This is a genomic window from Proteus mirabilis HI4320 (assembly GCF_000069965.1).
GTDB lineage: Bacteria > Pseudomonadota > Gammaproteobacteria > Enterobacterales > Enterobacteriaceae > Proteus > Proteus mirabilis.
Window position 1 is genome coordinate 1211101 of record NC_010554.1, and the last position, 57671, is coordinate 1268771.

Consider the following 57671-nt stretch of genomic DNA (forward strand, 5'->3'; position numbering starts at 1 on the left):
AATCACCAAAGAGATACGCCATTAAATCAACACGAACATTGGCCATTAAACTGACGACAACAAGCCCTAAAGAAAGGGCGCTATGAGCCATGATACCTAACAAGGTATCAACAGAAAGTTGAGGCTTTAGTTCTAACCAAACTAATAAAATAGCTAACAGCAAAGTTACGGCAATAACGGCATAAAAAGGCTCTATATTAAACAGCAGGCCAAAAGCGACCCCCAATAAAGAGGCGTGGGCGAGGGTATCGCCAAAATAGGACATTCTGCGCCAAACAACAAAGGAGCCTAATGGACCTGCGGCCATCGCTAAGAGCATACCGGCGATCCAGCCCGGTAACAGCAACTCAATCATGATGACACTCCTTATTATGTTGGTGATGATGACGATAAATACCCAGTTGTTCAGCACCACGACTACCAAACATAGCTATAAATTCAGGGTGAGAAGAAACCACATCTGGTGTACCTGAGCAGCAGATATGACCATTTAAACAGAGCACTTCATCTGTTTTAGCCATAACCAGATGTAAGTCATGTGACACCATTAAAATTGCGCAGCCTAATTCATTGCGAAGCTGATTAATTAAATCATAGAGGGCTAATTGACCATTTACATCAACCCCTTGAGTGGGTTCATCTAGAACTAACAGTTGTGGTTGATTAAGTAAAGCTCGGGCGAGTAAAACACGTTGTGATTCACCCCCTGATAATTTTTGCATAGGGGCGTTTATTAATTTTGCTGCATTGACTCGTTCTAAAGCAGGTAAAATATCTTTATCTTTAACACCCGGTTTTAAGGTCATAAACCGCTTGACTGTCAATGGCATAGTTGGATCGAGATAGAGTTTTTGAGGTACATAGCCAATACGTAAACTATGTTGACGTTCAATCTTTCCAGAAGAGGGAGCCAACAACCCTAAAACCAAACGAATAATCGTTGACTTACCCGCACCATTAGGGCCAAGTAAGGTAAGAATACGGCCTGCTTTTAGATTAAAAGAGATATCTTTTAGAATAACGCTTTCACCAAAAGAGACACCAACCGATTTTAAACGAATTAAGTCAGACATAAAATTAGCACTTGCAGAATCATTGAAACGTTATAATATAACATTTCCAATGACGTTTCACGAGAATTTTGCCTATGTTACATAAAAACAACAAATTTGCGCATGGTTTTTTAATTAAATCATGTTTAGTGACTGCTATGATAGCCTCATTTAGTTCATCTGTTCAGGCAGATGTTGTTGCTTCAATTAGGCCGATAGGGTTTATTGCGGCAGCAATTGCTGATGGTGTAACGCCAACAGAAGTTTTATTACCTGATGGGGCATCGCCACATGATTATGCATTAAAACCTTCGGATTTACGCAAAATCACCTCAGCAGATTTAATGGTATGGGTTGGGCCGGATATGGAAGTCTTTTTAGATAGACCATTAAATAGACTTAGTGACAAAAATAAGCTGGCTTTAGCGGAAACTGACAAAATAAAGTCGCTTTTATTGAAAGATGATAATGACAATGTGCATAAACATGAGGAAAATCACGAACATCATTCTCATGGTGATTATAATATGCACATCTGGTTATCACCAGAGATTGCGTTGTCGTCTGCAAAACAGATCCACGATAGGTTAGTGACGCTCTATCCAGATAAAAAAGAACTTCTGGACGTAAACCTAAGTAAATTCAGCGAACAACTCAAGCAAACAGATAAAAATCTTGTTAATATTCTGTCGCCTGTTAAAAACAAGGGTTATTTTGTCTTTCATGATGCTTATGGCTACTTCGAAAAACATTATAATTTAAAGCCATTAGGTCATTTTACGATCAACCCTGAAATACAACCAGGTGCACAGAAATTACATCAAATACGAACACAGTTGGTTGAGCAAAAAGCCACATGTATTTTTGCTGAGCCACAATTTAGGCCGACAGTAATTGAGACAGTGGCGAAAGGCACTGGAGTTAAAATGGGGGTATTAGATCCCCTAGGAAGTGGGATTGCATTAACTCAAGATAGTTATGTGAAATTCCTTACCCAATTAGCTAACCAATATGCGAGCTGCCTGAATGAAACACAATAAGGAATTAAGAACGTGCAGCAGAAGACGAGATCCATTGCACAGGTATATTTAAATTTACCCTTACCACATAAAATTATGCTTGGTTCGTTAACTGCAGCAACACTGGCTGTCGCAATATGGCGGCCAGTTGTGCTTCACACCGAACAAAGCAGAGAAGTTCCTATCAGTATTCAGACTCCCCTAACAACCCAAGGGGAAAACACCGACGATATTATTACCGACAGTAGTGATCAGCTAACAGATGAAGGACTTGTAGGTGCTGATGATGGTGTCGATACTAGCACCGCAGTGGCACAGGTTCCTCATACTTATATTGTCTCCAGTGGAGATTCATTAAGTTCGATATTAACGCAATTTGGTATCGACTCAGCTGATATTGCAACGCTCTCCAATCAAAATAAAGATCTCAGAAACCTTAAAATAGGCCAACCAATAAGTTGGAAACTTGATGATGATGGTTTATTGCAAGAGTTAAGTTGGGGCGTTTCTCGCCGAGAAACTCGTGTTTATACGCGTACGGAAACAGGTTTTACTGAAGCAAAAGAGTTCCAAAAAGGCGAATGGAAAAATAGTGTGACCACAGGGGTTATCCGTGGTAGTTTCTCTGCAAGTGCAACAAATGCTGGCTTAACTAACGCAGAAGCTCGCGCAGTGACTAAAGCTTTGCAATGGCAATTAGACTTTAGAAAATTACAAAGTGGTGATAAATTCTCAGCCCTTTTTTCTCGTGAAGTCTTAGATGGTCGTACCGAACAGAGCGAACTTATTGGTGTGCGGTTACGAAGTGGTGGTAAAGATTACTATGCTTTTCTTGCTGAAGATGGCCGCTACTATGATAGCCAAGCAGGTGGTTTAGAACGTGGTTTTATGCGTTTTCCAACGGTAAAACAGTTTAGAGTCTCTTCTCAATTTAATCCTCGCCGTATCAATCCTGTCACAGGCCGTGTTGCACCGCATAAAGGGGTTGATTTTGCTATGCCTGTTGGTACGCCTGTTTTAGCTACAGGAGATGGTGAAGTCATTGTCTCTAAATACAGTGGTGCAGCAGGTAATTTTATTGCTATCCGTCATGGTAGCCAATATACCACTCGTTATATGCACTTACGCCAACTGTTAGTCAAACCGGGACAACGTGTAAAACGAGGTGATCGCATTGCACTATCCGGAAATACAGGGCGCTCCACAGGGCCACACTTACATTATGAATTATGGATCAACCAACAAGCAGTTAATCCATTAACAGCTAAATTACCTCGTGCAGATGGCCTAACAGGCAAAGAGAAGCGTGAATACTTAGCTAAAGTAAAAGAGATCATGCCTCAATTAACGTTAGATAATTGACATTAAACAAGAAGTTAAAGACATAAAAGCGGATGATTGATATCATCCGTTTTTGTTTTAATGATTTTTACGCCTATTTAGAGGTGTCAGTTCAGCGAGTTATCTGATGAATAAAGAAAAAGATACAGATAGTAAAGCGGGTTATGTACCGACTTTTCACCGCGCCTATTTGCATCCTCGTCATTGGGGAACCTGGTTTGGTGCAGGCGTATTGTGTGCATTAGCGTATATGCCGGTAAAATGGCGTGATCCGCTCCTTGCTTCTATAGGTCGTTTTGTTGGGCGTAAAGCGAAAAGTGCCAGACGTCGTGCAGATATCAATTTAAGATATTGTTTTCCTCACTGGGATAAAGCACAACGAGAAGATGTGCTTGATAAAATGTTTGAAACAGCGCCACAGTCTTTCGTGATGCTTGCAGATCTTTGTTTAAGAGGGGCTAAACACACATTACAGCGTACCTCTTGGGAAGGGATAGAGATTATAGAGCGCTTAAAAGCACAAGGGCGTAATGTTATTTTTATGGTACCGCATGGATGGGCTGTTGATGTACCTGCCATGTTATTGGCAGCTAAAGGGCAAAAAATGGCAGCAATGTTTCACCACCAAAAAGATCCGGTGACTGATTATTTATGGAATAAAGCACGTTACCATTTCGGCGGACGTTTACACTCGCGCGAAGCGGGGATAAAACCTTTTATTTCAACGGTGCGCCAAGGGTTTTGGGGGTATTATTTACCTGACCAAGATCATGGTGCAGAGCATAGTCAATTTGTGGATTTTTTTGGTACCTATAAAGCCACATTACCGGCGATTGGCCGATTAATGAAAGTATGCAGAGCGGCCATTGTGCCACTGTTTCCTGTTTACTGTCATAAAACGCATCAACTAAAGATTATTATCCGTGAGCCGATGGATGATATAGAAGGGCAAGATGATCGTTATATTGCGCGTCGGATGAATGAAGAGCTAGAAGCGTTAGTCTCACCAACACCAGAGCAATATACTTGGATCTTGAAACTATTAAAAACGCGTAAAGAGGGGGAAATAGAACCTTATGCGCGTGAGAATATCCTAGACTAGTCCATTGCTGGTGAACGAATAGGAAGATAAAAAAACGGGCACTATTTAAAGTGCCCGTTTGCTATTTTGCTATAAAAGAATAAGAACGATTATTCTACGGTAAGGATACGACAAGTATTGGTACTTCCGATCGTGCCCATCTGGTCACCTTGCGTGACTAAGACTAAATCACCTGAAACTAAAAAGCCTTTTTCACATAAACGCATAATAGCTTCATTAGCGGCAGCAATACCGTCAGTATGAGTACTGCAATAAACAGGCGTAACACCTCGATAAAGTGCAGTTTGGTTTAATGTTTTCTCATGGCGTGACATAGAGAAAATAGGTAAACCGGTGCTAATTCGTGACATCATACGGGCAGTACGACCGGACTCAGTCATAGCGATAATCGCATTAACGCCTTTCATATGGTTAGCTGCATACATGGTTGACATGGCTATCGCTTCTTCAGCATTATCAAATACCATATCTAAACGGTGTTTTGATACATTGGCCGCAGGCATTTTTTCCGCGCCTAAGCAGACTTGTGCCATTGCGGCTACAGTTTCAGCGGGATATTGTCCTGCTGCTGTTTCAGCCGATAACATAACGGCATCTGTACCATCTAATACCGCATTGGCGACGTCCATGACTTCTGCACGAGTTGGCATTGGGTTAGTTATCATCGATTCCATCATTTGAGTGGCTGTGATAACAACACGATTTAGCTGACGAGCACGACGGATGAGTTTTTTCTGTACCCCGACTAATTCAGGATCACCAATTTCTACGCCTAAATCACCACGGGCAACCATGACAACATCAGAAGCGAGAATGATCTCATCGATAATTTCATCATTGGCAACGGCTTCGGCACGTTCAACTTTCGCGACAATTTGGCACTCACAGCCTGCATCACGTGCTAAGCGACGTGCATAATTAAGATCTTCGCCTGTTCTTGGAAAGGAGACAGCAAGATAATCAACACCAATTTTGGCTGCAGTAATAATATCTTGTTTATCTTTTTCAGTTAATGCTTCAGCAGAAAGACCACCACCGAGTTTATTGATCCCTTTATTATTAGATAATGGGCCACCGACAGTCACTTCAGTGAAAACTTTCAGGCCTTCGACTTTAAGGACTTTTAATTGAACACGTCCATCATCAAGTAGCAAGATATCGCCAGGAACAACATCGGCAGGTAACCCTTTATAGTCAATACCGACTTTAGTTTGGTCGCCTTCGCCTTTTTCTAAATTGGCATCAAGGAGAAATTTGTCTCCCACATTAAGAAATACTTTGCCTTCTTTAAATGTCGAAACACGGATTTTCGGACCCTGCAAATCGCCTAAAATAGCAACATGGCGACCAAGTCTAGCTGCTATTTCACGGGTGCGATTAGCACGAGCAAGATGATCTTCTGCAGAGCCATGAGAGAAATTTAATCGAACAACATTTGCACCAGCAGTAATGATTTTTTCTAGGTTATTATCACGATCTGTTGCTGGGCCTAAGGTGGTAACAATTTTTGTTCTTCTGAGCCGTCTGGACATGCATTACTCCGTTGACCTTGAACGAAAGGTATTGGCTATTGGATAAAACGGAGGTAAGTAACATTCTATCCAATATGTTAAGTGAAACGCTTCAAGCTAATTGTAACATACTTAGGTGTTTTCATCATATGTGAGAGTTAGCTCGCAGTTATGCTACCATTTTTCAAAAAGTTATCTAGTCAAGGGCACACTGCTAAATGTGACTATACTAACAAATTCATTTAAAACGGTTACTTATCAAAGCGCGAATCGCGTAATGCTTCTTTGACACGCTTCAAGTTATCTCTAAATTTTGGCCCTCGGCGTAAAATAAACCCTGTAGCCAGAACATCAATAACGGTAAGTTGTGCAAGGCGAGAAATCATCGGCATGTAGATATCGGTATCTTCCGGTACATCAAGTAAGATGGGTAACGTTGCTTCGGCGGCTAATAAAGAGCCAGAAGTGGTAATCGCTATTACTGATGCATCATTTTCACGTGCAATTTTAGCAATTTCGACTAAATTTTTAGTACGACCTGTGTGAGACACAATCACCACAACATCACCGTCGATACTATTTATACAGCTCATTCGTTGCATGATAACATCATCAAAATAGGTCACGGGAATGTTGAAACGTGAGAATTTATTCATGGCATCATGTGCGACGGCGGCAGAAGCACCTAGACCAAAAAACGAGATTTTTCTTGCTTGAGTAAGAATATCGACAGCTCGATTAATAACCGCAATATCGAGATTATTTTTGACATTCTCTAAACCCGCCATCGCGGATTCAAATATTTTATTGGTATAAGCAGAGACAGAATCGGAGTCATCAATGTTACGATTGACATAAGGTGTACCATTGGCAATGCTTTGTGCTAATTGTAACTTAAAATCTGGAAATCCTTTTGTTGCCATGCGTCGACAAAAACGATTTACAGTGGGCTCACTAACATCAGCTGTTTTCGCCATAAGAGCGATACTTGAATGGATCACGGTTTGTGGTGTTGTTAAAACAACCTCAGCCACTTTTTTTTCTGATTTACTCAAGATGTCCAGACTAGACTGAACCCTTTCCAATATATTCATTAAATATACAGATCCTTGGCTTTGCCAATTTCAATAAAAGGAGAAATCTATAACGGTTTTATGAAAATATACTACGCATATAACAGCACTTACATCGCTGACAGCCCCTTAAAAGGGCTTTTTTCATCAAAGTATGACCTGTGTCTAACTTTCAAAGCTGAAAACAATTAACAAAACTGTTGTAAATTTACATAGAAATAGAAAAAGCTAGACATAAAAAACCGGTGGTTAATAAGATGTAAGGGGCGTTAAAGACTAAAACACGCAAGCGTATTTACTGCGTACACCCAAAAGAGTACATTAATACGAAATTATGTAACAAAATTACAAAATCTCATCATGAGGAGACGTACTATGGCAGCGATATCGACTGCTCAGGCCTGTGATCTGGTTATCTTCGGTACTAAAGGGGATCTTGCCCGTCGTAAGTTAATTCCATCACTTTATCAACTGGAAAAGGCAGGATATATTCACCCTGATACACGTATCATCGGTGTTGGTCGTGCTGATTGGGATGTAGCTGCTTATACAAATGTTGCCCATGAAGCATTACAAACTTTTTTAAAAGAAGAGATTAACCCTGAAATTTGGCAACGTTTAAGTGCTCGTCTCGATTTTTGTAATCTTGATGTCAATGAAACTGACCACTTTATTGAGTTAGCAAAACATCTAAAACAAGACAAATTACCGGCGATTTACTATTTTGCAATGCCACCAAGTACTTTCAGTGCGATGTGTAAAGGTTTGGGACATGCTAAATTAAATAAAGAGCCAAACCGTGTGGTTATGGAAAAACCACTAGGAACAGATTTAGCGTCTTCAGTTTCTATTAATGATAGTGTGGCGAAATACTTTAAAGAGAGTCAAATTTATCGTATCGACCACTACTTGGGTAAAGAAACCGTTTTAAACTTATTGGCCTTACGTTTTGCTAACTCCTTATTTGTTAATAATTGGGATAACAAAACGATAGATCATGTCCAAATCACGGTGGCAGAAGAAGTTGGTATTGAAGGACGTTGGGGGTATTTCGATCAAGCGGGTCAAATGCGTGATATGGTGCAAAATCACCTATTACAAATTTTGACGATGATCGCCATGTCACCACCTGCTGATTTAACGGCTGATAGTATCCGCCAAGAAAAAGTGAAAGTGCTGCGCTCATTACGTCGTATTGATATGACTAATGTCCGTGAAAAAACGGTTCGTGGGCAATATACGGCCGGTTTTGTACAAGGTAAAAAAGTACCGGGCTATCTGGATGAAGAGGGTGCCAATAAAGCCAGTAATACAGAGACCTTTGTTGCAATTCGTGCTGATATTGATAACTGGCGTTGGGCGGGTGTACCCTTCTATTTAAGAACCGGTAAGCGTATGCCAAGTAAATGCTCGGAAGTGGTGGTCTATTTTAAAAAACCCGCTCTGAATATTTTCAGTGAAACCTATCAAGAGTTACCACAAAATAAACTCACTATTCGTTTACAGCCAGATGAAGGTATTGATATTGAAGTGCTAAATAAAGCACCAGGTCTTGATCATAAACACCGCTTACAAACTACTAAATTAGACTTAAGTTTCTCCGAAACTTTTAATCAAACTCATTTAGCTGATGCTTATGAGCGGTTGTTGCTTGAGGCAATGCGGGGTATTCAAGCGCTATTTGTCCGCCGTGATGAAGTAGAAGAAGCATGGAAATGGGTCGATTCAATTATTAATGCATGGGAATGCGATAATGAATTACCTAAGCCATACCAAGCAGGAACATGGGGGCCGGTTGCATCTGTTGCAATGATCACTCGTGATGGCCGCTCTTGGAATGAAATTGAGTAGGGAATTTCATCGTCAGATATAGTCCCTAACTAATATAAATAACACCGTAAAATAAGAGGTCGAGTTTTGCGGTGTTTTTTTATTAAGCATGATTACTGCGATATAAATGAATAAATTAATAACAAGTTCAGCTAAGAATTGATTAACTATGCAGTGTATTGCAATCTTCAACTTAAAACCTAAATAAAACCAATCAATTACCTAAAAAATTTTTGCAGAAGATCCTTGCTTTAAATAATTCGGCATGATAGAAATATCATGTAACATTTATCCATATTATATGAGGGTTCGGAGTATATCGTGCGGATGGTCTGCGCGATGAAAGAATAAATAATCATGACTAGCGCCAAAAGCGTAAAAGTTAAACGTTCTACTTATAAGTTATTCCTTTCTGCTATTTTATCCAGCGAACACTACTGGTGTGGCGCATTATAGAAATTTCTCATCCTACTTCCTGATATATCAGGAAATAACGTTGCCTTAACGTTCGGTTTTATACCGCCAGAAAGACTATCTGCATATTCTCTATCTTCTGCGCAAGAAACGTTTAGGCGTGCTTTAAACGTGTATGAGAGATGAAAAATGATTTATTGGATATTTTTAGTTTTAGCTATTATCTGTGAAGTGATCGGCACTTTATCAATGAAGTATGCCAGTGTCAGCGGTGGTTACACTGGTATGATCGTTATGTGGTTAATGATTGCCACTTCCTATATCTTTTTAGCCATAGCCGTAAAAAAAGTGGCATTAGGTGTAGCTTATGCACTGTGGGAAGGTATTGGAATTGTCATTATTACAACATTTAGCGTGCTTTGGTTTGGTGAATCACTGTCAGCATTAAAATTAGGTGGTTTAGCAATGTTAATTGCGGGGATCACTTTGATTAAGTCAGGCACTAAAAAATCGGTGGTTGCTAAAAAAACAACCGATTCGGTAAAAAATATTGCCGGAAAAGCCAAACAGGTTGCTACTGTGGTAAAGGGAGTTAATAAGCCAATTTCTTCTAATGTTAAAGAGGCTTAATATGTTAGCTCAATTTGAATGGTGGCATGGCGCTTTTCTTCTTCTTGCTGTTGTGCTTGAAATCGTGGCCAATATATTCTTGAAAATGTCTAACGGTTTTAGTCGTTGGGGGTTGGGAATATTGTCATTGCTTTGTGTGTTAGGCGCATTTAGTTCATTGGCAATGGCCGTAAAGGGGATAGAGCTTTCTGTTGCTTACGCACTATGGGGAGCTTTTGGTATTATTGCCACTATCGCCGCTGGGTGGATCTTATTTAATCAACGCCTAAATTATAAAGGATGGAGTGGAATTATATTATTATTAGTCGGTATGATAATGATTAAATTCGCTTAACTCTATTTTACATAGCAAAGTAAAGCATATTAAATAAAAAAGCTAAGTTTCTTGTAAACTTAGCTTTTTTGTTTCTATAAATATCTATTAAAAATGATGTGTTTAAAATAACAAAATTTATAGTAAAAATAGCCTTACTATTTCAACACTAAAAAGAGTGAAATTTGAAGATGCAATAGAATCTATCACTAACAACGGTGAGTATATTGCATTTATTATGCTAAGCGCAGTTGCTATTAATTTATCATTGATGTTACTTTTCATGATAATTAAAAAAGAAAGGAGTTGAAATGAAACGGATATTAGTCGCGGGAGCAACAGGATATTTGGGTGGTTTTTTAATTCAAGAATTAAAAAAACAAGGATATTGGGTACGTGTTTTAGTTAGAAATCATCAACAAGCGACAAAGTTTGCGGATGTTGATGACATATTCATCGGCGAGATCACAAAACCAGAGCAACTTTCTTTGATTGCTCAAAATATTGATTGCGTGATATCAACGGTAGGGATCACTCGGCAAAAAGAAGGGTTAACCTATATGGATGTGGATTATCAGGCAAATGCCAATTTATTAGAAGAAGCGATTAAATCGAAGGTTAATAAATTTATTTATATCTCGGCTATTGATGGCGAAACACACCGAAATCTAAAGATTTTTCAAGCAAAGGAGCGCTTTGTTGATAAATTAAAACAAGCCAATTTAGCATACTGTATTGTAAGACCTAATGGTTATTTTAGCGATATGGGGGATTTTTTACAGATGGCAGCATCGGGTAAAGTTTATTTATTTGGTGATGGCGAACAAAAAATAAATCCTATCTCTGGAAAAGATTTAGCGCAATTTATTGTCGAGAAAATGACAACCAATATAAATGAATTCACTGTAGGTGGACCGGATATTCTATCTTTGAATCAAATATGTGAACTCGCAGGAAGCGCATTAGATAAAAAAATTAAAATAATCCATTTACCCGATACGTTAAGAAAAATAACTATTTTTACGTTACGTCATTTTACGAGCCAAAAATTTTATGGGCCATTAGAGTTTTTTTTAACTTTTATGGCAAACAGTCATATTGGTATGTGTTATGGGCATGATCATTTATCAAATTATTATATTGAATTAGCTGATCCGACATATAAGAGAAAATAGTACCCGCATGTGCGGGTGCTAATAAAAAATTAGAGAGCAGCGATGATTTTAATTTCTACTTTATATTCAGGATGCATGAGTTGAGCCTGAACGGTACAACGTACTGGCGCGCTCCCTTTAGCAACCCATGCATCCCATGCTTGATTCATACCTGCAAAATCGGCTTTATCGGCTAAAAATAGTGTTGCATCAAGGATCTTACTTTTATCTGATCCCACTCTTTGTAATAACACATCAATAGCTGCTAATGTATCTGCAGTTTGTTCGATTATATCCCCTGATAAGTTTTCAGGAACTGCAGTGTAATAGACAGTATCATTATAAATAACCGCTTCAGACCAACGGTCCTCTGGATCGATACGTTTTATAGTCACGATAAATTCTCCTTTGTATTAACAACGTGGGTGGTACTTTTAGCTATCCACTGGCATAATTTACGTCTTATTTTATAAAAAGAGTATGCCTGTGTCAGACGATTTTGCAGAAAACGGGATTTTAACCCGACGCGTTCCTGGATTTCATCCCCGTGAAGCTCAACGACAAATGGCGATATCAGTAACAGAGGTTATTGATAAACAAGGTGTGCTTATTGCAGAAGCGGGGACCGGGACAGGGAAAACCTATGCCTATCTTGTGCCTGCATTACGTTCTGGGAAAAAAACTATCATCTCTACCGGATCTAAGGCATTACAAGATCAACTGTATAGTCGTGATCTCCCCACCATAATAGAAGCGCTAGACTACGATGGTACAACGGCTTTATTAAAAGGTCGCTCTAATTATTTGTGTTTAGAACGTTTAGATCAGCAAATGCTCAGTGGCGGTGATTTAGAAGCAGAAGTACTTGCTGATGTTATGCATGTACGCCAATGGTCAACGCAAACAGAAGATGGTGATATTAGTCGCTGTCATAGTGTGGCGGAAGATAGCAAAGTATGGCCATTGGTGACTAGCACTAATGATAATTGTCTGGGCAGTGATTGTCCTCGCTACAAAGAGTGTTATGTATTAAGTGCCCGTAAAAATGCGTTAGCCGCTGATGTGGTGGTTGTTAATCATCACCTTTTTATGGCAGATACGGTAGTAAAAGATACTGGTTTTGGTGAGCTGATCCCCGATGCGGAGATAATGATCTTCGATGAGGCGCATCAAATTCCTGATATAGCGAGCCACTACTTCGGTCAACAGCTCACTAGTCGTCAATTATTCGATCTAGCGCGAGATATGATTGTGGCGTATCGCACTGAAGTGCGTGATCAAGTGCAACTGCAAAAAAGTGCTGACCGTTTAACTCAAATGGTACAAGATTTTCGTCTTAGCTTAGGTGATACGGGTTTTCGGGGTAACTTAAGGGAACTATTACAAAATAAGGAAACCAAACGCTATTTAACCTTCTTAGATGATGCGTTAGAGCTAAGTTATGATGTAATGAAGCTCTCTTTAGGGCGTAGCCAATTACTGGATAGTGCGTTTGAACGGGCAACACTTTATCGTAATCGTTTAAAACGCCTAATTGATACGACGATTGCCGGATACAGTTATTGGTTTGAAAGCTATGGTCGTCATTTTTTACTGGCGATCACGCCACTTTCGGTTGCTGATAAATTTCGTGAGCTGATTAAGTCCCATAAAAGTAGTTGGATATTTACTTCTGCAACACTCTCTGTAGATGAAAAAATGTCTTATTACACAGATAGATTAGGACTGGAAAATGCCACGACATTAATTTTAAATAGCCCATTTGATTATCAACATCAAACGTTGCTCTGTGTACCACGTTATTTACCTCCGTTAAATCAACCATACACCGCGAAGCGTTTAGCCGCTATGCTGGCTCCTGTGATCTTAAAAAATCAGGGGCGTTGTTTTTTTCTTTGTACCTCTCACGCTATGATGCGTGGATTAGCCGAAGAGTTTAAAGCCAGCTTACCACTTCCCGTGTTAATGCAAGGCGAAATGGGGAAATCGCAATTATTGAAAAAATTTGTTTCCTCAGGCAATGCGTTACTTGTCGCGACCCAAAGTTTTTGGGAAGGGGTGGATGTCAGGGGAGATACACTTTCTTGTGTGATCATTGATAAATTACCCTTTACCGCACCTGACGATCCATTATTAAGAGCACGTATTGAAGATTGTCAATTACGTGGTGGTGATGCATTTCGGGATGTACAAATCCCTGATGCGGTGATCACTCTAAAGCAAGGCGTCGGGCGTTTGATCCGCGATATACATGACTATGGTGCCATTATTGTTTGTGATGATAGATTAGTTTCAAGGCCTTATGGGGAAGTGTTTTTAAGTAGTTTGCCCCCATCACCACGAACCCGTTCATTAGAAAAAACCAGTTATTTTTTAAGCCAACGGGCACAACGAAATGAAATAGTGTCGGAGTCATAATAGTGATTACATATGATGTGTATTTATTCTGTTGAATACTATTATGATATTATTCTTTCTCTTTTTACTTATTGAATCTGCCGGAGTTATGGCGTGTCACTGCGAATTTTAGCAATTGATACCGCAACTGAGTCTTGTACTGTTGCGGTTTGGAATGAAGGTGTCGTTGCTTCACGTTTTGAAATTTCACCGCGTGAACATACACAAAAAATTTTACCAATGGTGAAAAGTGCTTTAGAAGAAGCCAATTTATCACTGCAATCCTTAGATGCCCTCGCTTTTGGTCGTGGTCCGGGCAGTTTTACCGGTGTTCGCATTGGTGTCGGTGTTGCGCAAGGTATCGCACTAGGGGCTAATTTGCCACTGATTGGTATTTCTTCTCTTGCCACCATGGCAGAAGGCGTCTTTAGAACAACAGGCATTAAGCAAGTTTTAGTCGCCATTGATGCCCGTATGGGGGAAATCTACTGTGCCCAATATCAGCGTAATGACGCTGGCATTTGGTCTGGTGAAGAAACAGAAGCGGTAATGAAACCAGAACAATTTGCCGAAACGCTACAAGCTACCACAGGTCGCTGGGCAATTGCGGGTACGGGGTGGCAAGCTTATCCTGATTTAGCTTTATCATTGCCTTTTACCGTGGTTGAAACGCAAATTACTTTGCCTGCGGCACAAGATATGTTGCCACTTGCCGTTACAGCATGGCATGAAGGGAAAGCAACTAAAGTAGAAGAGGCCGAGCCTGTTTATTTACGTAATGAAGTCACTTGGAAAAAATTACCAGGACGGGAATAGATTGTTAGCGATTTTCTGTTAGAAGTGACAGAGTGACGCTATACTTATCTTAGAGTGTAACGTACTTAATGACGTACAAAGAGGTGGTTTATGAACAGACAATTAAACTACCGTTTGGTAAGTAAAGCGCTATTTTTATCTGGCGCTCTATTACTAACGGGCTGCGTCTCTATACCTGAATCTATTAAAGGGACAACAGCAACTCCTGTTACTGACTTAAATGTAGTTCTAGCGGCACCGGAGCTTTATGTCGGTCAAGAAGGTCGTTTTGGTGGGCGAGTGATAGAGGTTAAGAATCTACCTTCAACAACCCAGTTAGAAATTGCTGTGATGCCACTTTCTCACTATGATGCGGCTCCTGAGTTACAGCAACCTTCTGTTGGTCGTCTTTATGCGAATGTTACTCATTTTTTAGATCCAACAGATTATAAAAATCAGTATGTCACGGTAGTGGGTACGATCAAAGGTGTAAAAACAGGCAAAGTGGGTGAAGCCGTTTATCCATTTTTACGTATCGATGTTACAGGAATGAAACGCTGGACATTAACGCAACAAGTTATTATGCCTGCGCCTGTTATGACATGGGGATACTATGGTAATGCCCCTTACTGGTATAATTATGGCTATGGTGGCTATGGGGCATATCCATATGGTACTGGCCAAGTTGTCCCCGTTTTGGAGTAATAAACTAGAATAATTGTTAATGACGATATAATATTTTACCTTTATGAGTTTGAAACGGTGTATAATCAATACCTGTAATATATTAGATGGCAATTATCTAATATAATTATTAAAGATGAAGACAACAAAAGAGAGGGCGGTTTTGACCGCCTTCTTTTTTGTTAAACATAAAAAGAAAAAATTTAGTGATACACTTCGCATCTTCACAACAGAAAATTGTTTGTGCTGGTAGGATGAGTTAATACTTTGTTAAAAAGAAACATAATATTAACCAAGAAGTGCGATTAATCAGGAGTACTACTTTGGAAAAAGTCTGGCTTAAACGTTATCCGGCAGATGTTCCGGCTGAAATTGACCCGGACCGTTTTGCATCTCTTGCAGAGATGCTTGAAAACGCTGTCGCAAATTACGCAGATCAACCCGCCTTTATCAATATGGGCGAGGTCATGACTTACCGCAAACTAGAAGAGCGTAGCCGTGCTTTTGCCGCTTATTTGCAAAATGGCTTAGGATTGAAAAAAGGTGATCGTGTCGCCTTAATGATGCCTAACTTACTGCAATATCCTATAGCGCTTTTCGGCATTCTTCGTGCCGGTATGGTAGTGGTCAATGTAAACCCACTCTACACACCAAGAGAGCTTGAACATCAGCTTAATGATAGTGGCGCCACAGCTATTGTCATTGTTTCTAACTTTGCCCATACGCTGGAAAAAATCGTCTTTAATACCAGCATTAAACACGTTATTTTAACACGTATGGGAGATCAGCTATCTCGTCCTAAAGCGACACTGGTTGATTTTGTGGTTAAATATATCAAGCGATTAGTCCCAAAATATAATTTGCCTGACGCGATATCATTTCGTCGAGCGATGCATTTAGGCTATCGAATGCAATATATTAAGCCAGAAATTACTGGAGATGATTTAGCCTTCTTACAATATACTGGTGGTACCACAGGAATTGCGAAAGGCGCGATGTTAACTCATCGTAATATGTTGGCTAATCTAGAACAAGCTAAAGCCGCTTATGTTCCTGCACTTAATGTAGGGAAAGAGCTGGTGGTAACCGCTTTACCCTTGTATCACGTTTTTGCTTTAACCGTGAACTGCTTGTTATTTATTGAAGTTGGCGGGAAAAACCTACTGATAACGAATCCACGAGATGTTAAAGGCACTATTAAAGAGTTATCGCGTTATCCTGTCACGGCGATTACCGGGGTAAATACACTATTTAATGCTTGGCTACATAATCCTGAGTTTCGTCAACTTGATTTTTCTAAGCTCAACCTTTCTGTTGGTGGCGGAATGCCCGTACAAAGTAGTGTTGCGAAAGAGTGGGAAGAATTAACCGGTAAGCATCTATTAGAAGGTTATGGTTTAACTGAGTGTTCGCCTTTAGTAACAGGTAACCCTTATAACCTGAAAAAATACAGTGGTAGTATTGGGCTTCCTGTACCTTCAACGGAAGTAAAATTTATGGATGATGAAGGTAATGAAGTGTCTCGCACAGAAGGCGGTGAAATGTGGGTTCGTGGCCCTCAGGTCATGAAAGGCTACTGGAATCGCCCTGATGCGACAGCAGAAGTACTACATGATGGATGGGTTGCCACAGGTGATATTGCCACAATGGATGATGAAGGCTTTATCCGCATCATTGACCGTAAAAAAGATATGATCTTGGTTTCAGGATTTAATGTCTATCCTAATGAAGTTGAAGAAGTGGTTACTGCGCACCCGAAAGTTTTAGAATCAGCAGCTATTGGTGTACCGAGTAAAAGCTCGGGTGAGACTGTGAAAATCTTTGTTGTCAAAAAAGATCCCTCATTGACAGAAGATGAACTTAAAACTCATTGTCGCCGTTACTTAACGGGTTATAAAGTACCTAAGATTATTGAGTTTCGAGAAGAGCTGCCTAAGTCAAATGTTGGTAAAATTTTACGCAGAGAATTAAGAAATGAAGAAAAACAGTTGAAAACATCAACTGGATCTTGATACAACAAAGTATAACCTTTGATAAATTCGCCGGTTTATACCGGCGTTTTTGTCTTTACGAAAAAGTCATTAGACATAAAAACACAAGAGAAACCTGTTTTGAATTATCAATTTATCACGACAAACACAGCACTAGAAGATGTCTGTAAAGCAGCGTCTGAGGTATCACAAATTGCATTAGATACAGAGTTTGTCCGTATACGCACCTATTACCCACATTTGGGGCTTATCCAAATGTACGATGGGAAACAGATCTCTCTTATTGATCCCCTGACCATTACTGAGTGGACTCCTTTTGTTGAATTATTAACTAATCCCGCAGTCCTTAAATATTTGCATGCTGGAAGTGAAGATCTTGAAGTGTTTTCTCATCAATTTGGTTGTGTTCCGACACCCATGATAGACACCCAAGTCGTGGCCGCTTTTCTGGGCTATCCCATTTCTTGTGGCTTTGCGACCTTAGTAGAAAAATATGAACATATTGCTCTCGATAAAAGTGAATCACGAACAGATTGGCTGGCACGCCCATTAACCGAAAAACAGTGCCAATATGCGAGTGGTGATGTGTTTTATTTGTTACCTCTAGCTAAGAAATTAATCGCACAGGCACAAGAAGCCGGTTATATGGACGCGATTGTTGATGAGTGCGAAATGATAGCCGAGCGTCGCCAAGAGACCGTATCACCAGAGCTTGCCTATCGCGATATTGGTAATGCATGGCAATTACGAGGTCAACAATTGGCATGCTTAAAAATGTTGGCAGAATGGCGTTTAAATCAAGCTAGAGCCCGTGATATGGCATTAAATTTTGTTGTAAGGGAAGAGCATTTATGGTCAGTAGCACGCTATTTACCGACCTCTCTTGCTGAATTAGATGCGCTTTCTCTATCGGGGCAAGAAATTCGTTGTCATGGCCGTCGCTTGTTGGATTTTGTTGCTAAAGCCAAACAGATCAAAGATGAAGATTGTCCTGAGCCTATTGGCAATTTAATTGAACAACCTAACTATAAAAAAGCCTTTAAAGCAATAAAAACGGTGATCCAAGAGGTAAGTGAAGGGCAGCGTTATAACCCCGAGTTATTAGCCTCAAGAAGACAAATAAACCAATTGCTTAATATTCACTGGAAAATTAAAACAGGGGAGCCTGAATTGCTTTCACGCTGGCGTAAAGCATTATTAGCAGAAAAAATTACTGCAATTTTGGCGCAATATCCTTAATATCACGTTATATTAATTCAGGCTAAAGAGTAATTATTTAGCCTGAAATTTTCTCAAACCCAATATGAGTTTCTATCATCCTTCTATCATCCAATAAATAGCAACTCCAACTTATTATTAATGAATGTTTAAAATAGCAACAATATATAGCGCTATTTGCACATTTGTATTCAGCCAGTTTATATATAATTAAAAACACAGAGCCAAGCAAATATGTGATAGTTTATAGCTGGCTCTGTGGATCATTAGCTTATATCAGCGAATTAAATATGATCACTTAGGTGATTCTTCATTTTCAGGTAATGTCACATTTAATTCTAGTACGGAGATATCATCGCCTTTCTGCTCAAACTGAACAGATAGCATATCGGGATCTATCTGCACATACTTACAGATAACACCTAATAAATCTCTTTTCATATCAGGTAAATAAGCTGGCTCAGTATCGCCACGTCGACGCTCTGCTACGATAATTTGTAGGCGCTCCTTGGCAATATTTGCTGTCGACTTTTTACGCGACAGAAAAAAATCTAATAAAGCCATCTTTTACCCCCCAAAAAGGCGTTTTAGGAAGCCTTTTTTCTCTTCTTCAATAAAACGGAATGGATGTTCTTCACCTAATAAACGATTTACTGTATCTAAATAAGCTTTACCTGCATCAGATTCACTATCAAGAATAACAGGCTCACCTTGGTTTGATGAACGTAAAACGGATTGATCTTCTGGAATAACACCCAGCAGTGGAATACATAAAATTTCTAGCACATCTTCCATACTTAACATATCACCACGGCTTACTCGGCCTGGATTATAGCGTGTTAATAGAAGATGTTCTTTAATAGGATCTTCGCCTCGTTCAGCGCGACGTGATTTAGAGGCTAAAATACCTAAAATACGGTCTGAGTCACGTACAGAGGAGACTTCTGGGTTGGTGGTGATAATGGCTTCATCTGCAAAATAGAGTGCCATAAGTGCGCCACTTTCAATCCCTGCAGGTGAATCACAAATAATAAAATCAAAACCCATTTCATCCAGTTCATCTAACACTTGCTCTACACCATCACGGGTTAAAGCGTCTTTATCTCTTGTTTGTGAAGCAGGGAGGATATAAAGGTTTTCTGTACGTTTATCTTTAATCAGGGCTTGATTTAAAGTAGCATCACCTTGAATAACATTAACAAAGTCATAAACGACTCTACGCTCACAACCCATAATTAGGTCAAGATTACGTAACCCGATATCAAAGTCGATAACAACCGTTTTATGCCCTTTTTGAGCGAGGCCGGTAGAAATGGCCGCGCTGGAAGTTGTTTTACCAACCCCACCTTTACCTGACGTAACAACAATAATGCGTGCCATGGAGTGATTCCTTGTCGATGCTCTAAATTAAGTTCTCGATTGTTAATTCATTCTCTTGCAAACTAAGTTGGACTGATTTGCCAACAAAATCTGTAGGAATTTGGTCGCTTAGCCAATATTGACCAGCAATGGAAACTAGTTCTGCAGATAAATGTGTACAAAAAATATGGCTCTCTTGGTCGCCTGATGCTCCGGCAAGAACCCGTCCACGCAATACACCATAAATATGTACATTACCGTCTGCGATTAATTCAGCGCCAGCACTGACATTGCTTAACACGACTAAATCGCTATTTGGTGCGTAAATACGTTGCCCTGAACGCACTGGTGTATGAATGATTTTGGTTTTTTGTCGTACATTTATCGGTACTTCATTCGTTTTATCGTTATTTGCCTGAGCTGCTGGCTTAGTTATTTTACCTTCATTTAGAATAGGTAACTGTGCGGCAATTATCGCTTCTTTTTGTTGAGCGTCATGACTACCACTAATTCCCACAACACGTAAGCCAGCATCTTCTACTATTCGCCTCAGTTTTTTAAAATCAATCGTTTGATCTGCGATAGCAGAGACATTGATAACAACAGGCGCATTTTTCAGAAATTGAGGCGCTTGGGCAATTTTATCTGAAATAGCCTGACGAATAACCTTCGGTGATCCATCATTTAAATGAAGTACCGAGAGGGTAAAATTACTGCCTTTTAACTCAATGGGCGTGTTTGACATCTATCTGACTCAGTAAATTTTCTATAATCTGGCACAAAAAACCAGAGACGATATTACGAAATTATATAAGCATGTTATATTTACTAAAATATTCAGGCAAGTCGCTTATTTTAATAATTAGAGTTTAATGAAAATGATTTGTGCAATTTACCGTAGTACCAAGCGTGATCAAACTTATTTATACATCGAAAAAAAAGATGATTTCTCTCGAATTCCTGAGGAATTATTACAAAGTTTTGGTGAACCACAGTTTGCAATGTTGCTAGATCTCGCGCAAAGACAGCGTTTAGCGAATGCAGACATAGAAAAAGTCAAACAAGCGTTGACTGACCAAGGTTTTTATCTACAAGTGCCACCTCCCGTCGAAAGTATGTTAAATGCTTATTTAGATGAATTAAAAAATTCAGAAAAAACTGAATAAATCATCGAGATAAAAGGAGCATAAATGTTCAAATATTCGTTCATCGCGGTGATTGTTTCTACTGTTTTGCTATCTGCTTGTGCAGATAGCCATCAGAAGAGTGCAGAAAAAAAACCTGTAACAAGTGAAATTGCCAATATTGCGACATCGGCACCGGCTCGCTGGAAACAGATTGATGTTGTCTCACTTGAACAGGCGTTTCCAAAACAGTCACGGACACCTGCACAATTTCCTGCTTATGTAGATGCTTTAAAACAAAAAGCGGCTGAATTGGGTTATAAACCTGAAACTATCAATTTTGCCTTTTCGGAAATTCACTTTATTGACAGAGTGGTGAAGTCAGACCGTAATCAGCCAGAAAAGAAAATTACTTTAGATGTGTATTTACCTCGAGTGGTGACGAAAGGACGTATCGCAGAAGGGGCGAAACTTTATCAAGCTAACCAACAAACCCTAGCGCAGATCAGCAATCAATATGGTGTGCCTGCAAATTATATTGTTGCCTTATGGGGATTAGAAAGTGGTTTTGGTCGAGTACAAGGAAAAGAAGATGTTATCTCAGCACTGGCCACATTAGCTTTTGAAGGTCGCCGTGAGGCCTTGTTTAGTCGCCAATTAATGGCCGCACTTGAGATAATCGAAAATGGACATTTACCTGTAGGCCAGCGTTTAAAAGGCTCTTGGGCAGGCGCAATGGGGCAGACACAGTTTATGCCATCTTCATTTTTGACTTACGCTGCTGATGGCAATGGTGATGGCAACATTGATATATGGAATAGCCGTGAAGATGCGTTTGCTTCAGCCGCTAATTATTTAGCAACCGAGGGATGGCAACGCGATCTCCCTTGGGGGGAACAAGTCAGTTTACCTGCTAATTTTAATCAACAGTTGGAAGGTATAAAAACAGAGCAACAAAAAACGGTCGCACAATGGAAGGCGCTAGGGGTGCAATTACCCGCTAATAGCCAATTAAGTGATGATATGAAGGTATGGCTGATAATTCCTGATGATGATTTGCATAGAAGTTATTTAGTCACCCAAAATTTCCGTACTATCATGCATTGGAATAGCTCTTACTTTTTTGCTTTGAGTATTGTGACGATGGCTGATGGCGTTGCCAATAAAATAAATACACTGCCAACTCAACACTAAATCACGTTAGCAGTGACATAAAACACAGCGATTTACCTAATAAGGAAAATATTATGTATCAACATAGAGATTGGGAAGGTTCGTTGCTTGATTTTCCTGTTAATAAAGTGATTTGTGTGGGCAGTAATTATGCAAACCACATAAAAGAGATGGGCTCGGTGCGCTCTGAAGAGCCGGTTATCTTTATTAAACCAGAAACGGCGATGTGTGATATTCGCCAACCTATTGCGATCCCCAAAGAGATGGGGGCAGTGCATCATGAAATAGAGTTAGCGGTATTAATTGGTCAGCCACTGAAACAAGCCAATGAAGATAGGGTTGATCGTGCTATTGCTGGTTTTGGTGTTGGTTTAGATCTCACTTTACGTGATTTACAAAGTCAATTAAAAAAAGCGGGACAACCTTGGGAGAAAAGTAAAGCGTTTGATGGTTCAGCGCCTTTGTCGGGATTTATTCCGGTGAACTCTTTTGGTGATCCCCAAAATGTTGACTTAATGTTGAAAGTTAATGGTGAAATTCGTCAGCAAGGCAACAGTCGTGATATGCTAACGCCTGTTTTACCCCTTATCAGTTATATGTCGCGCTTTTTTACCCTTCGCCCAGGTGATGTCATTTTAACGGGAACACCTGAAGGTGTCGGTCCCTTAGCATCGGGTGATATGTTGGTATTAAGTGTCAATGAACATCAGCTGACCACACGGGTTATTTAATAATATGATGAGCAATAAGGTAATAACGTAGAGATGACACAGGCTTTTTGGCAGACAAAAACTTTGGATGAAATGAGTGATGATGAGTGGGAATCGTTATGTGACGGGTGTGGGCAGTGCTGTTTACACAAGTTAATGGATGATGATACTGATGAGATCTATTTTACTAACGTCGCTTGTAATCAGTTAAATATTAAAACCTGCCAATGCAGTAACTATGAAGATCGTTTTCGTTATGAGCCTGATTGTATCAAACTCACGCGATATAATTTGCCGACGTTTGAATGGTTACCGATGACTTGTGCTTATCGCTTATTAGCAGAAGGGAAGCCTTTAGCGGATTGGCATCCCCTTATTGCAGGTAATAAAGCAAAAATGCATCAAGGTAATATCTCAGTAAGATATATTGCTGTTCCTGAAGTGGAAGTTGAAGACTGGGAAGATCATATTCTTAATCGCCCCAAAGGACGCGGTTAATATTGCGCTCTCCCTTTGTGTTACACAGAGGGAGAGCCATTATTTTATTGATTAAACGTCATTAATTGATGGCGTTGATTAAAGAATTTCTTATAGGTTAAATAGCAAGCAATAATTGTTGAAATACTGGCGGTTGCCATCAACATAAAGGTGACCATAATTTGGTATTTAACCGCTTGTAGTGGATCAACACCGGCAAAAATTAATCCAGACATCATTCCAGGTAAGCTTACAATCCCCACTGTCTTGGCTGCGTCAACGGTCGGAATTAACGACGATTTAATACTATCTCGAATAATAGCCATTGAAGCAATTTTAGGGGTTGCCCCCAAACTTAACATTTCTTGGATCTGTTGTTGATGATTTTCAAAACGTTGCCCAAGCTGATTATAACAAAGTCCGGTCGCAATCATTGCATTCCCCGCGATCATACCGGTAATAGGAATAATTTGGATAGGGGTAAAGGCAATAGCATGAGTAAAAAGTAAAATACTTAAGGTGAGCAATGCCCCTGTGGTAATAGCGACAAACGAGATAATAAAAATATCTTTAACGTATTTACTGCGTTTTTTAGCATTATAGGCAGCGTTATAACAGATAAATAAGACCATTAGAAATGTAAGGATAATATGGTCGACGTCGAAAATATAAGTTAATACGTAGCCAACAATAAAGAGTTGAATTATCGCTCGGGCGGTACTCCAAATAATATCTTTCTCTAATGAAAGTTTCTCTTTTCGGCTAATAAATATAGCCACTAAGACCAGTAACAGAGAAAAAATAAGAGATTCATTACTGATTGTATGTTCGTTCATAATAATTTATTTGCTCACTGCTCAATAAAGTTAAAACTAAGGGGGTAATGGAAGTCAACCTAACCTTAATTGTTCATATGACTCGGTAAGTGGATCACATCATCGGCATGTTTGATTTCATTTTGATCGTGAGTTACCCATAATGCAGCGATTTTTTGCTCTTTGACATAATGATGGATAAGCTCATTGACTTTTATTTTATTGTCTTCATCAAGAGCACTAGTAATTTCATCAAGCAATAACACTTTAGGCAAAAACTGTAGGTTACGGATAAGTGAGATACGCTGTTTTTCACCACCAGAAAGTTCATTAATACCTTTATTTAAAATCTCATTGGGCAAATTAAAGTAATCTAAATCTTTCGCTAATTTCTTCTCATCAACGGCGATTTTGCGTAGTAAATAAGGAAATTTAAGATTGTCATAAACCGTTTCACCAAATAACATCGGGGTTTGAGTACAATACGAAACTTGTTGTCGGTATTGTTCAGGAGAAAGGGTTAAGTAGTCTTTTCCGTCAAAGAAAAGTGTGCCACTTGTCGGTGATAATAAAGAGGCAATGATTTTTAATAACGTACTTTTTCCACAGCCAGAAGGGCCTGTAATCAATTTAAATTCAGAAGGTTGTAGTGAGAAAGTCACATTATCTAGAATAATTTTGCTATCGAGTTGAAAGCCAATTTTTTCCAGACATAGTAGTGCGCGATTATTGTTCATTCTGATCCTATACATCTAGAAGAGAGAAGTTATCACTATTATACAAGGTTAATTGTATAATGATCCTGTTCCATATCAGTGATCTGATAACAAGATTTAACTTAAGTATAAGAGCATAAAGGTGTGATGATAAATTGCTTTTCTCTATCACTACTATCAGTCAATCAATATTAAATAGCCAATAGGGGAAACAGAAAGATAACGCAGCATAAAAGATTAAGCATGATAAAATAGGCCTAATCATCAGCTCGTAAAATTATCTTAATATAATAAGTCAAGATAGGATGAATGTTATTTATTATATTGCGCATACCATTGCTGTATATCTTGAACGACTTTTCCGGTTAATCGCTCACCTTGTTGATTATAAAAACCATGATTTAATTTATCATATTTAATAAATGTCACATTAGGTTGCGTTATCTCTTGAGATAATTGATGGAATGCAGCCACATCTACATTGATATCATCTAATGTTTGAACAATTAATACCGGAGTTTGCGTGTTGCGCTTAATCACCTCAAGTAGATCAATAGCAAGATATTGTTGCCACCATAATTTGCTATGTTCACTAACAAATTGCTCATCACCAATTTGATTCGTTATTATTGCATTAGCGAGTTGTTGAAAGCTATTTATTGCTTCTTCCACATGCTCTTTAGGTGTTGTATTGCGTATATTGTACAGTACATCATCAAGGAAAAAACGACCACCGCCATTTAATGCGATTGCAGCGCTAATATCATGACGTTCAGCAACAACTAAATGAACCATTGTTGCGCCTTCACTTCCTCCAAGTAATACAATATTGGTGTAATTAGGGGATAATTTATCTAGCACTGCTAAATAATCAGCAAGTCTTTGGTTAGGATTATCATGTAGTTTATAGTTTTTAGGGCAATCTTCTCTTTCACCATTATCGTCGGAATAAGTCAATTGTGCTGTAATACCATACTTTTCAACCATTAAAACATCACTACTCGGTAGCCATCTACCAAAGGTTTCTTGAATAAAAGTATTATTTTTTATGCTATTACAGTCAGAACCTTGCATTAAAACTAACAGTGTTTTGTTATGTTCAGCTTGTTTATCTAGATAATAAATCAGTTCGCTATTATCTTGGCGAATCAGTTTATGTGTGCTTATTTCTGCGTAGCTTGATGTTATTGATGATACTAAGAAAGTGGTGCAGAGCAACAAAGAACAAATACGCATAGAACAACCTTATTAACCAAGGGAGGGTGAGAGAGAAGGATGGCTAAATAATCCATCAAGACGGTTAATTAGCCATATCAATAAACTGAAAGTCAAGTCGTTAAGTACTTATTACTGATTAATGAATTGGAACGTAATAATCAATTTCCAGTGTTTTTGGTAGTTCCATAATGTCGCTATCTGTTTCTATACAAATGTAGTTTTCAATATCTGGCCCTAAACGACGACATAACCCCAAAGCCGGTAAAGTATAAAAGTAGATCTTGATGGCAAATTGTTTATATTCTTCTAACGTGCCTTTAAATTGGAAACGAACATAACGCCCGCCTGCAATCGCTTTTTTTCTAAAACCACGGGGTCTGGTAAAGTGATCTAAATTGTTTAGGCCAATTTCATAATCAATCTGGATCTTATCTTTACGTAATGTATTTGGCTGATAAGAAATTAACACACTACTTTCCGTAAAGTTTTTATCTGTGTACAACAGAAAATCATTCCAAAACTGATGACGAATATCTTCATGTAGCTTGCCAATATCCTCGATAGAGCAAAAGTATTGGTATTGAATAACATAAAGAAAGCTTTCAGGTAGCTCGATAATATTTGGAATAGGGAGGTCGGTAACTTCAAAATTGATGGGGGGCTGAAAATTGTCGCTACACAACACATCAACTTTACGGTATTCCGAAGGAGTAACGCCAAAAACAGCTTTAAAGCGGCGTGTAAAAGATTGCTGCGAATCAAATTGATAGCGTAGTGCGATAGTTAATACCGGAAGTTTAGTTAAGCGCAATTCAGTGGCGGCTTTGGTCAGTCGTCTACCACGAATATAAGAGGCTAATGTTAAGCCCGTTGCTTGCTTAAACACCCGTTGTAAATGCCATTTTGTATAACCTGATTTTATCGCAACATCATCAAGTAATAACGGCTTTTCTAGATTTACCTCGATCCAGAGCAGAAGTTCTTTAATCACTTCTATATTAAACGAAGATAAAGAATTGGAAGGGATAAGTCCATTGAACTGAGATGACATGATGATTTCCTGAAAAGATATTTTGTTCAGTTTACACAAAACTGATACCCATATATTATTACATACTTATGGTATGTTTTATGGGTTTTTTATCATGAAATTAAAATCACGGCAACAAGAGAATTCAGAACAAACACGCTTAGCTTTACTTGAAGCTGGACAATATCTCTTTGTAAATCAATGCTATTATGATGTTTCCATTGATGAAATATCACGTTATGCAAGGGTTACTAAAGGGGCGTTTTATCATCACTTTAGTAATAAAAAAGCCCTTTTGAGAGAGTGTTATTTACTGCAAGTTAAGCATGCTGTTCAAAAATTAGATGAAGTGCCTACTTATGATGATAAATGGCAAGAGCTAACGGCGCTCTTCTCTCTTTGTGTTGACCATATTTATCAGTGTAAAAACGAGTTAATTCCCTTACAAGAAGTTATCTCGGTATTAGGTTGGAAAGAGTGGGAAGAGATTGACGCCAACATTCTTATTCCTCGTATCCAACACTGTGTTGATATACTCTTTGCTGAAAAACAGATCTGTGCTTATTCACCGGCTATTGTGGTGAATTTAATTTATGGTTTTATTACTCATATTGCTATCAATCTAAAAAATGAAGCGTCATTGCCGAAAGAGGCATGTAGTGATTTTAAAGCTATTTTTGCTGATTTTTTAATCGGGGTAAAACAAGCATCACCACAGCGTCATCAACATAGGGTATAAAGAGGTATTAAAATACCTCTAAGCATTGTGCAAAAGATTAACAATCAACAAATAATTCTGTTCAATTATCACTGTATTATTGAATAGCAAAACATAGCGATTCAATAAAGAGATAAGTTTAATTGAACTAACTAAAAAATAATTAAAAATAGAATAAGTAATCTTTCTTAATATCGTTAATCTATTTGAGTTAAATAACCTAATGTCCACAGTATTAAGCAATAGCATTATTTTTTAAGAAAGTAACAACAATTCTTTCTGTTTAAATAAAAAAGTATGATTAGTTTAATTTATAAAATAAATACTGATATTGTATGATAAATTGGTCATGCTTTAAAATTTATCCTGTTCATTCTAAAAGATAATTAATCATTTAATTTTTTATCAATCAAATCATAATGCTAATGGAATATTATGTAACGAATTGCTTAGTGGACAGTGAAATGAAATGTTTATTTCAAAAATAAAAAATAGATTTCACTATGCTCTAAAGTTTTTGATAAAAATGACCGACATTATCAATGTGAGCAGTCTCTTACCTGTCTCTATAATCTAAAAAATAATCTTTAATTTATTTTGTTAACACTAGGGAATGCACTCTTTTTTACTAAAGAGTGCATTCTGATATCTTACAAATATACAGAAAAATCAAAGCTGTATATTTTGCTGGAATATGATTATGTTTAAAAACATCAGTATAGAAAAAACCGTTAAAGTTATGCTGGCTATTTTATTTGTACTTATTATGAGCATTATTTACTTTAGTTATGATGCTTCAACACGCTCTTATCATAACTTTGTTTCATCAAATAACTTAAGTCAGCAAATGTTGCTGATGGGAAAAGCGCGTTATCAAATGGCGGTGATCAGAGCGAATATTAATGGCTTGGATGGGCAGTTAAGAGTGAATGAAAAACCTTCTGCTAAATACCTTCATCAAACTCAAGAATATATAAAAATCACCCGTGAAGAGATCCACCGTTGGGCGGATGCTGAAAAGTTAACCATGGAAGGGCGTCAGGTTGCTGATGATATGACGAAACGCTTTGATGAGCTTTTAGATATATTTACCGATGCCTTAGCTAAATTACGTAAAGGACAATTGACTACGCACTCTGCTAGTCAAAAAATGGATGAACTCAACGAGATCACCATGACATATTATGCCGTCGCCAATGGTATTGAGAATAATTATATTGATATTGCGAAAACCTCACAACAGCGCATTATGCTAATGGCGTTAGTCACAGCGATTATTGTCATTATGCTCTTTATCATTATCTTACGTTGGTTCTCTCATAGCTTTATCGGCAATATTAAAGTGCTTATTAATATTTTTAGTAAAATGAGCCAAGGCGATTTAAGTATGCGAGTGGAAAATCACGGTAACAATGAATTTGGTAAGCTATTTAATGAAATGAATAAAATGAAAGTTTCATTAAGTCAAATGATTGCTTCGGTAAAAAATGCAGTAAACACCATTAGCGTCAGTGCAAGTGAAATAGCAACAGGTAATACTGACCTCTCCTCACGTACTGAAGAGCAGGCTAGTGCGCTACAACAAACCGTTGCAAGCATGGAGCAAATCAAAACCACGGTTGAAAAAAATGCCGATAACTCACGCCAAGCTAGCCAGTTGGCATTAAGAGCGACAACGTCAGCACAAAACGGCGAAAAGGTGATGGATAATGTTATCGAAACCATGTCATCGATTTCTGAAAGTGCGAAAAAGATCTCAGATATTAATGACATCATTAACAGTATTGCCAATCAAACCAATATTCTCTCATTGAATGCCGCGGTTGAAGCGGCTAGAGCGGGTGAACAAGGTCGCGGATTTACCGTTGTTGCAGCCGAAGTGCGTAACTTAGCTAGTCGTAGTGCAGAGGCAGCCAAAGAGATCAATGAACTTATTACCCATTCGGTAAATAAAGTACAGGTTGGATCACAACAAGTGAGCGAAGCAGGACGCTCCATGTCGGAAATTGTGACCACCATTAGTCAAGTTAATGATTTTATGCAACAGATTGCCTTAGCCTCTAATGAACAAAGTATGGGGATTAATCAAATTGCTATGGCCGTAAGTGAGATGGATACCGTGACTCAACAAAATGCGGCACTTGTGGAAGAGTCTGCCACTATTACTGCCAATATGGATGACGAAGCTCATCAGCTTGCCAACTTAGTCTCTCAATTTAAAGTGGATGAGAAAGAAAATACTAGGCATGCATAAAAGGGATAGTTTACGCTTGATAAAAATGTACCTAAGAAGATAAATATGTTGTTAATTCATTAACCAAGACGAATAAGATAAAACCCCTTTAGCCACTCAAAGGTGACTAACAGGGGTTTTTTAGAGACTTAGGCTTTCACTTCGTTAGGTGATGTTATACCTGCAGCAACCTCTTTAATATTGTGCAATGTCGTTTCACTAATACTAATTAACGCTTCTTCAGTTAAGAATGCTTGGTGCCCGGTAAACAATACGTTATGGCAAGAGGAAAGGCGACGGAACACGTCATCTTGAATAACATCATTTGATTTATCTTCAAAAAATAAATCGCGCTCATTTTCGTAGACATCCATGCCTAATGCGCCAATTTTACCTTGTTTTAAGGCATTAATGGCAGCTGCAGAATCAATTAAGGCCCCACGGCTAGTGTTGATGATCATTACGCCATCTTTCATTTGCGAAAAAGCACTTTCATTTAATAAATGATGATTTTCTGCGGTTAATGGGCAATGCAACGAAATAACATGTGAATTTGCGTAAAGAGTCGCTAAGTCAACATATTCCGCACCCAAATCTAATACAGCTTGGTTTGGATAAGGATCATAGGCCAATAGCTTCATACCAAAGCCTTTTAGTATGCGTAAAGTCGCTAGACCAATTTTCCCCGTACCGATAATCCCTGCAGTGCGATTATGCATATTAAAGCCAGTTAAGCCTTCTAAGGAAAAGTTTGCATCACGGGTACGCTGGTAGGCTCTGTGAATACGACGATTTAACGAGAGCATCATCCCAACAGTATGCTCAGCAATCGCTTCTGGGGAATAAGCCGGCACACGCACTACGGTGATCCCTAATTCGGCTGCTGCCTTAAGGTCAACATTATTAAACCCCGCACAACGCAGTGCAAGGATACGGATGTTGAGACTGGCAAGCTCTTGTAATACCGCACGATTAGCATCATCATTAACAAAGATACAGACTGCATCTGCGCCGACGGCATTTTTTGCTGTTTGTTCAGTCAAATTAAAGTCAAAATATTCGATATCATAATGATATCCATTATGCTGATTGACCCATTCCATGTGTTTGCGGTCATAATGTTTAGTACTATAGGAAACAATTTTCATCCTGTACTCGCTTATTATCGATTAAAATTTATTTTGAGAGTGAGAAAACAAGAATTATCTAACCCCAATAGAGAAACATTTAATACTATTATTATAAACAATTTAATGGGTAAAGTGGATGTTCGGAATGTGGTTAATGTGATCAAAAGGAAAATGAGGTGTTGTTAAAGAAAACAATCAAATGGACAGGGATGATACTACTGGGTGTCGGCGCAGTTAGCACGACCTTGTGGCTCACCATTCCACGTTGGTTACCTGTTGTGGCTAAAACCTATTTACCTGAAGGTGTTTCACTCTCTTTAACACAACCTAGGTTACAACAATGGGGTGTTTTTATTGATGATATCGCATTAAAAAGTGATAGCTGTACCTTGGCTAATGTGCAGCAATTTACGTTTAACTATCAAAAACAGCAAATTGATAGCCTATCATTTAATAGTCAACAACTTACTATTAACGAAGGGTGTTTTTCACAATTATCTTTTGCAGATAAAAAAGAGACCGCAGCAGTTCCTCTCGATATTCATGCGTTATTAGCTACTATTCCTCGCTTATCGGTTGATATTAATCATGTTTCTTTAATGGATAATCAGCGCTATAACGGCCATTTTCAGCTTAAAAGTGATACAAATGGGCGATTAATCAGCTATCAGGGAGATAATACGCAGATACAAGCGCTGATCCGTGATAATCAATGGTTAGATATTAAACAATTAAAGATTAATTTACCTGACGATAATCAGATAGAGCTGGCGGCTGAAATCGCGTTACCCCTTAATGTTGATTCATTACCAGAAAATGGTTCTATCAGCACAACATTGTTAACATCCCATTATGCTTACCCATTAGTCTTTATTGCTCAATGGCAGGGGAATAGCGGTACTATTTCTATTGCTGAACAAGGCGGAGGGCAAGCGTTAGCTGTGTTGCCTTGGAATGTAACTGCAGAAAATATCACGATAGAAAAAGGGCGTTGGGAATGGTTTGGGCTTGATCAACCCTTACGTGGTGGTGTGAATATCAACATTGCCCAGTGGCAGCAAGGATTAACGGGGTTACGCTTAACTGCGCGCTTAAATGTTATGACGCAAGGGCATGCAGGGAAAGGGAATTTAGTGATGACGATACCTGAAACGGCGATTAACTGGTTAGATGCTGATATACCTATTCAATTGACAGGCATTGTAAATAAAGATCTCATGCAAGCCAGTGCACAACTTCCCGTTAAAGTGACTGGTATGTTGACAGATCCTACTATCGAATTTCAGCCCGGTTCACTATTACGCTTTAAAGGGCAACTAACAGAAACGCTGACGGTAAAAGATGCTCGTTTACCACTGGCTGGCTCAACATTATCTTCCAAAGGATTTAATGGTCACCTAAATGCGATTGTGTTAGCTGAAGATACTATTTGGGGAGATTATCGGGTCCATTTTGCTGGACGTTCGACCGATTTCTTACCTGATCAGGGCAATTGGCAATGGCGTTATTGGGGAGAGGGCAATTTATTGCCATTAAAAGCGCGTTGGGATATCGCTGGAACTGGCTCTTGGGTAGATAACATGGTGAGTTTTGAGACATTAAATACCGGATTTGATGTTTTAACTTATCAGCATACCAGTATGTTAGCCCCCAGATTGACGCTCTTAACGCCATTTCGTTGGTTAAGAGACGATAAAAACCCATTATTTGAAGGAAAATTGAAGTTAACCAGTCAACGAATCGATTTTCCTGCGGGGGGATTCTTAGATAGAGCTGACTTTATTGCCAGTGTAAAAGGTCAATCTCCTTTTCGTTTTAATATGAAAGGCGAGCTCAATGCCAAGCCAAATATTGGACCGATAACGATTAATACACGTTGGGATGGTGAAAGGCTAAGAGGGCAGATGCGTTGGCCTGCACAACCAATCAATGCCTTTCAATCTTTATTGCCAGAAAAATTAGGCATCACATTAGATAATGGCGAATTTTATACTCAAGCTGACTTTTCTATTGCCCCTCAACAAGGTTTAGTTGCTGGTGGACATTTAGTAGTTAAACAAGGCAGCATGTGGCTAAAAGATGGCGTATTAGAAGGACTCGATTTTATTTTACCTTGGCGTTTAAACGGTGATGAATGGCAACTAGGTGTAAAGCAGCCAGTGCAATTACGCATTAAGCGCGTCAACAACTTATTTGAAATGACAGATATTACCGCCGATCTGCAAGGATTTTACCCTATTACAGAAGCAAAACCTTTAGTTTTATCTAATGTCAAGGTTGCCATGCTTGATGGCACTATTTCTATGGCAAAATTAGCATTACCACAGCATGAAGCGGCGATTATCTCATTAGATAATCTAGAGTTAAGTCGGCTTTTCACTTTATTGAAGGTGACCCAATTTGCCGCATCAGGTAAAGTAAGTGGCGAATTACCTTTCTTTATCAATAACAATCAGTGGATAGTGAAAGATGGGTGGCTGGCTAATTCATCGTACTTAACCCTCAGGCTTGATAAAGATTTTGTTGACTCTATTGATGATAGCAATATGACAGCCGGTGTCGCTATGGCATGGTTACGATATTTAGAGATTAGCCGCTCTTGGACGCGGGTTAATTTAAGCAACCTAGGTGAATTAGTGCTTGAAGCGGAAATCCAAGGGAAAAATCCATTGGAAGACAAACGGCGACAAGTAAATCTTAATTATCGCCATCAAGAAAATATTTTTCAGTTATGGCGCAGCTTGCGATTTGGTTCGCAATTGGAAGAGTGGTTAGAAAAGAGCCTATCCGATTTAGGGAGTGAGTCAGAATGATGTTATTATTTTTAAAAAGACTATTTTTATTTGTTATTTTCACTATCGGCATATCAGCACTCACTGGATGTATTCGATTAGAGGTTGCTACCCCGGAAAAACCGATAAACATTAATATGAACGTTAAGATTGAACATGAAATTAATGTCAAAATAGATCGCCAAGTTGAAGACTTGCTGAAAAACAATAGTGCTATATTCTAACGCTGGGGTGAATAATGAATTATAAAAAATATCTCTTTAGTTTTGCATTAATCACAGCATTGATTAGTTCAAATGCCGTTGCTTTAACACTTGATGAGGCGCGCGCGCAAGGCTTAGTAGGGGAAACTTTTAGTGGTTATGTTGAGTTAGTGCAACCAAACCATAAGCAAGCTCAAATATTGGTGAATGAAATCAATCAAGCCAGAAAAGCCAAATATGCTGAAATTGCTAAAACCAATCAAGTGACTCCTGAATCTGTTGCCCGTTTAGCGGGTGAAAAATTAGTGGCAAGAGCCAATTCAGGTGAGTTTGTTAAAGGAATTAATGGGCAGTGGATTAAGAAATAATATCCACTACCCAAGTAGCGATAAAAGAGAGACTAAATTATTCTCATAGCGTTGATATAGTGATAATACTTATTATCACTACAGTACTCTGTTTTCTACACCCGCAAATTCATTATCATTTTCAACAATCTGATCTTTTGCTTCCACAATGAACGTAATACGAGAAGATATATACCCTGGCTTTGCGCGAAGATTATCTTTTTTGACATAATTTATAAAGAAATTAAAATAAGCAGTACCACTTTCATCAATAGTTTTAGTGAATGTATTTTTCTGATTTAAATCAATAGGATTATTTTCATCATCAATTAATTGGAATGTCACATTATCACTTGCTTCAGAGCCTGTTACATCGTTGATAAGGTAACCATTATTAAAATCAATATTTGTATTATCAATACGTAAAGTTATTTTAGTATTCTTTTCTGAACAAAGACTAAAAACTATAGCAATTCTTTTAGAATATCTGTCATTAGCTAAGGTTCCTGCATAATTGCTAGGGAAAGAATCAGGACGTATACTTCTAACTTTAGTGCTATTAGGTATGTCAAAGCTACAACTTATTGGCGCTGGTAAACTACCTCTTCTATTATCAGATAAAGCAATAAAAGGGAAGTATAGTAATAGTAGAGGAATTAAAAATGTTATATTTATTGATTTCATAGAAACACCTTACATAAATATTCAAGAATAAAAATTATTCATTATTGGCAATAAATTTGTTTCTTAATAATTGAATTATTTTTACTTTCATTTTTTACGTTATAATGGAAGAAACATTGTTGCTCCTCTGTATCTCCCCATTTTACTTGTACCGTTCCGCTTTCTTTTATTCCGGAGAGGAATATTCTATTGTGGTCATAGACAGAATCACTAGAAATGAGATTATTATTATCATCAAATGCCATTACATTGGCAGCAAAAGGAATTGGTGTATTTGAGGTAAATAAAACATTATAGCCCCTATTTATAGGGAAATTGATTTTTGCTACCGCACCTAAAGTAGGTACGATGATTTTACTTTGAGTTTTAGTATTACTAAACTCAGGTAACGAATTTATGTTTAGTCCAATAGTATTTTTACGATATGGCATGATGTGCGGTAATATTAAATTACCGTTATTGTCTGTAATGGCTTGTGAAGAACGATTAGTTTTAATTCCGGCAATGCCATTCGTATTTACAATAGCAAAAGTATTACCTAAGTCAGGTGCCAAAGTTACTCCACTTTGATGTAACACTATTGCACCATTAATCCCTAATCTTAAATTGGTTTTATTATTAGACGATTTAGTTGTATTAATAGAATAAGATTGATATCTCCCCTTATACTGAGTATTTACTGAAGTATGATAGCCAGCATTTGGGTGGCTAAAATCCCGTCGGTAATTAATAGAATAGCCTAAGCGATAATGTTCTAATAAACTTCCACCTATAGTCGTACTATTTATATAACCTTTATTGTTTGGATGATAATCAAATTGATTGCTTACCCAATGATAGGATTGAGAGCTATTTGTTAGTGGAATATTAAAATTTAAAGAAAAATGATTGTCATTATAATATTTTTCATTTTTATATTGATATTTTATACTATAATTCATTTTTTTTATAGAAGATGATAGAGAAGTATTGATTGTAAAGTCATTTTTTCTTTTGGCATAAGAATTTTGATGATAACCAATAGAAAATGTCCCGAAAGATTTAATCGGTTGAAAGAGAGAAATTGTATAGCTATTTTTTATGTTGTCTGTTTGACTTTTTCTAATGCTAACACTATCAGATTTTATTGATTGATAATGGCTAGAAGATATATTTAAAGAAGTACCAATATTGCTCCATCGTTTATTATAGCGCAACTGGTATTTTAATAGATTATTGTGTTCAAAATAACTAATATCACTGGCTACTCCCCCCCAGCGTCCTAAATCTAATGATAATCCTGAAAAGAAAGTATTGCTATTCAGCTTCTTTCTAATTGCACCATAAGCGGTTATTTTTTGATTAATACCATAGGAGAACTCACCCAGTAAAAAAATAGGGTTATTATTTTGATTATTAAACTGGTTATATCTATCATAAGAATATCCAGAAATAAAATTATATTGATAACGACCTTTTTTTAATTGGTTTGGCATTGTAGTAAAGTAATGAGTACTTTTTTTTATACGTCCATCTGCTTCTTTTATTTCTAATACCAATTCATTGCTACCTATAACAGGTAGATCGTTTAAAATAAAAGGCCCAGGAGGAACAATAGTTTCATAAATGGTTCTTCCTTGTTGTTTCACTTTAATTTCAGCATGAGATTCTGCAATCTCTTCTATGATAGGACTATTCATATAGAGATCATTACCAGAGAGCAAATTACTAGATATAAGTTGAAATCCAATTAATTTATCTGTTGATAACATTCTACTGGTTGGTCGAAATTCCCCCACATTAAGCGTTGCCAACAGCGTATTTAATTGATGATAAGCATATAATGAGTATAGCTTAAATTGCTGTTGCTTATGCGTATGATGATAATAACTTTTACTACGTACTCGCCAAGCACCTAAGTTAGCACCTGAGTTAAAACTGATTTTGTGTTCTATCTTATTTTGATTGTTATATTTGCCAAAATAAGAATATGAGCTAAACAAAGCAGGGACACCATCATCCCATAAAACTTGGCTAGCAAGCATATTTTTTTTATTATCTAAGGCTTTTTGTGGAATAGTTAAATATAATGATTGCGAGGAGAAATTATATTTAAAATCAATATTGTAATCGCTTAATAACAAATCAGAACTTAAATCAATAGGAATATTATAAAAAGATGGATCAATATTTAAACGAATTAAATCATTAACATTAATCCTTGGTGTTAATATACCGTCTTTATTTTCATAATATAAAATAATGGTTTCTTTTTTATTTTCGTTGATATAAATATTTGTTGAGTAATAACCATCAGGATGTTCATTATTTAATAACTTGCCGATGGTTTTATTATCAATATTTGACAATACACTTTTATATAGAGAATGAATATTATTGTTAGCAATAGAAAAGAAAGGGTATGCATTTAATATCAATAGCAAAGATGTTTTTAGTCTAAAACTTATCTTACTCATAAATAAGTTCCTTTGGGGTTGCAATGATAGTCTGCTCATACTCATCGACTCTCTTCCAATGTACTTTTTTATCTTTAATATTTTTAGTTATTTTTTTATTTTTTATACTGTAATTTTTAAATGGCGATAGGGTTATTCGCTCATTTAATATATCAATGTTATCTACCTTTGCTTCTGCTATGGTAATAAAATAAGGAGTGGGGTTGTTTATTTTAATAAAATTTTCATCATTAATAAAAAAATTAATATCTTTATTATCACTTTTGTTAATAATATTGCTAGGTGTATAGAAAAGATTATATATTGAGTTTAAAGAGATAAGGAGCAGGTTTTTATCAGCCATCTCATCATCTATAACTGGAACTAATTTTATATTTACTCTATATACAGATTCTTGGTTGATTTCTTTTATATCATCCGTTTTGATAATTTTTAATGTAAAATTTTCATTGGGTGCTAATCTTATTAAACTAGGAGAAATGATAAATGGTGCCTCACTATTATCTTCTTTGTTATAGTGTGATACCCAACTTTGAATAATATAGGTTTTTTGTTCGCTTTTATTTCTTATGTCAAATAGAATTTCCTTATCTTGTTCTTTATAAAAAAATCTATCCTTATTAATTTGAATAGAAGCATAACATGAGAATGTAAAGACAAATGATATTATATAAACAATATATTTTTTAATCATATGTTTTTTAATTAACCATTAGTTAAGTTATTTATTATATTAATCCATAAATAAAAAGCCGGTATTTCCCCGGCTTTATATTGGGTTAAAAATTAAAGCAGAATTATATTTAATTTTGGCCTTTTTTATTGGATATCATCAGTGACGTAAGCATCAAGAGATAAGGCTGCATTGAAAGCACCTGCGGTAACAGCATCATCAATCGATTCTGGTCTATCATATTTTAATAAAAATTCTAAGCTACCACGTTCACCGGCAACCTCCGAAGAAAATGTACGTTGTTCTCGCTCACCATTAAGTGGAACAAGTTCACCTGTAGAACGCAATAATGCTACTCGAGCATTGGTATCATTTTCTGTCGAACCTGTATTCATTAAATGAGTAGCGTTTTGTTGTCCAACAACTACTTTGACTTTTCTATCTCTTGCTTGATTAGTACAGCCAGAAAAATCCACACTAAATCGTTTTTCAGGAGTAAGTAGTAAAGAATCAACGTAAGCATCATCCAATTGAATTGGAGCAATATCTTGAACGACACAAGTTAGTTTCTCGTCAATTACTCTGCCTTGGATATCTATATTATAACCACCAAGGTGAATCTGTTGTGCAATAGCTTGTGTTGATAAAGAAAGTGTAGATAGAATTAATAGTGAAAATAATGATTTTTTCATTTTAAAGTCCATTTAAGTATTAATTGTAGTTACAAATTTGCTCATAATTAAGAGCGAGATAATAATATTTTTTTACGTGAAATTTGACAAGTTATATATAATTATGATTAGTATTATTTTGTTAAATGATTAGCGAAATATGTTTTTTTGGGTTGGTTTGTTAGATTTAAATTTTAAATTATAGGTAAAAGATGAAGGATTTATCTATTGAGGGTTTTTTTTAAAAAAAACAGAGGTTTTATTTGTGTAATTATATTTATAAATAAATAGCACCTTGATTAAAGGTGCCATTAGATATATTTTTATTTTATCATTATTTCTTTATTGATAATTAAATTTATTTATTTTTGTGCTTGAACATGTGACTGTTGTGCATATTCTTCGCCTAGCGCAGTATCCTCGGTGAGAATAAACTGTACATTATTAATACCAATAAATGATAAAAATTGTGTTAGATATGGAATAATTAAATCAGAGGGTTGTCCTTTATGGATCCCACCACGACTCGTTAATACAATAACTTGCTTATCTTCAAGTAATCCGACTGACCCTGTTTCAGTATATTTAAAAGTTTCGCCTGCACGCGCAATAAAATCAATAGAATGTTTTAACTGAGAGAAGATGGAGAAATTATATATAGCCGTATCTTTGCCAAAATCAAATAATATGGCTTGATCTAAAACGGGAATGGGATCTTTTGCCAGATCACGTAGGGTAATGAGGTCATTTTGATGGTGTTTTTGCCAAATTTTAATCTTATGTTTTTTAATTAATCATTAGTTAAGTTATTTATTGTATTAACCTATAAATAAAAAGCCGGTATTTCCCCGACTTTTTATTGGGTTGAAAATTAAAGCAGAATTATATTTAGTTTTGGCTGTTTTTATTGGATATTATCAGTGATGTAAGCATCAAGAGATAAGGTAGCCTTGAAAGCACCTGCGGTAACAGCATCAATCGATTCAGGTCTATCATATTTTAATGAAAATACTAATCTACCACTATCACCGGCAACATCCGAATAAAATGTACGTTGTTCTCGCTCACCATTAAGTGGAACAAGTTCACCTGTAGAACCCAATAATGCTACTCGAGCATTGGTATCATTTGCTGTCGAACTAGTATTCATTAAATGAGTAGTGTTTTGTCGTGCAACAACTATTTTGACTTTTCTTGCTCTTTCTTGATTAGTACAGCCAGAAAAATCCACACTAAATTGTTTTTCAGGAGTAAGCAGTAAAGAATCAACGTAAGCATCATCCAATTGAATTGGAGCAACATCTTGAACGACACAAGTTAGTTTCTCGTCAATTACTCTGCCTTGGATATCTATATTATAACCACCAAGGTGAATCTGTTGTGCAATAGCTTGTGTTGATAAAGCAAGTGTAGATAGAATTAATAGTGAAAATAATGATTTTTTCATTTTAAAGTCCATTTAAGTATTAATTGTAGTTACAAATTTGCTCATAATTAAGAGCGAGATAATAATATTTATTTACGTGAAGCTTGACAACTTATATGTAATTACAATAAATATTTATTTATTAAATAATTAGGAGTAGATACTTTATATGGTGGGTAAGCTAGATTTAAATATCAAAGTATGGGTAAATAGTGAAGTATTTATCTGTTGAGTTTTTTTTAAAAAAAAACAGAGGTTTTTTTTGTGTAATTATATTTATAAATAAATAGCACCTTAGTTAAAGGTGCCATTAGATATATTTTTATTTTATCATTATTTCTTTATTAATTATTAAATCTATTTCTTTTTGTGCTTGAGCATGTGACTGCTGGGCATATTCTTCGCCTAGCGCAGTACCCTCGGTGAGAATAAACTGTACATTATTAATACCAATAAATGATAAAAATTGTGTTAGATATGGAATAATTAAATCAGAGGGTTGTCCTTTATGGATCCCACCACGACTCGTTAATACAATAACTTGCTTATCTGCAAGTAATCCGACTGACCCTGTTTCAGTATATTTAAAAGTTTCGCCTGCACGCGCAATAAAATCGATATAGTGTTTTAATTGAGAAGGGATGGAGAAATTATACATAGGCGCCGTGATCACAATAATATCATGTGCTTTTAATTCATTAATTAATGTATCAGAGAGTGCTCTAGCGGCTTTTTGTTGTTCCGATAACATAGCCGTATCTTTGCCAAAAGCAAATAATGTGGCTTGATCTAAAACAGGAATGGGATCTTTTGCCAGATCACGTAGGGTAATGAGATCATTTTGATGATGCTTTTGCCAATTTTCTATTAGATAGTCAGCCATTTTATTGCTGTGCGAGTAATTTTCTAAAATACTGGATTTTAGTACAAGAAGCTTGTTCATTTTATTCTCTCGGTAAATATCTGTTATGTTTATATAGACCAAATTTTATCTTATCTGAAAAATTTCACACCATAATCGTTTGAATATGCTATTCAAATTTATTGATTATATATATTCATAGAATAAGAAAATTCATCAACCCTTTATGTGCAAATTGGCTGTTGTGATATCATGGCAACAATATTATTTGGTTAAATAAACCTCAAAAAGGATAACAAAAGGTGGCACTATCATCTGCGATGCTCTACAAAGAGATAGAGCAACTCTCGTTGCGGGATCAGCAACGATTGAGAAAACGCTTACGTGGCGTTGATAAAATAAGTAAAGAAACGTCGAAACACGCGGTATTAAGCGAGATTGAGCAGGATATTATTGTTGCAAAACAGCGTATATTAAATCGACAAGCTCACTGTCCTAAAATTGTTTATCCAGAAAACTTGCCTGTTAGCCAGAAAAAAGAGGCTATCTACAATGCAATCAAAGATAACCAAGTGGTTATTATTGCAGGGGAAACGGGATCGGGTAAAACAACTCAGATCCCGAAAATTTGTCTCGAATTAGGGCGAGGCGTAAAAGGTTATATTGGGCATACGCAGCCTCGACGTTTAGCTGCACGCTCTGTCGCAGAGCGAATTGCTCATGAATTAAACACAACATTAGGTGAGTCTGTCGGTTATAAAGTTCGTTTTAGTGATCATGTTGGTGATAACACGCTAGTTAAGTTAATGACTGACGGGATTTTATTAGCTGAACTACAACAAGATAAGCTGTTATTACAATATGATACTATTATTATCGATGAAGCCCATGAACGTAGCTTAAATATTGACTTTATTCTTGGTTATTTAAAGCAGCTTTTACCCAAACGCCCAGATTTAAAAGTGATTATTACTTCTGCCACTATCGATCCTGAGCGTTTCTCTAAGCATTTTAATCAAGCTCCTATTATTGAGGTATCTGGCCGAACTTATCCGGTCGAAGTGCGCTATCGTCCTATTGGTGGTGATGCTTTGGATAGTGATAAGGATATGACTGAGGGCATTATTGATGCAATTGACGAGTTAAGTCGAGAAAGTGCGGGTGATATTCTTATTTTTATGAGCGGTGAGCGCGAGATAAGGGATACCGCAGAGGCATTAAATAAATTACAACTACGTCATACCGAAGTTTTACCACTATTTGCTCGTCTTTCTAATAGTGAACAAAACCGGATATTTCAGCCTCATACCGGAAGACGCATCATATTGGCAACCAATGTTGCCGAAACCTCTCTTACGGTACCGGGCATTAAATATGTGATTGATACGGGTTATGCACGTATTAGTCGATATAGTTATCGAACCAAAGTTCAGCGCTTACCCATAGAGCCTATCTCTCAAGCTTCTGCGGATCAGAGAAAAGGGCGTTGCGGTCGTGTTTCTGATGGTATTTGTATTCGTCTTTATTCTGAAGATGATTTTATTTCCCGTGCGCAATTTACCGATCCTGAAATACTAAGAACCAATCTTGCTTCGGTTATTTTACAAATGACCTCGATAGGATTAGGGGATATTAGCGGATTTCCTTTTGTACAAGCGCCCGATAAACGCAATATACAAGATGGTGTACGCTTATTAGAAGAGCTGGGTGCCTTACAAGAGGGTACTGATAATAAAGGTGCTTATCGTTTGACGCCGATGGGGAAACAATTAGCTCAGCTTCCTATCGATCCAAGATTAGCGAGAATGGTTCTTGAAGCACGCAAATATGGTGCAGTTAGAGAATTAATGGTGATCACATCGGCGCTTTCTATTCAAGATCCTCGTGAAAGACCGATGGACAAGCAACAAGCATCAGATGAAAAACATCGTCGTTTCCAAGATAAAGATTCAGATTTTCTTTCATTACTCAATTTATGGGACTATTTAAAAACTCAGCAGAAAGAGTTGAGTCACTCTCAGTTTCGGAAACACTGTCGCCAAGAGTTTTTAAACTTTATGCGAGTTAGGGAATGGCAAGATGTCTATACGCAACTACGCCAAGTTGTGAAGGAATTAGGTTTTCCAATTAATAGCCAACCGGCCGATTTTAAAAGTATTCATGTGGCTTTATTAAGTGGGCTATTATCACATATCGGACAAAAAGATAGCGATAAGCAAGAGTTTACTGGCGCGAGAAATGCGCGTTTTGCTATTTATCCCGGCTCTGGGTTATTTAAAAAACCGCCAAAATGGACCATGGTGGCAGAATTAGTCGAAACATCACGGTTATGGGGGCGCATTGCTGCACGCATTGAAGCGGAATGGATTGAACCTATCGCGACCCACTTAGTTAAATATCACTATAGTGAGCCTCATTGGTCAAAAGCACAGGGTGCGGTAATGGCTAATGAAAAAGTCACCTTATATGGTTTACCTATTGTGGCCTCACGATTAGTAAATTATGGCAAAATTGATCCACTATTATGTCGAGAGTTATTTATTCGCCATGCGTTGGTAGAGGGCGATTGGCAAACTCGGCATGCTTTTTTCCGTGAAAATTTAAAATTACGTACCGAGGTTGAAGAGCTAGAGCATAAATCACGTCGTCGCGATATTTTAGTAGATGATGAAACGCTGTTTACATTCTACGATCAACGAATACCACAAGATGTTATCTCTACCCGCCATTTTGATAAATGGTGGAAAATAGCGCAAAAGAATTCACCTGATTTGCTGAGCTTTGAAAAAAGCATGCTTATCAAAGAAGATGCTAAACGTGTTAGTGCATTAGATTATCCAAATTATTGGCATCAAGATAATTTAAAATTACGCTTAACTTATCAGTTTGAGCCAGGTACAGCAGCAGATGGCGTCACTGTCCATATTCCATTACCGATTTTAAATCAGGTTAAAGATGAAGGTTTTGATTGGCAAATTCCGGGTATTCGTCATGAATTAGTCGTTGCCTTAATAAAATCATTACCTAAACCTATACGTCGTAATTTTGTTCCTGCGCCTAACTACGCTTCAGCTTTTTTAGAACGAGTGGTTACCCCTGAAGGTGAATTACTCGATAAATTAGGAAAAGAGCTACGTAGAATGACCGGCGTTACGGTCGAACGTGATAGTTGGCAACTTGAGCAAGTGGCCGATCACTTAAAAATGACTTTTCGAGTTGTTGGTGACAACAATAAAACCCTTGCGGAAGGAAAAGATCTTAATCAGTTAAAAGCACGTTTAAAGGACAAAGTTCAAGAAACATTATCAGCGGTAGCAGATGATGGTATTGAGCAGCAAGATTTACATATTTGGAGTTTTGGTGACTTGCCACAACGCTACGAACAAAAGCGTGGTAGCTATTCAGTTAAAGCCTATCCGGCATTAGTGGATGAAAAGAATAGTGTTGGTATCAAGCTATTTGAAACAGAAACAGAGCAACAAGCGGCAATGTGGCAGGGGATAAGACGGTTATTACTACTTAATATTCCTTCACCCATTAAATACTTGCATGAAAAATTGCCTAATAAAGCAAAATTAGGTCTTTATTTTAATCCTTATGGCAAGGTGCTAGATCTGATTGATGACTGTATCGCTTGTGGGGTTGATAAACTCATTGCTTCTTATGGGGGATTAATATGGCAAGAAGAGCAATACCAAAAATTCCAAGATTATGTCCGTGCTGAATTAAACGATGTTGTTGTCGAAATTGCTAAACAAGTTGAGTCTATTTTAACTCAAGTATTTGCGATTAATAAACGCTTAAAAGGGCGGGTTGATATTAGTGTCGCTTTTGCATTATCTGATATTAAAGCACAACTTAATCAATTAGTTTTCCCCGGATTTGTCACATCCCATGGCTGGAAACGTCTTGCGGATATTCCTCGCTATCTCAGTGCCATTGAAAAACGTATGGAGAAATTAGCGATTGATCCTAACCGTGATAGAGCACAAATGAGCCGAGTTGAAAATGTCATTTTGCAGTGGCAACAGTGGTTAGCTAAGTTAACCGAGAAGCAAAAACAACAAGAAGAGGTACAAAATATTCGTTGGATGATAGAGGAATTAAGAGTGAGTTTATTTGCTCAACAGATAGGAACGCCTTATCCCATCTCTGATAAACGCATCTTACAAGCTATTGAGTCTATCTCATTAAGTTAAAGCTGATAGATAAACCCACAATGGTGAGTTATGGCCATTGTGGGTTTATATACTACTATTATTGATAATGTACTGAAATGGTAAATTGATCATTAATATTGTCAGCTAAAACCACTTTATTACTGTCTAAGATAAAAGATGTTATTGCGCTATTTTTTATTGAAATGGCAGTGTTCTTTTTAATATTCAATATTCTATTAGCGTTTTTTATTATTGATGGACAATTTGATATCTTCAATATAACTTCTTGGTTCTCTTTTGATTTATTATCATCCATTATGTATTCACAGCTAGTTTCATAGATATAATAAGCATTTACAGAAAACACAGGTAGTAATATTAATAACATGATAATAGGAGTTAAATGTTTTTTCATAGGGGAAATAAATTATTTATATTCTAAGTTTACATTAATTTGTGATGTTACCTTGCCAGGCAAGATGTTTTCACTCATTTTCACATAACCTACTGAAAAAGGAAAAGTATATTCCGTCGAAGGTGTTCTATGAACGCTATTATAAATAACATTACCTAAATAATATTTATTATCATTATATTTAATTGATAAACCTACCCCAGAAGGGGTGCCATTATTAAGAAGTGTTAATAAATTAGTATTTCTACTTTTATAAATAGCAGGTGCATCAAGCTTTAATGAAACTAATGTATCTTGGTTACAAATAACACCAATAGAAAAATGTGTTTCATTAGCGGGTATTGAATCACTTAAACTGTTTTTTTCTACAGGCGCTAATTCAATATTAGGTTGTTCAATATTAAGTTCGCAAACTTTATTCTGAGGCTTCTCAATAATCAAATTATTATAAGTAAATTTTTTATTATCTAATGTATAAACAAGAAAATCATCCATAACAAATATGTCGCTCAGAGGTTCTAGAACGATTTCGCTTATTTTTATTAATTGAATATATAGTCTTGGCCAACTATCAGTACAATATATATTTTTATATCCTTCTTTTCTAGTTTGAGCATTACAGACATTTGCATATTCAGGTGTTACATTAAATTCATCGCCTACTAAGTTAAAAGGTGTTTTATTCGCTGATATCTTAAAGCCAACTCCTGGAATATTTGTTTTAAAAATATCATCTTTATAATGCCTTGCATTAATAATTAATTTTAGATCAACTTTATCTTTACAATGAAGAATTGACGTAGATAGAGCGGCATCAGTAAAACTCATTTCTGCGATAGGTTGGCCAATATCGACACCTAAATCAATATCACTAGCTTTAAATCTAATATTATGTACTGGAATAAACCCATTGTCTGTTATATCGTCATAAACGCAATTGTTACTAAAGCTTTTATATGGTTCATCAGAATAACAATGGAATGAGAGTAAATAAATTAAAATAATAATGTATTTCATTTTTATATATTATTCCTCTTTAATGCAATTTACAGTTTTAAAATAAATTCTATTTTGTTTTTCATTATCATTTAATTGATAGTTAAATGAGCACTGTTGTTTGTTGGAACTTCCCCATTTTACAAAAATCTTTCCTGAAATAGGTAAATTAGAAATATATAATTTATTATCTTCATTTACATAGGATATATCGGATAGGGTGCCATCAGAATTTTTCACATAGGCTGTTGCACCAAAAGGAATGTTTTGGTGAAATGTAAATAAAGCACTTTCTCCTTTAGTTACCTTAATATTTTTTGCAATAATAGCTCCTTTAGTAGGAATTAAATGATAGCTATAATTATCAATATTATAATTATAATCTAATGATTTTGCATCAATGTGGAACTTATTGTTATGATAACTAGTTAAATTAGGAATGATTAAATAACCTCTTCGGTCTGATTCTATTGTTGGCTTTCCTATTATTTTTACTTTCTTAGCACCTGCAAAATTTAGGATAGCAAAACTATCATTTAGATCTTGGGCTAACGTTATTCCTCCATTATGAAACACAATGCCGCCATTGAGTCCATAGCCTAAAGAATAACTATCTTTATTAAATCGAGAGTTTATATTTAGTTTGGCTATCCTACTTAAATAATTAATTTTCATTGATGAATCTAAGCGTTCTTTATTATTTTTAGAAAAATCAAGGTTATAATTTAACCGATTATTTTCTAATGTATTTCCACTAAATGAAATATTCTCATGAAAATATTTTTCTCTATTATCATAATTGATCCTTGCTGTTGCCCAATGAGAGAGATCTTGACCAATAGGGTAATTTAAAAAAATTGATAATTGATTATTATTGCTATACTGATCTTTGCTATTCTCTAGCTCTAATGAATAGGAAAGTTTTTTATAATTTGAACTAGTATTAATAAAAAGTCGTTGGCTTTTTTCTTTTGAGTGATAATAGGTTGCAATATTATACCCCAACGTTAAAGCAATATTATTATTTAATGATTGTGAAAAGTGAAATCCTAAATCATATTTCTTATATTCTTTATTTACAGCATAATTCTCTTTAAATCTAAAGTAGAATGATGAGTTTAATGAAATAGTTGTATTTTCCATAGAAAATACTTTTTGGTAATTAATCTTATTGGACTGATATTGTTGATGATATTTCTCTCTTATCCAAGCGTTTTCTAATGAGACTATACCCAGGATATTTAATCCTAGGGTATTTCCAATAAGTGCTTTAATATCATCTCCTTTTTTTTCAGCTCCTATCATTGTCGTTAAATAATTGCTCACTCCATAGCTTAAATTCAATTGAGTTAATAGTTCTTTTTTCTTATTAGAAGGAAACTGTCTTTTTTGAGGATTGTTTACTAAACCCATAGTATAGTAATAATTCCATTGGTTCTTTCTTAATAAATACTGTGAAGAATAATTCCAGATTTTCTTCTTTCTTACTTCGCCATTTTCTTCTTTTATAATTAATACTAATTCACCATTTGTACCTAAAGAGGGAAGGTTATTAAGAGTAAATGGCCCAGGTGGTACAGATGTGCTATATAGTGTTTCTCCATTTTGCTCAATGCTAACTTCTGCATAGGTATAGGCGGTTTCACTTATAATGGGTGCATAACCTACTAGGGAGCCATCTTTCATTGCATTATCGCTATTGATTTGCACGCCTAGTATTTTATAAGTGTTTAAGTTAGGAGAATAAGCATAGAAATCACCCATAGTTAAAATGGAATTAATATTTCTAAGTGTCCTATATACATATTGCTGGTTTATAGAAAAAGAATTATTATTATTATAGTTTAGATCTTGACGATAACGCCATGCAAATAAATTAATTCCATTATATAGCTGTAGGTTATGTATGTGTTGTCCATTTAAACTATTTTGTTTATAATAATGGCCTTGATAGTTGTATTTAATGAAAGCAGCATTATCACCATCATCCAATTTTTCTTTGGAATATGAAGTGTTTTTTTCTATCGCAATTAATGGTACTTTAAAGTAAATCGACTGTTTGTTAATTTCTAATTTTATATTAAATAATTTTTTTAATAAATCATAGTCAACGATATCGTTGTCTAACTTATTTTTTAAAGGCTCGTAATAATTGGTGTTTATTCCCCATTGTTTTAAATCAAATAGAGTTATTATTGGAGTTAAGTTATTGTTTTTGTTTTTAAATGATATCTCAGAATTTTGTTTTTTATTGTTATTTATATAAATTGTTATGTTATAGGTTCCTTCGAGAAAATTTTCATTAAGCAAGAGTGAAAAATCAATATTTCCATTGTGGTTTTCAATTGCTTGTAAGTAAAGTGCATTTGCATATACATAGGGCGTAAATAATAAGAGTAAAGAAATAGGAGATAACTTTATCATAATTAATACTATTCGCTATTTTTTATGTTGATATTAACTTCATTACCAAAATCATTTATATAGCTCCAGCCTACTTTAGCTGTACCAAAATGATTTTTTCCTATATTAATTTCACTAAAAGGGGATAGCATGACTGAGATCTCTTTTTTTTCCCCATTAGAAAAAATATTTATAATAGTGAAGTAGTATTCAGAGTTGTTTTTTATTATCATTTCTTTTTTATTATTTATAGAAAAAATAATTTTTTTTGTCGCTTCTTCAACTGTTTCTGTTAAGCCATGTGGTCGGTAAAATAATTTAAACACTGACTTAATTGATATATGAATACTATTATGTTTTGATTCAGCTATAGGGATCGCTTTGCTATTTATATAAAAAAGACTTTCACGATCTGTTTGAGCTATTGATGTGATTTTGGCAATTCGCAAAATTGCAGATTGTTCTTTATTTAATTTAAATAAAGGTGGGGTAATCATAAAAGGTGTATTTTTATCATTTTCATCCTTTGTGATCCAGCTTTGTATTAAATAATCAGTAGCGGAGTTTTTATTTTTTATATTAATAATAATATCATTATCGTCTTCATTATAGATAAACCGTGTTCCACTATAAATTACATTTGCTTGTGTAAAAAAAGTAGAACACAGAATTATGATAAATAAAATATAAACATTATACTTCATAATAAAATAATCCTGTGTTTTTTTTAATTAAGAATATTTAACGGTAAAATTTACTGATGTATTGACAGTTCCTGATGTTGGATTTGGAAGATAACTCGCGTAATTGGCATGGAATTTATAAGTTGCTGTTTTATTTTCAATTCTCTTAGTTATTGCTTGGTTACCATTTAAATGAATAATATTTTTATTACCTTCATCACTACGAATGAAAATTCCTACTCCTTTAGCGCTATTATTTGTGATGCTTTTATTCTTCATAATTTTATTTTCACCGGCTAAATCAGTGCCGTTAAATGTTAATGTTGCATTATTATTGCCACAATCTAATAGTTTAATTTCAAAATTACTACCTGTACTGCTTTTGGCATTGGCCCAATCTTTATCTAAGACTATTTCCGATTTATTAATTGTAGGCAAAGTGATAGGAGAACTAGGGCTATCTATATTGCAGGATGTTGATATTACTGTTCCACTAAAATTAATAATATTGTTATTTTTCTTTTCTGTTGTTTTGCTATTATCTGCTAATACATTCATGCTAGAAGAGATAACTAATAATGCAGATAGTAATCTGATATGATTTTTTATTTTCATCGTTTTTCCTTTAATAAATAATTTGATAACGCAATAGGTTTATCCTATTTGTTGCGACGGAGTGGATAATATAGTTTTCTAACAAAAAGTAAATAAAGTGTATTTATCTGCTTTTTGTTGGAAAATCAGTTTATCTGTCTGTATATTATACTATACATGGAGGCATTAACTAAAAATAATATATTTTATTGTGTTATTCACTGGTTTTTTAAAAAACATCATATAAAAAATGAATTTTATATAAAAATTATATGGGTAAATTGTAGTCAATTAGGGAAATAATTAGTTACAACATACAATTTATCCCTCTAATATAATGCACCTAACCATCATCAATAATATTTATTTGCTAAGTAACCAAAACATGGCGTTATTCAATTTCTAATGACAAAGCTTAAGGAAATGAACAAGAGAAGCTTGGGTAGAAAAAAAGGGAGTGAAGGGAAAGAGATGCCCCCTTGCTTCTTTCTCAAGGGGGAATATAGATCTTAATTAAATACTAAATAGCCACAAGCAGGAATTGCGCCAATTAATACCATCATCAGTAGTATTTTTTCACTAGTATTTAATGACTGTTTATCTTTATATTGTTTTCGTGAATATAAAAATATTAATACACCGGGTGCATAGAGAACGACGGAAAGTAATAAATTAATTACACCTGATGCATAAAGTAACCATAAACCATAGAGGCTTGCAGGTATTGCTATCAGTAATAATCCTCGGCTACTGCGTTCTATGGCAACTTTAAATAAGAAAGCACCAACCAGGAAATAAGGAACGAGGATCATTTCTGACGCGATGGTCAGTAGGGTATTGTAATTACTACCAGTAAGCCAAATTAATACTAGTGATAATTGAACAGCTAAATTAGTAAACCACAAGGAAGAGGAAGGCGCATCATTGTGATTTTGTTTACTCAGTTGTTTGGGAAAAGAGTGGTGTAATGCGGCAATATAAGGGACTTCAGCAGCCATAATTGTCCAGCTTAAATAAGCGCCACATACCGATAGAATAAGGCCGGCGGCAATAACTATCTCACCTATATTTCCAATTAGTTGAACCAGCAAAGGTGCCATAGATGGGTTTTTCATCATAGCAAGCTCTGATTGGCTAACTAATCCTTGAGATAATAGGGTAACGAGAATATAAATAATCAGCGCGATCACAACCGCAAATATTGTCGCTAAACCAACATCTCTTCTATTTTTTGCTCTTGCAGATACGACAACGGCCCCTTCAATACCAATAAATACCCATAAAGTAATTAACATGGTATTTTTTACTTGTTCCCAAACGGGCACGCCCATTTTTATCCCTTCGAAATCAAAGGTAAAAATATCCATATTAAAGGCAAGTAGGGCAACAATAATAAATAACCCCAATGGTATTAATTTTGCCATCGTGGCCATTAAATTGATACTAGCGGCTGTTTGTACACCTCGTAGAACTAAAAAGTGCACAACCCAAAGTAAGATTGATTCACCCAACAATGCCTGCCATGTATTACCATCACCAAAAATAATATTATTAGGGCTGTCGGTAAAAAAACTCACAGCAGCGAAAACGATGACTAAATAAGAGACATTGGCAACTACCGCACAGACCCAATAGCCCCAAGCAGAACAAAAGCCAATAAATTCACCAAATCCTTCTTTCGCATAGGTAAAAATACCGCCATCAAGATCAGGTCTTAAGCGAGAAAGCAATAACAATGATAGGGCGAGAAAAAGGATGCCAACCCCTGTTATTATCCAACCGATAATCAGTGCCGCAGGGCTTGCAACCTCAGCCATATTCTGAGGCAAACTGAATACACCTGCACCAACCATTGAGCTTAGCACTAACGCTGTTAGTGACATTAAACCAAGTTTTTTATTCAAAGATAAGTTCCTGCATGATTAAAATTGTGAATAAATAGCGTATTTTCTTGTTTTTGGTTTAATAATTAGCATAAATATGAATCTGTTAATTTAAGACAAAGATAAAACCACTAAAAAACAGCGAGATTTTACGGAGAGTTGACTTGGTTGTCTATGCATAAAATCATAAATTTTATGCATAAGGATAAGAAATTGAGTGAGGTTATTTGGACAAGTATAAAAAAACCTTGCATAGAGCAAGGTTTTTAAAAGAGAAAGTAACAACAGATTATTTAAATAAATCAGCGGTGATTGTTACCGTACCACCATTACTCTGCCATTCACGAGTAATATGGTAGTATTTTGCACCTTTCTCTGCGGCACGTTTAGCAACTTGATAAGAAACTTCCGGTGAGTTCACAAAATAACCACTGAAAGTAATGGTATCAAAAGGTTCCATTAATGCAGCCGCTGCTTTATTAACCTCTTGAATTTCAGTGCCATCAGGTAAGGTGACAGTGTAACGTCCGCTTTTACCTGATGATTGTGTTTCAGCAAATACACCTACATTTCTATCAAAGTCACTATTTGACGCAAGTCCTGGTTTTTCAACTTTATTGGCTGCACTTCCACCTTCGGCAATAAGCGCTCGACCCGCATCAGAGTCATAAGGAACCACGGCTTCTGAAGACTGTATGGCTCTTTTAGGGGCATCTTTTTTATAGATATAAGCAGTAACTTCTTGGTTACCACCATCATTTACCGAAATATTACGGACAATAAAGAATGATGCTGCACCTTTTTTTGCTGCTTCTTTCCCGATTTCGTTATTAATATCAGGTGTTGTTGGATAGTAACCATGAATAGTAACGGTATCAAAAGGCTGTAGCAAAATAGCTTCAGGTTTTGGTAATTCTTTTACACCATGAAATACGCGGTATTCTTCTTCAGTTGCTTTTGGTGCATCTTTTCGATACAGATCGGCAGTCACACTCATGTTGCCACTATCACTGATATCATCTAGACCTTGAATGTAAAAACTATCAGCACCGATTTTATCAGCACGACGAGATACTGCGTCAGCTGCTTCATAAATCGCATTAAAACGACCGATGACTGTAATTCTTTCAAATGGTTTTAGCTCTGCCGCTTGTTCTGGAGACAGTTCCTGTGCAGCCTGCGCAACAGTAATATTAGTTAAAGATAACACCGCTGCTGCGATGACTGAGGTTTTCAGCTTCATACAAAATCCTTCCGCCTTGCGCAATTAATATTGGTCATGTGCTGAACATAGTGATCTATCACATAGAGTGCAATTATTACATGTAATAATAGCGTTTGTCGCATTATTTTATTTAGTGAATAGCCACTGGGTCAAATGACCAGTATATGTTACCAGATATTTACTTAAATATAGTGAATAATTCATTAATATGCCTTTTCGACTAAAATGATCGCATTAAGTTCAATTTTAGCTTTACACAGATCTAGATTATTGGTTTTATTTTCAGTAGGTTATTAGTACCCCAATAAATGGCATGTGAATGATAATGCTTAACAATTTTTTTGCATATTAATGAAATTAGCCATGAAATATTAACAGTTTTCGGATGGATAAGAAGGGAAAATTATGCGAATTGGTATACCCAAAGAGCGACTTTCTAACGAAACAAGAGTTGCAGCAACACCTGCTACAGTCACACAACTCTTGAAATTAGGATTTACAGTCGCGATAGAAAATGAAGCTGGCATTGCTTCTAGTTTCGATAATGACGCTTATCAACAAGCAGGGGCTGAGATCTTAGATTGTCAAAATATTTGGCAATCCGACATTATCTTAAAAGTTAATGCCCCCCTAGAAGATGAAATTGCTTTACTAAAAAAAGGCTCGACTTTAATTAGTTTTATCTGGCCCGCACAAAATGCACCATTGCTAGAAAAATTAGCTGAAAAAGAGATTAATGTAATGGCTATGGATAGTGTACCACGTATCTCCCGTGCACAATCTTTAGATGCATTAAGTTCAATGGCGAACATTGCCGGCTATCGTGCGGTAGTTGAAGCCGCTCATGAATTTGGCCGTTTCTTTACTGGGCAAATTACCGCTGCAGGTAAAGTACCACCAGCCAAAGTGATGGTGATTGGTGCGGGTGTCGCTGGGCTTGCCGCTATTGGGGCCGCAGGTAGTTTAGGCGCTGTTGTTCGTGCATTTGACACTCGACCTGAAGTCAAAGAGCAAGTGCAAAGTATGGGCGCTGAGTTCCTAGAGCTGGATTTTAAAGAAGAAGCGGGGAGTGGTGATGGCTATGCTAAAGTGATGTCAAAAGCATTTATTGATGCAGAAATGGCATTATTTGCAGAGCAAGCCAAAGATGTTGATATCATTATTACCACAGCATTAATTCCAGGAAAACCTGCACCACGTTTAATCACTAAAGAGATGGTTGATTCAATGAAACCAGGTAGCGTGGTGGTCGATTTGGCAGCCCAAAATGGTGGTAACTGTGAATATACCGTTCCTGGTGAGATTTTTACCACTGAACATGGTGTGAAAATTATTGGTTATACCGATTTAGCCGCCCGGTTACCGGCTCAATCATCTCAACTTTATGGTACTAACTTAGTTAACCTATTGAAATTACTCTGTAAAGAAAAAGATGGTAATATCAATATTGATTTTGACGATGTGGTTATTCGTGGTGTTACCGTTATTAAAGCAGGGGAAGTGACATGGCCGGCGCCTCCTATTCAAGTTTCAGCGCAACCTAAAGCAGCTCCTGCAGCAAAACCCCAAGAAAAACCCGTTGCGAAACCTATTTCCCCGTGGAAAAAATATGGTTTATTGGCTATTGCCTTTTTACTGTTCGCATGGTTGGCTAATGTTGCGCCAAAAGAGTTCTTATCACACTTTACTGTCTTCGCACTTTCTTGTGTTGTTGGTTATTACGTTGTTTGGAATGTCAGCCATTCATTGCACACCCCATTAATGTCGGTGACAAATGCCATTTCAGGTATCATTGTCGTTGGTGCATTACTACAAATTGGTAGTGGTGGTTGGGTAAGCTTTTTCTCATTTATCGCTATTTTAATTGCCAGTATTAATATTTTTGGTGGATTTACCGTCACTCAACGTATGTTGAAAATGTTCCGTAAAGGATAAGGGAGACAATTATGTCCAGCGGTGTTGTTACAGCGGCATATATTGTCGCCGCAATATTATTTATTTTTAGCCTTGCAGGGTTATCCAAACATGAAACCTCAAAACAGGGGAATTACTTTGGTATTGCAGGGATGGCTATCGCGTTATTTGCGACTATCTTTGGGCCTTATGCTGATAATGTAGGTTGGATCATTGTTGCTATGGTTATTGGTGCCGTTATTGGTATCCGTTTAGCCAAAAAAGTTGAAATGACGCAAATGCCAGAGTTAGTGGCTATTTTGCATAGTTTTGTAGGTTTAGCCGCGGTTCTGGTTGGTTTTAATAGTTATCTAGATCACAATCCTGCCATTGATCCTGTAATGGCCAACATTCATCTCACAGAAGTCTTTTTAGGTATCTTTATCGGTGCGGTTACTTTTACCGGCTCCATTGTCGCTTATGGCAAGCTAAGTGGCAAAATGTCATCCAAACCTATGATGTTGCCTAATCGCCATAAACTTAATTTAGCGGCTTTAGTTATTTCATTTTTATTAATGATCTGGTTTGTCAAAACTGACAGTGTTGGTTTACAAGTCTTTTTAATGATTGTGATGACAGTCATTGCATTAGCATTTGGTTGGCATTTAGTTGCCTCCATTGGTGGTGCGGATATGCCTGTTGTTGTGTCAATGTTGAACTCTTATTCGGGTTGGGCCGCCGCCGCCGCTGGTTTTATGTTAAGCAACGATTTGTTAATTGTAACAGGGGCATTAGTGGGTTCATCGGGCGCTATTCTTTCTTATATCATGTGTAAAGCAATGAACCGCTCATTTATTAGCGTTATTGCCGGTGGTTTTGGTACAGATGGTAGCAGCTCCAGTGACGAAGGAGAGATGGGGGAATATCGTGAAACAACCGCAGAAGAAGTTGCTGAACTATTGAAAAACTCAACTTCAGTGATTATTACGCCGGGTTATGGCTTAGCAGTGGCACAAGCACAATACCCAGTACATGATATAACAGAAAAGCTTCGTCAGCGTGGTATAAAAGTACGCTTTGGTATTCACCCAGTTGCGGGTCGTCTACCGGGGCATATGAATGTATTGTTAGCAGAAGCGAAAGTACCTTACGATATTGTCTTAGAAATGGATGAAATCAATGATGATTTTGCTGATACAGATACCGTTTTAGTTATTGGTGCAAATGATACTGTTAACCCAGCCGCACAAGACGATCCTAATAGTCCAATAGCAGGTATGCCGGTATTAGAGGTATGGAAAGCTCAAAACGTGATCGTGTTTAAACGCTCTATGAATACTGGCTATGCGGGGGTACAAAATCCATTATTCTTTAAAGAAAATACCCAAATGTTATTTGGTGATGCTAAAGCCAGTGTCGATGCGATTTTAAAAGCCTTGTGATCTGTTTAGCTAATAATCTTTAATAAAAAACGCCCGACTATTTAAGTGATAGCGGGCGTTTTGTTATACAGTATTAAAAGCGTTATTCGTTGTCTGAATCGACAGTGATAGGACAGGTAAAGCCATCAGGTTTGATAGCGAGTAAATCACATTTTATATGGTCGATCAGCTGTTCTGCTGTATTGCCTAAGAAAGCGGCAGAAAGTCCAGTTCTCCCTAAAATACCTAATACGACAATACCCGCATTTAGCTCTTCGCATACTTGAGGGATAACTTGCTCAGGCAATCCTTCTTTGACATGTGTTTTTTCCTCAGGAATAGAGAATTTCTGGCGAAGCTCTTTCATCGCTATAAGGTGTTGTCCACGCAAAGCATTGTTATAAAGGTTAGGATCAAAGTCAGGTAACTCAATTGCAATATTAATGGGTGCAACAGGGTAGGCACTGAGTAAATGAACGTCGGGATCTTTTTGTATACGGTGAGATAAATCGTTTGTTAATTCAATTAACTTTAAATTTAATGCATCATGATATGACTCTTCATTGGACAGATTAGCGGCGACAACAATAGTGCCGTATTCTGGCCACTCTTTATCTTTTACCATCCATACAGGAGCAGGGCATTTTCTTAACAATT

The 57671-nt window shown here is 36.6% G+C and carries 52 protein-coding genes (2 of these 52 only partly in view); 24 read left to right on the top strand and 28 right to left on the bottom strand.

Annotation, left to right across the window (positions count from 1 at the left end; genetic code table 11):
- Positions 1–355 carry the 5' portion of a zinc ABC transporter permease subunit ZnuB gene (gene znuB, locus PMI_RS05550; protein ID WP_004247983.1) on the bottom strand. 431 nt of this gene lie to the left of the window's left edge, so the window shows 355 of its 786 coding nt (coding positions 1–355); the start codon lies at positions 353–355; its stop codon lies off the left edge, out of view.
- Positions 348–1073 (bottom strand): zinc ABC transporter ATP-binding protein ZnuC, encoded by a 726-nt coding sequence (gene znuC / locus PMI_RS05555; protein ID WP_004242756.1) that lies wholly within the window; start codon positions 1071–1073, stop codon positions 348–350. The genes znuB and znuC overlap by 8 nt, the downstream gene beginning before the upstream one ends.
- A gap of 74 nt (positions 1074–1147) precedes the next feature.
- Here znuC and znuA point away from each other — a divergent pair, with 74 nt between their 5' ends.
- From znuA to lpxM, 3 genes are all read left to right on the top strand, one after another.
- Entirely contained in the window at positions 1148–2092 is a 945-nt protein-coding gene (gene znuA, locus PMI_RS05560) for a zinc ABC transporter substrate-binding protein ZnuA (protein ID WP_004242757.1), read from the top strand.
- A 12-nt stretch (positions 2093–2104) separates the two neighbouring features.
- Positions 2105–3433, top strand: coding sequence for a murein DD-endopeptidase MepM (mepM, locus tag PMI_RS05565; protein WP_004242759.1), 1329 nt, complete (start codon positions 2105–2107; stop codon positions 3431–3433).
- Positions 3434–3539: 106 nt separating this feature from the next.
- Positions 3540–4514: a lauroyl-Kdo(2)-lipid IV(A) myristoyltransferase gene (lpxM, locus tag PMI_RS05570; protein ID WP_004242762.1), complete on the top strand. Its 975-nt coding sequence runs from the start codon at positions 3540–3542 to the stop codon at positions 4512–4514.
- A gap of 89 nt (positions 4515–4603) precedes the next feature.
- Here lpxM and pyk read toward each other — a convergent pair whose 3' ends face one another.
- Together pyk and PMI_RS05580 are read right to left on the bottom strand one after the other, a co-directional pair.
- The gene (pyk, locus tag PMI_RS05575) at positions 4604–6046 is read right to left on the bottom strand and encodes a pyruvate kinase (protein WP_004242765.1); all 1443 of its coding nucleotides are present in this window, start codon (positions 6044–6046) and stop codon (positions 4604–4606) included.
- A 230-nt stretch (positions 6047–6276) separates the two neighbouring features.
- Positions 6277–7119 (bottom strand): MurR/RpiR family transcriptional regulator, encoded by an 843-nt coding sequence (locus tag PMI_RS05580; protein ID WP_012367880.1) that lies wholly within the window; start codon positions 7117–7119, stop codon positions 6277–6279.
- A gap of 354 nt (positions 7120–7473) precedes the next feature.
- On the opposite strand from PMI_RS05580, the gene zwf reads away from it, so the two are divergent.
- The 4 genes from zwf (at position 7474) to PMI_RS05600 (ending at position 11460) form a co-directional block, all read left to right on the top strand.
- Positions 7474–8949, top strand: coding sequence for a glucose-6-phosphate dehydrogenase (gene zwf, locus PMI_RS05585; protein WP_004242768.1), 1476 nt, complete (start codon positions 7474–7476; stop codon positions 8947–8949).
- Positions 8950–9531: 582 nt separating this feature from the next.
- Positions 9532–9972 carry a multidrug/spermidine efflux SMR transporter subunit MdtJ gene (mdtJ, locus tag PMI_RS05590; protein ID WP_012367881.1) on the top strand — a complete coding sequence of 147 codons (441 nt, stop codon included), beginning with the start codon at positions 9532–9534 and terminating at the stop codon, positions 9970–9972.
- Position 9973: 1 nt separating this feature from the next.
- Positions 9974–10306: a multidrug/spermidine efflux SMR transporter subunit MdtI gene (gene mdtI, locus PMI_RS05595; RefSeq protein WP_004247986.1), complete on the top strand. Its 333-nt coding sequence runs from the start codon at positions 9974–9976 to the stop codon at positions 10304–10306.
- A 290-nt stretch (positions 10307–10596) separates the two neighbouring features.
- Positions 10597–11460, top strand: coding sequence for an SDR family oxidoreductase (locus tag PMI_RS05600; protein ID WP_012367883.1), 864 nt, complete (start codon positions 10597–10599; stop codon positions 11458–11460).
- A 29-nt stretch (positions 11461–11489) separates the two neighbouring features.
- Here the strand turns inward: PMI_RS05600 and PMI_RS05605 are convergent, their stop codons facing one another.
- The gene (locus tag PMI_RS05605) at positions 11490–11834 is read right to left on the bottom strand and encodes a RidA family protein (protein WP_004242773.1); all 345 of its coding nucleotides are present in this window, start codon (positions 11832–11834) and stop codon (positions 11490–11492) included.
- Positions 11835–11919: 85 nt separating this feature from the next.
- Between PMI_RS05605 and yoaA the strand changes: the two genes are divergently transcribed.
- The 5 genes from yoaA (at position 11920) to rnd (ending at position 18545) form a co-directional block, all read left to right on the top strand.
- On the top strand, positions 11920–13857 hold the full coding sequence (gene yoaA, locus PMI_RS05610) for a DNA repair helicase YoaA (protein ID WP_012367884.1): 1938 nt from the start codon (positions 11920–11922) through the stop codon (positions 13855–13857).
- Positions 13858–13950: 93 nt separating this feature from the next.
- Positions 13951–14652, top strand: coding sequence for a tRNA (adenosine(37)-N6)-threonylcarbamoyltransferase complex dimerization subunit type 1 TsaB (gene tsaB, locus PMI_RS05615; protein ID WP_004242775.1), 702 nt, complete (start codon positions 13951–13953; stop codon positions 14650–14652).
- A 90-nt stretch (positions 14653–14742) separates the two neighbouring features.
- Complete coding sequence (locus PMI_RS05620) at positions 14743–15336, top strand: Slp family lipoprotein (protein WP_012367885.1); 594 nt, start codon at positions 14743–14745, stop codon at positions 15334–15336.
- Between the two features lie 302 nt (positions 15337–15638).
- Positions 15639–17327 (top strand): long-chain-fatty-acid--CoA ligase FadD, encoded by a 1689-nt coding sequence (fadD, locus tag PMI_RS05625; protein WP_004242778.1) that lies wholly within the window; start codon positions 15639–15641, stop codon positions 17325–17327.
- A gap of 99 nt (positions 17328–17426) precedes the next feature.
- A complete protein-coding gene (gene rnd / locus PMI_RS05630; protein ID WP_004247992.1) occupies positions 17427–18545 on the top strand; it encodes a ribonuclease D in 1119 nt (372 codons plus the stop codon).
- A 273-nt stretch (positions 18546–18818) separates the two neighbouring features.
- Here the strand turns inward: rnd and minE are convergent, their stop codons facing one another.
- From minE to minC, 3 genes are read right to left on the bottom strand one after another with little or no spacing between them, the layout of a single operon-like run.
- Positions 18819–19088 (bottom strand): cell division topological specificity factor MinE, encoded by a 270-nt coding sequence (minE, locus tag PMI_RS05635; RefSeq protein ID WP_004242781.1) that lies wholly within the window; start codon positions 19086–19088, stop codon positions 18819–18821.
- 3 nt (positions 19089–19091) lie between these two features.
- On the bottom strand, positions 19092–19904 hold the full coding sequence (gene minD / locus PMI_RS05640; protein ID WP_004242782.1) for a septum site-determining protein MinD: 813 nt from the start codon (positions 19902–19904) through the stop codon (positions 19092–19094).
- A 22-nt stretch (positions 19905–19926) separates the two neighbouring features.
- Positions 19927–20628, bottom strand: a complete 702-nt coding sequence (minC, locus tag PMI_RS05645; protein ID WP_004242783.1) for a septum site-determining protein MinC — start codon at positions 20626–20628, stop codon at positions 19927–19929.
- A gap of 133 nt (positions 20629–20761) precedes the next feature.
- Between minC and PMI_RS05650 the strand changes: the two genes are divergently transcribed.
- Genes PMI_RS05650 through ycgN form a run of 4 tightly spaced genes read left to right on the top strand, consistent with a single transcriptional unit; the run spans position 20762 to position 23388 of the window.
- Positions 20762–21049, top strand: a complete 288-nt coding sequence (locus PMI_RS05650; protein ID WP_004247993.1) for a YcgL domain-containing protein — start codon at positions 20762–20764, stop codon at positions 21047–21049.
- 24 nt (positions 21050–21073) lie between these two features.
- A complete protein-coding gene (locus PMI_RS05655) occupies positions 21074–22201 on the top strand; it encodes a lytic murein transglycosylase (RefSeq protein ID WP_012367886.1) in 1128 nt (375 codons plus the stop codon).
- A gap of 53 nt (positions 22202–22254) precedes the next feature.
- On the top strand, positions 22255–22911 hold the full coding sequence (locus tag PMI_RS05660) for a fumarylacetoacetate hydrolase family protein (protein WP_004242786.1): 657 nt from the start codon (positions 22255–22257) through the stop codon (positions 22909–22911).
- Between the two features lie 33 nt (positions 22912–22944).
- Positions 22945–23388, top strand: a complete 444-nt coding sequence (gene ycgN / locus PMI_RS05665) for a cysteine cluster protein YcgN (protein WP_004242788.1) — start codon at positions 22945–22947, stop codon at positions 23386–23388.
- A 44-nt stretch (positions 23389–23432) separates the two neighbouring features.
- On the opposite strand, the gene fetB is transcribed toward ycgN, so the two are convergent.
- From fetB to PMI_RS19730, 4 genes are all read right to left on the bottom strand, one after another.
- The gene (fetB, locus tag PMI_RS05670) at positions 23433–24203 is read right to left on the bottom strand and encodes an iron efflux ABC transporter permease subunit FetB (RefSeq protein ID WP_004242789.1); all 771 of its coding nucleotides are present in this window, start codon (positions 24201–24203) and stop codon (positions 23433–23435) included.
- 65 nt (positions 24204–24268) lie between these two features.
- A complete protein-coding gene (gene fetA, locus PMI_RS05675) occupies positions 24269–24919 on the bottom strand; it encodes an iron efflux ABC transporter ATP-binding subunit FetA (protein WP_004242790.1) in 651 nt (216 codons plus the stop codon).
- 291 nt (positions 24920–25210) lie between these two features.
- Positions 25211–26134 carry an alpha/beta hydrolase family protein gene (locus tag PMI_RS05680; protein ID WP_004247995.1) on the bottom strand — a complete coding sequence of 308 codons (924 nt, stop codon included), beginning with the start codon at positions 26132–26134 and terminating at the stop codon, positions 25211–25213.
- A 118-nt stretch (positions 26135–26252) separates the two neighbouring features.
- The gene (locus PMI_RS19730) at positions 26253–27167 is read right to left on the bottom strand and encodes a helix-turn-helix domain-containing protein (protein WP_004242792.1); all 915 of its coding nucleotides are present in this window, start codon (positions 27165–27167) and stop codon (positions 26253–26255) included.
- 94 nt (positions 27168–27261) lie between these two features.
- Here PMI_RS19730 and PMI_RS05690 point away from each other — a divergent pair, with 94 nt between their 5' ends.
- Positions 27262–27885 carry a TetR family transcriptional regulator gene (locus tag PMI_RS05690; protein WP_004247996.1) on the top strand — a complete coding sequence of 208 codons (624 nt, stop codon included), beginning with the start codon at positions 27262–27264 and terminating at the stop codon, positions 27883–27885.
- A 679-nt stretch (positions 27886–28564) separates the two neighbouring features.
- Positions 28565–30118: a methyl-accepting chemotaxis protein gene (locus PMI_RS05695; protein WP_012367887.1), complete on the top strand. Its 1554-nt coding sequence runs from the start codon at positions 28565–28567 to the stop codon at positions 30116–30118.
- 128 nt (positions 30119–30246) lie between these two features.
- Here PMI_RS05695 and PMI_RS05700 read toward each other — a convergent pair whose 3' ends face one another.
- Positions 30247–31245 carry a 2-hydroxyacid dehydrogenase gene (locus PMI_RS05700; RefSeq protein ID WP_012367888.1) on the bottom strand — a complete coding sequence of 333 codons (999 nt, stop codon included), beginning with the start codon at positions 31243–31245 and terminating at the stop codon, positions 30247–30249.
- A 158-nt stretch (positions 31246–31403) separates the two neighbouring features.
- On the opposite strand from PMI_RS05700, the gene PMI_RS05705 reads away from it, so the two are divergent.
- Genes PMI_RS05705 through PMI_RS05715 form a run of 3 tightly spaced genes read left to right on the top strand, consistent with a single transcriptional unit; the run spans position 31404 to position 34590 of the window.
- Positions 31404–34040 (top strand): YdbH family protein, encoded by a 2637-nt coding sequence (locus tag PMI_RS05705; RefSeq protein ID WP_012367889.1) that lies wholly within the window; start codon positions 31404–31406, stop codon positions 34038–34040.
- The gene (locus tag PMI_RS05710; protein ID WP_004242803.1) at positions 34037–34243 is read left to right on the top strand and encodes a YnbE family lipoprotein; all 207 of its coding nucleotides are present in this window, start codon (positions 34037–34039) and stop codon (positions 34241–34243) included. Before PMI_RS05705 ends, PMI_RS05710 begins: the two co-directional genes overlap by 4 nt.
- Before the next feature lie 14 nt (positions 34244–34257).
- Entirely contained in the window at positions 34258–34590 is a 333-nt protein-coding gene (locus tag PMI_RS05715; protein WP_004242804.1) for a YdbL family probable chaperone protein, read from the top strand.
- A gap of 78 nt (positions 34591–34668) precedes the next feature.
- Here the strand turns inward: PMI_RS05715 and PMI_RS05720 are convergent, their stop codons facing one another.
- From PMI_RS05720 to PMI_RS05745, 7 genes are all read right to left on the bottom strand, one after another.
- Positions 34669–35253, bottom strand: coding sequence for a fimbrial protein (locus PMI_RS05720; RefSeq protein ID WP_004242805.1), 585 nt, complete (start codon positions 35251–35253; stop codon positions 34669–34671).
- Between the two features lie 41 nt (positions 35254–35294).
- Positions 35295–37709, bottom strand: a complete 2415-nt coding sequence (locus PMI_RS05725; protein WP_012367891.1) for a fimbria/pilus outer membrane usher protein — start codon at positions 37707–37709, stop codon at positions 35295–35297.
- Positions 37702–38403 (bottom strand): fimbrial biogenesis chaperone, encoded by a 702-nt coding sequence (locus PMI_RS05730; protein ID WP_012367892.1) that lies wholly within the window; start codon positions 38401–38403, stop codon positions 37702–37704. Before PMI_RS05730 ends, PMI_RS05725 begins: the two co-directional genes overlap by 8 nt.
- Before the next feature lie 125 nt (positions 38404–38528).
- Positions 38529–39074: a fimbrial protein gene (locus PMI_RS05735; RefSeq protein WP_012367893.1), complete on the bottom strand. Its 546-nt coding sequence runs from the start codon at positions 39072–39074 to the stop codon at positions 38529–38531.
- A 341-nt stretch (positions 39075–39415) separates the two neighbouring features.
- Positions 39416–39844: an NAD(P)H-dependent oxidoreductase gene (locus PMI_RS19630; protein WP_086935861.1), complete on the bottom strand. Its 429-nt coding sequence runs from the start codon at positions 39842–39844 to the stop codon at positions 39416–39418.
- A 113-nt stretch (positions 39845–39957) separates the two neighbouring features.
- Positions 39958–40500 carry a fimbrial protein gene (locus PMI_RS05740; protein WP_017628137.1) on the bottom strand — a complete coding sequence of 181 codons (543 nt, stop codon included), beginning with the start codon at positions 40498–40500 and terminating at the stop codon, positions 39958–39960.
- A gap of 301 nt (positions 40501–40801) precedes the next feature.
- Positions 40802–41422, bottom strand: coding sequence for an FMN-dependent NADH-azoreductase (locus PMI_RS05745; RefSeq protein WP_012367895.1), 621 nt, complete (start codon positions 41420–41422; stop codon positions 40802–40804).
- Between the two features lie 221 nt (positions 41423–41643).
- Between PMI_RS05745 and hrpA the strand changes: the two genes are divergently transcribed.
- The gene (gene hrpA, locus PMI_RS05750) at positions 41644–45540 is read left to right on the top strand and encodes an ATP-dependent RNA helicase HrpA (protein WP_012367896.1); all 3897 of its coding nucleotides are present in this window, start codon (positions 41644–41646) and stop codon (positions 45538–45540) included.
- Between the two features lie 58 nt (positions 45541–45598).
- On the opposite strand, the gene PMI_RS18960 is transcribed toward hrpA, so the two are convergent.
- The 7 genes from PMI_RS18960 to ydgH form a co-directional block, all read right to left on the bottom strand.
- Positions 45599–45817 carry a hypothetical protein gene (locus PMI_RS18960; protein ID WP_223293444.1) on the bottom strand — a complete coding sequence of 73 codons (219 nt, stop codon included), beginning with the start codon at positions 45815–45817 and terminating at the stop codon, positions 45599–45601.
- 111 nt (positions 45818–45928) lie between these two features.
- Positions 45929–46933 (bottom strand): fimbrial protein, encoded by a 1005-nt coding sequence (locus PMI_RS05760; RefSeq protein ID WP_004242814.1) that lies wholly within the window; start codon positions 46931–46933, stop codon positions 45929–45931.
- Positions 46934–46942: 9 nt separating this feature from the next.
- Positions 46943–49336: a fimbria/pilus outer membrane usher protein gene (locus PMI_RS05765; protein ID WP_012367897.1), complete on the bottom strand. Its 2394-nt coding sequence runs from the start codon at positions 49334–49336 to the stop codon at positions 46943–46945.
- Between the two features lie 8 nt (positions 49337–49344).
- Positions 49345–50019 (bottom strand): fimbrial biogenesis chaperone, encoded by a 675-nt coding sequence (locus tag PMI_RS05770; protein WP_004242817.1) that lies wholly within the window; start codon positions 50017–50019, stop codon positions 49345–49347.
- Between the two features lie 27 nt (positions 50020–50046).
- Positions 50047–50613, bottom strand: coding sequence for a fimbrial protein (locus PMI_RS05775; protein ID WP_004242818.1), 567 nt, complete (start codon positions 50611–50613; stop codon positions 50047–50049).
- A gap of 488 nt (positions 50614–51101) precedes the next feature.
- The gene (locus tag PMI_RS05780; protein ID WP_012367898.1) at positions 51102–52496 is read right to left on the bottom strand and encodes an amino acid permease; all 1395 of its coding nucleotides are present in this window, start codon (positions 52494–52496) and stop codon (positions 51102–51104) included.
- Positions 52497–52764: 268 nt separating this feature from the next.
- Positions 52765–53718: a DUF1471 family protein YdgH gene (gene ydgH, locus PMI_RS05785; protein ID WP_004242823.1), complete on the bottom strand. Its 954-nt coding sequence runs from the start codon at positions 53716–53718 to the stop codon at positions 52765–52767.
- Positions 53719–54105: 387 nt separating this feature from the next.
- Here ydgH and pntA point away from each other — a divergent pair, with 387 nt between their 5' ends.
- Entirely contained in the window at positions 54106–55635 is a 1530-nt protein-coding gene (gene pntA, locus PMI_RS05790) for a Re/Si-specific NAD(P)(+) transhydrogenase subunit alpha (protein ID WP_004242824.1), read from the top strand.
- A gap of 11 nt (positions 55636–55646) precedes the next feature.
- Positions 55647–57035: a Re/Si-specific NAD(P)(+) transhydrogenase subunit beta gene (gene pntB / locus PMI_RS05795; protein WP_004242825.1), complete on the top strand. Its 1389-nt coding sequence runs from the start codon at positions 55647–55649 to the stop codon at positions 57033–57035.
- An 82-nt stretch (positions 57036–57117) separates the two neighbouring features.
- On the opposite strand, the gene uspE is transcribed toward pntB, so the two are convergent.
- Positions 57118–57671, bottom strand: the 3' portion of a protein-coding gene (uspE, locus tag PMI_RS05800) for a universal stress protein UspE (protein ID WP_004248016.1). The gene runs 397 nt beyond the window's last position; 554 of the gene's 951 nt are visible here — the last part of the coding sequence; its start codon lies off the right edge, out of view; the stop codon is at positions 57118–57120.

Bases quoted from the DNA above. Each gene is read 5' to 3' on its own strand.
- PMI_RS05720 (WP_004242805.1), bottom strand. From the start codon at position 35,253: ATGAAATCAATAAATATAACATTTTTAATTCCTCTACTATTACTATAC.
- yoaA (WP_012367884.1), top strand. From the start codon at position 11,920: ATGCCTGTGTCAGACGATTTTGCAGAAAACGGGATTTTAACCCGACGC.
- mdtI (WP_004247986.1), top strand. From the start codon at position 9,974: ATGTTAGCTCAATTTGAATGGTGGCATGGCGCTTTTCTTCTTCTTGCT.
- PMI_RS05600 (WP_012367883.1), top strand. From the start codon at position 10,597: ATGAAACGGATATTAGTCGCGGGAGCAACAGGATATTTGGGTGGTTTT.
- PMI_RS05710 (WP_004242803.1), top strand. From the start codon at position 34,037: ATGATGTTATTATTTTTAAAAAGACTATTTTTATTTGTTATTTTCACT.
- PMI_RS05735 (WP_012367893.1), bottom strand. From the start codon at position 39,074: ATGAAAAAATCATTATTTTCACTATTAATTCTATCTACACTTTCTTTA.
- pntA (WP_004242824.1), top strand. From the start codon at position 54,106: ATGCGAATTGGTATACCCAAAGAGCGACTTTCTAACGAAACAAGAGTT.
- znuA (WP_004242757.1), top strand. From the start codon at position 1,148: ATGTTACATAAAAACAACAAATTTGCGCATGGTTTTTTAATTAAATCA.
- pntB (WP_004242825.1), top strand. From the start codon at position 55,647: ATGTCCAGCGGTGTTGTTACAGCGGCATATATTGTCGCCGCAATATTA.
- minC (WP_004242783.1), bottom strand. From the start codon at position 20,628: ATGTCAAACACGCCCATTGAGTTAAAAGGCAGTAATTTTACCCTCTCG.
- PMI_RS05760 (WP_004242814.1), bottom strand. From the start codon at position 46,933: ATGAAATACATTATTATTTTAATTTATTTACTCTCATTCCATTGTTAT.
- PMI_RS19730 (WP_004242792.1), bottom strand. From the start codon at position 27,167: ATGTCATCTCAGTTCAATGGACTTATCCCTTCCAATTCTTTATCTTCG.
- mdtJ (WP_012367881.1), top strand. From the start codon at position 9,532: ATGATTTATTGGATATTTTTAGTTTTAGCTATTATCTGTGAAGTGATC.
- PMI_RS18960 (WP_223293444.1), bottom strand. From the start codon at position 45,817: ATGGATGATAATAAATCAAAAGAGAACCAAGAAGTTATATTGAAGATA.
- ycgN (WP_004242788.1), top strand. From the start codon at position 22,945: ATGACACAGGCTTTTTGGCAGACAAAAACTTTGGATGAAATGAGTGAT.
- PMI_RS05730 (WP_012367892.1), bottom strand. From the start codon at position 38,403: ATGATTAAAAAATATATTGTTTATATAATATCATTTGTCTTTACATTC.
- znuC (WP_004242756.1), bottom strand. From the start codon at position 1,073: ATGTCTGACTTAATTCGTTTAAAATCGGTTGGTGTCTCTTTTGGTGAA.
- PMI_RS05660 (WP_004242786.1), top strand. From the start codon at position 22,255: ATGTATCAACATAGAGATTGGGAAGGTTCGTTGCTTGATTTTCCTGTT.
- PMI_RS05680 (WP_004247995.1), bottom strand. From the start codon at position 26,134: ATGCGTATTTGTTCTTTGTTGCTCTGCACCACTTTCTTAGTATCATCA.
- minE (WP_004242781.1), bottom strand. From the start codon at position 19,088: ATGGCTTTATTAGATTTTTTTCTGTCGCGTAAAAAGTCGACAGCAAAT.
- PMI_RS05690 (WP_004247996.1), top strand. From the start codon at position 27,262: ATGAAATTAAAATCACGGCAACAAGAGAATTCAGAACAAACACGCTTA.
- fetA (WP_004242790.1), bottom strand. From the start codon at position 24,919: ATGAACAATAATCGCGCACTACTATGTCTGGAAAAAATTGGCTTTCAA.
- PMI_RS05700 (WP_012367888.1), bottom strand. From the start codon at position 31,245: ATGAAAATTGTTTCCTATAGTACTAAACATTATGACCGCAAACACATG.
- pyk (WP_004242765.1), bottom strand. From the start codon at position 6,046: ATGTCCAGACGGCTCAGAAGAACAAAAATTGTTACCACCTTAGGCCCA.
- PMI_RS05770 (WP_004242817.1), bottom strand. From the start codon at position 50,019: ATGAAGTATAATGTTTATATTTTATTTATCATAATTCTGTGTTCTACT.
- PMI_RS05715 (WP_004242804.1), top strand. From the start codon at position 34,258: ATGAATTATAAAAAATATCTCTTTAGTTTTGCATTAATCACAGCATTG.
- PMI_RS05580 (WP_012367880.1), bottom strand. From the start codon at position 7,119: ATGAATATATTGGAAAGGGTTCAGTCTAGTCTGGACATCTTGAGTAAA.
- PMI_RS05745 (WP_012367895.1), bottom strand. From the start codon at position 41,422: ATGAACAAGCTTCTTGTACTAAAATCCAGTATTTTAGAAAATTACTCG.
- minD (WP_004242782.1), bottom strand. From the start codon at position 19,904: ATGGCACGCATTATTGTTGTTACGTCAGGTAAAGGTGGGGTTGGTAAA.
- PMI_RS05620 (WP_012367885.1), top strand. From the start codon at position 14,743: ATGAACAGACAATTAAACTACCGTTTGGTAAGTAAAGCGCTATTTTTA.
- fetB (WP_004242789.1), bottom strand. From the start codon at position 24,203: ATGAACGAACATACAATCAGTAATGAATCTCTTATTTTTTCTCTGTTA.
- PMI_RS05695 (WP_012367887.1), top strand. From the start codon at position 28,565: ATGTTTAAAAACATCAGTATAGAAAAAACCGTTAAAGTTATGCTGGCT.
- PMI_RS05740 (WP_017628137.1), bottom strand. From the start codon at position 40,500: ATGAAAAAATCATTATTTTCACTATTAATTCTATCTACACTTGCTTTA.
- zwf (WP_004242768.1), top strand. From the start codon at position 7,474: ATGGCAGCGATATCGACTGCTCAGGCCTGTGATCTGGTTATCTTCGGT.
- PMI_RS05725 (WP_012367891.1), bottom strand. From the start codon at position 37,709: ATGAGTAAGATAAGTTTTAGACTAAAAACATCTTTGCTATTGATATTA.
- PMI_RS05655 (WP_012367886.1), top strand. From the start codon at position 21,074: ATGTTCAAATATTCGTTCATCGCGGTGATTGTTTCTACTGTTTTGCTA.
- PMI_RS05650 (WP_004247993.1), top strand. From the start codon at position 20,762: ATGATTTGTGCAATTTACCGTAGTACCAAGCGTGATCAAACTTATTTA.
- ydgH (WP_004242823.1), bottom strand. From the start codon at position 53,718: ATGAAGCTGAAAACCTCAGTCATCGCAGCAGCGGTGTTATCTTTAACT.
- PMI_RS05765 (WP_012367897.1), bottom strand. From the start codon at position 49,336: ATGATAAAGTTATCTCCTATTTCTTTACTCTTATTATTTACGCCCTAT.
- lpxM (WP_004242762.1), top strand. From the start codon at position 3,540: ATGAATAAAGAAAAAGATACAGATAGTAAAGCGGGTTATGTACCGACT.
- PMI_RS05775 (WP_004242818.1), bottom strand. From the start codon at position 50,613: ATGAAAATAAAAAATCATATCAGATTACTATCTGCATTATTAGTTATC.